Below are 56086 nucleotides of genomic sequence, written 5' to 3' on the forward strand. Positions count from 1 at the left end.
GTTTAGCCAGGGCCGGGTCTCGGCCCGGCGGGAGCGCCGCCTGGGCGCGATCGTGCTCTCGTCCACCCCGGTACGGCCTCCTGCGCAGGAGGGCCGCGCAGCTGTGGCCCGCGCACTGGCCAGCGAGGGGCTGGCCACCATCGGATGGTCGAACGCGGCGGACGGCTTGCGCCGCCGTCTTGCCCTGCTGCACCGGGAGCTGGGCGGGGCATGGCCCGACGTTTCCGAGCCCGCGTTGCTGGCCCGGCTTCAGGACTGGCTGGCCCCGGAGCTCGCGGCGTTGGCCGGCGGGGCATCGACGGGCGGGATCGACCTCGCCGGCCCGCTGGGCCGGCTGCTGCCGTGGCCCGAGGCGGCCCGGCTGGGCGAACTGGCACCCGAGTCGCTGGCGGTCCCCAGCGGATCCCGGATCCGGATCGACTACCCGGACGCGGCAGACGCCACCGGCCGGCCCGTGGTGGCCGTCAAGCTGCAGGAGTGCTTTGGCTGGGCGGAGACGCCGCGGCTGGCCGACGGGCGCGTGCCGGTGCTGTTCCACCTGCTCTCGCCGGCCCGCCGGCCCCTGGCCGTGACGGACGATCTCGCGTCCTTCTGGTCCGGGCCCTACGCCCAGGTCCGGGCCGAAATGCGCGGCCGCTATCCGCGGCATCCGTGGCCTGAAGACCCGTGGACCGCGCCCGCGACGGCCCGGACCAAGCCGCGGAACTAACGCCTGACCAGCTGCCCGGCGCTGCCAACTGACCACTCGCGCCGCGCGGTCAACAGGGGCATGATGAAGGAGCACGACGCCGGCGGGCCTCCGGACCCGCGGGACGACGGGCAAACAGGCCGGTCAACCGGGCCGGGCAAACCTGCCCGTCAAACAAAAAAATCAGCCACGCGATGAAGAGTGATGGCCATGCACCTTGCGTTCGTCTCCATTCCCGCCTACGGACACGTCAACCCGACCCTGCCGCTGGTGGCGGAGCTCGTGGTCCGGGGGCACAGGGTCACATACTTCACGTCCGCCGACTTTGAACCGCTGATCCGCAAGGCCGGCGCGGACTTTCACGCGTCCGGCGGGAACTGGATGGCATCGATGCCTTCCTTGGGGCCCGGGCAGAGGGCGCAGGCGCACCTCATGCTGCCGATCATGCACCGCGTGTTCGAGGACCTCAGAACCAGCTTTCCGGCGCTGGTCGATCAACTCCGCCAGGACCCGCCGGACGCCATCTGCTTTGACGCGATGACGCTCAGCGGCAGCATGGCGGCGGAAAAGATCGGCGCCCCGGCCATTGCCCTCATGCCCACCTATGCCACCAACGAGCACTTCTCGCTGAGATCGCTGATGCCTGCCCCGCCACCGGACGGCGCCGATGAGATGGCCAAGGTTGCCCTGGCCATGGGCCGATTGCTGGCGGAATTCGCGGCCGGGCAGGGCGTGCGGACACCGCGGATGTTCGATGGTCCGCCTGCGCCGTTCAACATCGTGTTCCTACCCCGCGAATTCCAGCCCATGGGGGCGACCTTCGATGACCGGTTCCGGTTTGTGGGTCCCAGCGTCGGCGGCCGGGACACCGACGGCGAATGGGAGCGTGAGGGAACGGGACCGCTGTTGTTCATCTCGCTGGGCACCACCCCGCTGAACCGCCGGCCGGACTTCTTCCGGATGTGCCTTGACGCCTTCGGCGGAAGCGAGTGGGACGTCGCGATGGCCGTCGGGGACCAGACCAGCATGGCCGATCTCGGAACGATTGCGCCGAACATCCGGGTCCGGCCGGTCTTCCCGCAGTTGCAGGTACTGCGCCGGACCGCCGTCTTCATCACCCACGCGGGCATGAATTCGACCATGGAAGCGCTGTATTACGCCGTCCCAATGGTGGCCGTGCCCCAGCAGCCGGAACAGGCGGCCACCGCCCGCCGGCTGGAAGAACTGGGTCTTGGCCTGCGCCTTGCGCCGGAGGACGTCGGGTCCGAAGCGCTCCGGGCCGCGGTCACCGCGGTCCATACGGACGCGCAGGTCCGGCGCAACCTGGCCGCGATGCGCGATGTTGTCCGCAGCGCGGGAGGGGCCGTGGCCGCCGCCGACGCCATCGAGGCGCGCGTGCAGCACGGGGCGGGCCGGTTCGGCGACGTCGGTTAGGCCGGGCCGTGACGCCAGACCGGTCAGGGGAGCGCGGCCGCCGGATTATCGCCGTGTGTCTTCAGGAATTCGGCGACCGTCGTCGCCAGTGACGCCCCCGCCTCGTCGGCACTGCGCTTCGCGCCGGCAACGGCAAAGGAGTGGTCCCCGCCCTCGCGCCACTCCACGGTCGCGGACGGCCCGATTTTGGTCGCCACGGCCTCCAGCAGTTCCGGGGTGGCGAACGTGTCCCGCGTGCCCTGCAGGAAGAGCATCGGCAGCGTCAGCCCATAGAGGTGCTCGTCGCGGAGCTTTTCCGGTTTCCCCGGCGGGTGCAGCGGGTAGCCCAGATAGACCAGCCCGGCAGCCGGCATGCCTTCCGCCACGGCCATTGAGGCCATGCGCCCGCCGAACGATTTCCCGGCGGCCCACAACGGCCGGCCCGCGGAACGGGATGCGGCGGCGGCCATGGCCGCCCGCCAGGTGGCGATGGCAGCCGGCGGCCGGTCCGGGAATTTTCGTCCTGCCTCGCGGTAGGGGAAGTTGAAGCGCAGGGTGGCGACGCCGAGTTCGTTCAGGGCGCGGGTGAAGCCCACAAGGAAGGGATGGTCCATTCCCGCCCCGGCGCCGTGGGCAACAACCAGGGTTGCGAAGGAGTCCTCGGGGCCGGCAAAGACGCCCGACACTGCGGCGTCGCCGACGTCAAGGGTGATCGGGAGCTCGGGCGTTGTCATGTGTCCATCATGCCCGGTGGAGGATGTTCCGCTCTTCAACTGTCCCCGCCGCCGGGGTAGGTTGTCCCCATGGCCAAGGAAGAAGTCCATCTCACCGTCAGCGGTCCGCACGGCGACCGGGAGTTGCGGGTGTCGAGCCCGGCGAGGGTCGTCTGGCCCGGCCTGGGACTGACCAAGCTGGACCTGGCCCGGTACATGGTGGCCGTCGGGGATGCCTTCCTGGCGGCGAACGGGGACCGGCCGGTGACCCTCCAGCGGTTCAAGGACACGGTGGACGGCGAGCAGTTCTTCTCCAAGAACCCGCCCAAGGGTGCGCCGGATTTCATCCGTTCGGTCGACGTCGTCTATCCCAGCGGACGCTCGCATCCCCAGCTTGTCATTGACGAAATCGCCGCCGCGGTGTGGGCGGTGCAGATGAATACGGTGGTCTTCCACCCCTGGCCCTCCCGGGCCGGAAATCCGGACAATCCGGACGAGTTGCGGATCGACCTCGACCCGCAGCCGGGTACCGGGTTCGCCGAGGCCGTTCCGGTCGCGATGGAGCTACGCCGCTTACTCGCGGAGGCCGGGCTGGATGCGTTCATCAAGACCTCAGGAAACCGGGGGCTCCATGTCTTTGCACCGATCGAGCCGACCCGGGAGTTCCTGGATGTGAGGCATGCAGTCATCGCGGCGGCGCGCGAACTCGAGCGGCGCCTGCCCGACCAGGTAACCACCGCCTGGTGGAAGGAAGAACGCGGCGCCCGCATCTTCGCCGACTTCAACCAGGCGAACCGTGACCGTACGATAGCGGGGGCCTACAGCCCGCGTGCACTCGCCACTGCCACCGTGTCGTGCCCAATCCGCTGGGAGGAGCTCGAGTCCGCCGATCCGACGACCTTCACGATCGTCACCGTGCCGGAACGGCTCAAAGCCACCGGCGATCCGTGGGAGGGCATGCATTCGGGCGGCGCGGGCACCGTCGATCTCCTCCTCGAATGGTGGGACAGGGATATCGAGGCCGGGCTGGGGGAGATGCCGTTCCCGCCGGACTTCCCGAAGATGCCCGGGGAACCGCCGCGGGTGCAACCCAGCCGCGCGCGCAACAGCGGCTGAGGCTGCCCGCGCGGACAGGCAACAGCCGCCGGCCCATCCGTGGCCGCGCCCGCATCGAATTACCGGCATGAGCAAGTCGGAGAAGAAGAACCTGCGCTATTGCGACTACTACTGCTTCATGTCGCTGAAGGACTTCGCGGCCTGGGTGGACGCCGACGACGACCGGGAACCCGCCATGTCCTACGCCGTGACCCCTACCAGGTGAGCTCCTGGGCCTTTATTTTGTAGTGTCCGTCCCGTTCGGTGAACGTGGCCCGGTACCCGCGTTTGACACCGTTAACCACCATCTGGCAATCGGTATGCGTGTTGACCTTGATATCCGGGAAGTTCTTGCACTCCACTTCGGAGATCGTGACGCCAGGGTCCGTGGGTTTGGCGCGGGCCTTGATCCGCTCGGCCAGAACCTTGCCGCTGGTCTGCGGATCGAAGACCACCACCGACGGCGGGGCCGTCACCGTGGTTGTGGGGCCCGGTATGGCCGGGGGAGCGCCGCAACCCGTCATCAGGAGCGCCGCGCCCAGGCTTGCTGCACATGCAGTTCTGAATAAGTTCATCGTCGATCAAGTCCGTCCGACGCCCGACCACAGGGCTACCCGAGACCCAGGCTGCCAGACCCAACGATGCCCGGACGGGCTTGGGGAATCCTTGGCCCTGCGGCCGCGGTGCTAGCGGTGGGAACGGACGGTGCGAAGAATGCCGCGGATCGAAACGCCAACGGCGCACACCAGAGGGGCCAGCGCCACCAGGAGGACGACGGTGTTGGGCCTGAACGTCATGCGGCCCGAGGAGCCCTTGGCGTAGACGCCCAGGGGCAAGACGAAGCCGCCGCCCCCGCCTCCGCTTCCGCCGCTGCCGGGCTGGGCGTCTTCCGGGCTGCTGCCTCCGCCGAACCCGAAGGACACCACCGCTACCGGGACGATCTCTTCTCCTGCGATGTTCACGGCGGGCCCGTAGGCCCGGGACACACCGACATTCTTGAACGTGTCCACGAGGGACGAGAAAGACTCAGACATAGGACACACCATAGGCAACAGCACCCCCACGCGCCAGAGCCGTTCGCCGCTGATGCTTTGGGAAGGAGTGGTGTGCGGGGAGGAGGTGAGGGGACGGGGAAAGGAAAACGGAACCAAAGCTCTGGTTGCCGGGCGTGTCATGCCCTTAGATTTGGAACTGGCGCGGCTCAGCCCGCAGCACCGGAGACGAAGCACTGGAATTGAGGCACTGGACATGACGGCATCCACGAATGCGGCTTCACGGCTGGCCGACGCGCTGGCGATCATCCTTGGCACCGACGGCATCCCCCTGCGGCTGAAAGCCTGGGACGGCTCGGAAGCGGGACCGGAAGACGCTCCAGTCGTCGTTTTCCGGTCCCGGCGGGCACTTCGACGGATGCTGTGGTCCCCAGGGCAGCTTGGACTGAGCCGTGCCTACGTGGCCGGCGATGTCGAGGCACCCGGCGACATCTTCGCCGCCTTCGCGGCCATCAGTGCGGCGGGAAAGTTCGCCGAGCCCGGCCCGTTCCGGCCGCCGACACCCGGCGAGGTGTTCGCGCTGGTCAAAACAGCAGTCCGGCTCGGCGCGCTCGGAACGAACCCGGCGCCGCCGCCGGAGGAAGCGCGCGTGAGCAGGCACGGCCGGCGGCATTCCAAGGGGCGCGATGCCGCGGCCATTTCCCACCATTACGACGTCGGGAACGACTTTTACGCCCTCGTCCTGGGCCCTTCCATGGTGTACTCGTGCGCGGTCTGGGAGTCGGAGGAGACCGGGCTTGACGCCGCCCAGAGCGCCAAGCTCGATCTGGTCTGCCGCAAGTTGGGGCTCCGCCCGGGCATGCGGGTGCTGGACGTGGGATGCGGTTGGGGCAGCCTGGCGCTGCATGCCGCGCAACACTATGGGGCCGACGTCGTCGGGGTGACGCTCTCGGTCGAACAGGCGGCCCTGGCCCGCAAGCGGGCGGCGGACGCCGGACTCACGGACCGGGTGGACATCCGGGTGCAGGACTACCGGGACGTGGAGGACGGGCCGTTCGACGCGATCAGCTCCATCGGCATGTCAGAGCATGTGGGGCGCGAGCAGATCCAGCACTATTCTTCCCACCTGCAAGGCCTGCTCCGGCCGGGAGGACGGCTGCTTAACCACGCGATTTCCTGGAACGCCGGCGCGACCCCGCCGGACCCGGACTCCTTCATTCCCCGCTATGTATTCCCGGACGGCGAGATGCTCAGCCTCTCGGAGATGGTCGCGGCACTCGAATCGGCGGACCTGGAGATCATCGACGTCGAGGCGTTGCGGCCCCACTATGCCCTGACGCTCAGGGCGTGGGTGCGGAACCTGGAGGAACACTGGGACGAGGCCGTGCGCTTGGCCGGGCTGGGAAGGGCCCGGGTGTGGCGGCTCTACATGGCCGCGAGCGCACTCGGCTTCGAGGCTGGCATCACGGGCGTGAACCAGATCCTGGTCCAGCGCCCGGGCGGCGCGGAACCCCCATTGCGCCGTTCGGCCTGGATGTGAGGCCCGGTCCTGGAAGTTCAGGCCGTGTGCCGAAGGCTGACCCGCGGACCGCGCGAAGCTAGGCTGTCATCATGAGCAATACCGAAGTCGCGCCCCAGGAAATCCTCTGCGAAACGGACGGGACCTTCGCCGGCGTCGAACTCCTGGTTCCGCGGCAGGTCCCGCTGGGCGGCCCCCGCGCGATGGATGTGCGGCGCACCCTTCCGCAGCGCCAGCGCAGCCTCATTGGGGCGTGGTGCTTCCTGGACCACTACGGCCCGGACCAGGTCGGCGATTCTGGCGGCATGAAAGTCCCGCGCCACCCGCACACCGGGCTTCAAACCGTCAGCTGGCTGTTCACAGGCGAGATCGAACACCGGGATTCGGCCGGTTTCCACGCAGCGGTGCGGCCCGGTGAAGTGAACCTCATGACCGCCGGCCGCGGCATCAGCCACTCGGAATTTTCCACCCCGGACACCACCGTCCTGCACGGCGCGCAGCTGTGGGTGGCGCTGCCGGACACGGCACGCCACATGGCGCCCACCTTTGAGCACTACCGTCCGGAGCCGGTCAGCGGAAACGGCTGGACCGTGCGCGTCTTCCTGGGCTCGCTCACTGGGTCTGTCTCACCCGTCACAACCCACACGCCCCTGCTCGGTGCCGAGCTCCTGCTCGAAGCGGGGACGGAGCTGACGCTCACAACAGATGCGTCCTTCGAACACGGCCTGCTCGTGGACTCGGGCAACCTTACCCTGGACGGGCAGCCGGTCCCGAAGGACAACCTCGCGTACCTGCCCGTCGGCCACGGGTCCCTGACCCTGGTCGCGGGCAGCGAGGGAGCCCGCGTTCTCCTGATCGGCGGAGAGCCGCTGGGCGAAAAAATCGTGATGTGGTGGAACTTCGTCGGCCGCAGCCATGAGGAGATCGTCGCTTACAGGACCCGGTGGCAGTCCGAGATCGGCGCGGACGCCGGCACTGAGGGCTCCGGCACTGCGGGCGCCGGCGCTGCGGGCTCCGGCGGCCGAGCATCCGACCTGCGGTTCGGTCCGTTCCCGCCCGGCGGCCCCGCAGCTCTCCCGGCCCCGGCCCTGCCGAATGCCCGCATCCGGCCCCGCGGCTGACCTGTCTATTCCGGCAGGCCCATACTGGCAAGCCCCGCCGGCCCTGCACCCGTAAACCCGACTGCCGGGCCAATCCGGCCCGCTCAAGGAGACCATAATGACCACGATCACCATCAGTAACAACCCGCAGCGCAGCCGTTTCGAAGTGCTCGACGCCGGCACCGTGATCGGCCAGGCCGCTTACGTGGACGACGTCGGGGCGGGCCAGCGGATTTTCTACCACACGGAGATCAACGAGGAATATGGCGGCCGCGGGCTGGCCGGGGTGCTGGCCGCACAGGCACTCGATGAGACTGTCGCCGCGGGCCTTACGATCGTTCCGGTGTGTCCCTACATCAAGAAATACCTGGGCAAGCACCCCGGCTACGCGGCCCACGTGGTAACGCCGGCCCCGGCGCATCTGCGGTTCCTGAGCGCCTCGCTGGCTCAACGCGTCCGGCAGTAGCCGCCCCGGGACAGATGCGCCTCTGGACTCACGTGTGCGCGATGAACCGCTCCACACGCCGGTCCGGGATAAGCCAGATCGCGGCGACCACCGAATAGGCGGCGATCCCCAGGAGCGGGTTCACCAGGCTGAGCCCCATCCCGGCGATGTAGAGCGCGGGCGATCCCTTGCCCTTCCAGTCCTGCCCCATGGCCCGGTCCAGCGCGCCGCCGCGTCCCTGCTGGCGGATCAGGGTTGTTTTCAGGATGTAGTAGGCAATGGCGGCGAACAGCAGGTCCAGCCCATAGACGAGGACGGGTACCTCCGCCAGGCCCGTGTCATTTATCCACCGGGTGGTGAAGGGGATGAGGGAGAGCCAGAACAGCAGATGCAGGTTTGCCCAGAGCACCCCACCGTTGATCCGCCCGGCCAGATGCAGCATGTGGTGGTGGTTGTTCCAGTAGATCCCGACATAGATGAAGCTCAGCAGGTAGCTGAGCAGGGTTGGAAGCTCGTGAAGCAGGGCCGGCCAGGTCGGTTCGGCGGGGACGTGAAGCTCCAGCACCATGATGGTGATGACGATCGCCAGCACCCCGTCGCTGAAGGCCTCCAGCCGGTTCTTGTTCATGGGCCGCCTTTAATCAGGGCATCGTGGCAGATGCAACGAGGAACTGCCGACGCCGTGACGTGCGGTTCGTAGGTAAGGGTACTAGTCCCGGGTCCCTGCTTCGAGTTCTTCCTCCGCCATTTCGAGGGCAAAGCCCAGCGCCTGGACGAGATTGGTGGTCGCCGCCACGATCCGGGGAGTGCCGACGATGGGCGCAACGGCGATCAGGACGCCGCGGACATCCTCCAAGGTGATGCCGACGTCCACGGCAGTACCGGCGTTGAACAGGTAGGAGGCGCCCGGGGCGTCGACCGCCGCGAGCGCCGCAATCCGGGCCAGCATCAGTTCGCGAGGCTCAAGGGTGGAGCGTTCGAGCGAAACGGCGGTGATGTCGGCGAGGACGGCGAGAACAGGTGCTTCTTCTTCGGCCATGGTTATGTCTCCATCTGGTTTCAGTGTTGTGTGCCGAGCGGGGCGGCGCGAGCGGATCGGCCCGCCTCGTCATGAACGTAACCCGCCACGACCAGGGGTGGCATCACCCGAACCGCATGAATCGATTGGTCAGTCGCCCGGCTGCGGAACAGATGGCGTTTTGAGCCTGCGCTGCGGGATCCATCAGCGATGCGTTGACGATGGGCCGGTTCGGGGCCAGAATCGCAGTAGCTTGAGCCGAGACGCATTGGCGCGCTCGGCGGGGACTGACCCAGGCAAGCAGTGCCGGTGGCGGTTCCGGACCTAATAGGGAGGTCGCCGATCATGGCCGAGACCAAAAAAGTCAAGCATCCGAGCGTCGAGGAGCGTGCTGCGAAGGGCAAAGGGCGCCGGGAAAAGACGCCCGTCTCCAGCCACGCAGGCTGGGTTCCCGCGTCCGACCGCCCGGATCCGGTCGCGCTGCTCGAGGAACAGAACCTCACCCGCGAACAGGACCTCGTTCCGGTGAGGCACGGCCGGATGCTGGTCTCACCGTTCACGTTCTACCGGGGCGCCGCCAAGATCATGTCAACCGATCTGAAAGACACTCCCCGGGCCGGCCTGGTGTCCCAACTGTGCGGGGACGCCCATTTATCCAACTTTGGCGTCTTCGCCTCACCAGAGCGAACCCTGTTGTTCGATCTCAACGATTTTGACGAAACTCTGCCCGGCCCATTCGAGTACGACGTCAAACGCATGGCCGCGAGCTTTATCATCGCGGCGCGGAACAACGCGTTCACCAAGGAAGAAACGCGCGACGCGACACTCACCGCCGTTCGGGCTTACCGCGAGGCGATGGCAGAGTTCGCACAGATGGGCACCCTGGACATCTGGTACGCCCGTCTGTCCGAGGAACAGCTGATGGAAACCATTGAGCTGGCCGTGGCAACCCAAAAGGGCAAGGCCCTCAAGAAGGCAGCCCACGGCATGGAAAAGACGGCGAAACAGAACGTCGCCAAGGCCCACACCCGCGACAGCCTGCAGGCACTCTCCAAGCTCGCCGAGCGGGTGGACGGGGAGTACCGGATCGTCAGCCAGCCGCCGATCGTCATTCCCTCACGGGAGCTGGGTGAATCGTTCGGCATGTCTGCGGAAGGGATTCAGAAAGCGGTTCGTGAGCAGCTCCGTTCCTACCGGGCCACGCTGCCGGATGACCGACGAATCTTGCTGGAGCGCTTCGAAGTCATCGATGTCGCCCGCAAGGTCGTGGGCGTCGGCAGTGTCGGCACGCGGGCGTTCATCGCCTTGCTCCAGGGCCGGGATGAGCAGGATCCGCTGTTTCTTCAGGTCAAGGAGGCGACGAGGTCGGTGCTCGAGGACCACTTACCGAAGAGCAAGTTCAAGCAGCCGGGCGAGCGTGTGGTGCAGGGCCAGCGGATGATGCAGGCCGCGAGTGACATCTTCCTGGGATGGACCAAGGGGGTACAGGACAACCGGTACCTGTATTGGCGCCAACTGCGTGACATGAAGGGCTCAGCCATTGTGGAAGGGATGAAGCCGCTCGGCATGACCTTCTATGCCGACGCCTGCGGCTGGACGCTGGCGCGGGCCCACGCCCGGTCCGGCGACCCCATCGCGATCGCGTCCTACCTCGGTAAGAGTGACAAGTTCGAACGCTCCATCACCGACTTCTCCGAGCGGTACGCGGACCAGAACGAAAAGGACTACGAGGCCTTCGCCGATGCGGTTCGCTCGGGGCGGCTGGAAGCCACTGAGGGCCTCTGATTCCGGATGTTCAGCAGAAGGCGCCGCCGTGGGTGAACGGCTCGAAGGACGGCAGGTTTCGCTCTGGCTCGCCACAACCGGTACCACCCGCTATCCCTCCCTGGACACGGATCTTGAGGTCGACGTCGCCGTCGTCGGGGGAGGGATCGCCGGCCTGACGGCGGCGCTGGCCCTCAAACGCGCCGGCAGCACCGTCGCGGTCCTGGAGGCAGCCCGCATTGGCACCGGCGTCACTGGGCACACCACCGGCAAAGTCACCTCCCTGCACCGGCTGGCCTACACCGAACTCGCGAACCGGCACGGACCGGACGTCGCGGGCACGTACGGGCAGGCCAACCAGGCCGCCATCGAGCACATTGCGCGTGTCGTCGCGGAGGAGGGCATCGACTGCGACTTCCGCAGGGTGTCCAACTACACCTACGCCGAATCCGACGACGCCCTCGCCAGGGTCCGCGGCGAGGCGGCCCTGGCCGGACGGCTCGGCCTGCCAGCCGTCTTTACCTCCGAGGTGCCGCTGCCGTTCGGTACCCGGGGCGCAGTCCGGTTCGACGGCCAGGCACAACTCCACGCGGTGAAATACCTCCAAGGCCTCGCCCGCGCCGTGGACGGGAGCGGAAGCCACGTACTGGAGGACTCGCGCGTCACCTCGGTCCGCGACGGGGTGCCCGCCGTCGTCAAGACCGGGAGCGGCACCGTCCGGGCGCGCGAGGTGATCATTGCCACCAACGTCCCCGTTGGCGACGCCGGGCTGTTTGCCGGGCGCTGCTACCTGCACCGTTCCTACGTCGTTGCCAGCCTGGCACCTGCCGTGCCCCTGGACGGGACCTTCATCAGCGTCGACGAGCCGATGCGCTCCATCTTGGCGATCGACATTGAGGGCGCCCGGTTCGTTCTCACCGGCGGCGAGGGGCACCGTGCCGCCGACGCCAGCGATGCCGCCGCGCGGTACCGCCACCTCGCGGCTTTCTCCCGGGAACGCCTCGGCACCGGGGAGACCAGCTTCCGCTGGTCCACGCAGGACAACATGCCCGTCGACGGGTTGCCCTACGCCGGGACTTTGACACCGACGGCGGCGCACCTTCATGTGATCACCGGCCTGCGAAAATGGGGCCTGACCAACGGCACCGCTGCCGCCCTGATCCTGGCCGACACCCTGTCGGGCCGGCACAACCCCTGGGCCGCGGTTTTCGATACCAACCGCCCTTCCGCCGGCCAGGCAGGCGGGGTGCGGCAGCAACCGGACCAGCCGCCCCCACACCGGCTGCCGGCCCAACCGGCCGTCGCCGGGCTGCGACCCGGCGAAGGCACCGTCGTGGAGATCGACGGCGAAATGACCGCCGTCTACGCTGGCGCTGCCGGGGACCTCCTCGCCGTCTCGGCCATCTGCACGCATCTGGGCTGCACGGTCGCGTTCAACGCGGACGATTCGACGTGGGACTGCCCCTGCCACGGCTCGCGGTTTGCCGCCGACGGCGCCGTCATCCAGGGCCCGGCGACGAAGGACCTGGCGCCGAGACCCGCACCGCGTTAGGTTCCTGCGGGTGAACCGGCCCGGGTGGCGGGGAAGCCGGCGGCCGAAGCGCGTCCCGCCCGGAGCCGTTCCAGCTTGACCACGTCCCGCCCGAATGAAAAGGCCAGCAGCCCAAGCGCCGGCCCGAGCACCATGGCTCCCAGCGCCGGAGTCACCGCCGGCAACAGGGCGAACAGCAGGGCCGCCGGCTGGGCGGCTCCGATGACCCTGCGGACAGTGCTGGATGGCAGCGGGTTCTTCAGGGACGGCCAGAACCAGGCCGCTGCGAGGAACGCGTAGTACATCAGGCCGATGCCCAGGGGCCACAGGCCGAACTTTCCCGCCGCCGCGCAGGACAGCACCAGGACCAGCGCGGCGTCCGTATCCGAATCCAGGCGCGAACCCTCGGCCGTGGCACAACCCGTGAACCTGGCCACCCGTCCGTCCACGGCATCGAGCAGGAACGCGGCCGTGCCCAGGACCACCACCAGAAGGCTTGGTCCGGCTCCGGCGATCAACCCCACCACCGTTTCGGCGGCACAAAAGGCCACGATGCCGGCCCGGCCGAGGGTGACGCGGTCCGCGCGGGTGGAAAAACGCGGTTTCCGCCGCAAAACGGAGCCGGCGGCCCGGATGATCACCGCGGCCCCCGCCGCCAGGGCCAGGAGCCAGGGAACAGGATCCCTGAAGACCGCCGCGCCGAACCAGGCCCAGGCCCAGGCCACAAGATAGGCGCCGACGGCGGTGCCGGCATCCGCCACGGCACGGCGGGCGGCTGCCGATCCTGGCCCGGTCTGCCCTGGCGCCGGGGAAGCAGTGGCCCTCATCGGTTCTGCAGGCCGGCTTCCGGGCACGTTTGCTGATCCCGTGCCTGTAGACGCCGTGTCCTCTTGTTTCGTGCCTACTGCAAACGACTTCAGCCTGAACCACCCCGCCCACATGCTAGCAAGTCCGCGGCCCGGGGTTGGTCAGTGCTTGGACTGGGCGCCCTGCCCGTTCGTCCGCCGTCCGGCCCGGACGAAACCGATGGCCGCCAGGACGGCGCCGGCGCCTTCGGCCACGGCGCTGACGGACTTCTCGAAGAACCAGATGGGCTCGTACATGGCCGGGAAAGGCCCGAACGCCGGAATATTCACGTAACGGTATGCCACCACGGCCACGAAGGCGCTCAGCGCGACGACGAATGCGACGGCGAAGGCCGTCCTGCTGCCGCGCAGCAGCACGTACAACCCGGCCAGCACAGCGGCAGCCGATTCCAGCAGGAACAGGTTCCCTTGGCCGATTCCCGCGGAGTTCCCCGCCTGGTAGCCCGGGGCCAGGTGGATGTGGACGGCGGCGTCAATGAACAGGGCAACGGCCGTGAGGATTCGCAGTGTCATGCCGGCCGTATGGACCCGCACGGTCCGTCCGGGGCTCTGGGCGCTCATTTGACCACCAGTGTCCCGTGCATGCCCGGATGGTAGGTGCAGTGATACGCGTAGGATCCGGGCTTCGTCGGCGCAGTGAAAGTGGCAGTGCCGCCGCCCTTGACCTGGGCATCGAACGCTGAACCTTCGTCAGCCGTGACCGTGTGCGCCGCGGCATCCATGTTGGTGACGGTGACCGCCGCGCCGGGGGCCACCGTGAGCGGGTCGCCGTAGGCGAAGTCCTTGATGGTGATGGTGGCGGCGGCGGTGCCCGCCGTCGGGCCGGCCCCGTAGGCAGGGCCGGGTGGGGGCGCCGACGTCGACGCCGGCGAGCCGCTGCCGCCGGCGCACCCGCCGGTGCCCAGCAAGATCAGGAGCACCAATAGCGACGACAGCTTCCTACGAGCATTCATTGCGCACCACCCCGAGCGGCTTGAGGAAACGAGCGGATGAACGTACTAGCTATATTGTGCGCCTGACCGGCACGAATGGAACCAGTCGGCGTCGAACGCCGGTCCGGGAGAGCCCGGGGAGATAGCGTAGTCACTGGCATGCATCCTGCAGCCGAGGGAGGGAAAATTGCGTGAAGCGTAAGAAGTCCTGGTCAGCATCGCTCACAGTGCTGATTGCCTTTGCAGCGAACGTCCTCGTCGCGGCAGCCAAAACAGTGGCCGCACTCATCTCTGGCTCGGCGTCCATGACTGCCGAGGCGGCCCACTCCTGGGCCGATACCGGCAACCAGGTCTTCCTGCTCATCGCCGAACGGAAAGCCGCGCGGAAACGCGACAAAGCCCACCCCATGGGTTACGGGCGCGAGGCCTACGTATGGTCAATGATCGCCGCCTTTGGCCTGTTTACGGCCGGCGCGGTGGTGTCGGTGATGCACGGCATCCAGCAGCTGATCACCCCGGAACCGCCAGGTGACTATGGGATCGCCTACCTGGTGCTGACCATCGCGTTCGTCCTTGAAGGCGTGTCCTTCATCCAAGCGTTCCGGCAAAACCGGAAGGCGGCGCGAGAGCTTGACCGGAACACCCTCGAGCAGGTCCTCAAGGGCTCCGACCCCACGCTGCGCGCCGTCTTCGCCGAGGACGGGGCCGCGCTCGTTGGCCTGCTCATCGCCTTCGCCGGGATATTCCTGCACCAGGTCACGGGGTCCTCCGTGCCGGACGCCGTGGGGTCCATTCTGGTGGGCATCCTCTTGGCCGTGGTTGCCGTCGTGCTGATCGAGCGGAACCGGCGCTTCCTGGTGGGACAAGCCGTGACCGGCGATATCGAGGGCAGCATGGCCCGCCGCCTCCTCGAACACCCAGAGATCGAACGCATCACGTACCTGCATCTCGAATACGTCGGCCCGCGCAAGCTCTACGTCGTGGCGGCCGTGGACATACAGGGAGATCTCCGGGAACACGACGTCGCCGTGGCCCTACGCCGCGTTGAACGCGAACTTGAGGACCACGAAACCGTGGAAGAGGCCGTGCTGACACTCGCCACCGCGGACGAGCCCTCGTTGGACTTCCCCGCCGTTTGAGCACAACGCCGACCGCCTGTCCGGTCCTTCGGCTGGCTCAGGCGCCGGCCGCCGTCGCGTCCATGCCGGCCGGCGGCTGCAGGCGGGCCCCGGAGGCCAGCAGCGCCTCGAGAACGGGAGACGGGCTGGGACTGGCCAGAAGGAAGCCCTGGCCCATGTCGCAGCCGAGCGAGCGCAGGAGATCCAGCTGCCCGGTGTGCTCGATGCCCTCGGCGATGACGGCCAGGTCCAGTTTCCGGGCCACTTCCAGAATGCCCTCGAGCATCGCCGCGGCCGGGGCGTCCCCAGGCAGCCCGGATAGGAAGGCACGGTCGATCTTGAGAATGTCCGCGGGCAGCGCAGCGAGCGTGCTGAGCGAGGAGAAACCGGTCCCGAAGTCGTCGATTGCGATGCGGACGCCGAAGCTCTTCAGCCGGTTCAGGGCAGCGACCCCGCCGTCGGCGCTCGTGGCCAGGGCCGATTCGGTGACCTCGAGGATCACCTTGTCGGCCTGCGAGGCGGGGTGGGCCAGGATGCGCTCCAGGGCTGCCAGGTTCCGGTCGCTCGAAAGCTGAAGAGTGGAAAGATTGACTGAGACCCAGAAGTCTTCGGCAGTGCCCGGGGACCGGCGCCAGCCGGCGACGTGACGGCTTGCGGTGTCCAGTACCCAGCAGCCGATGGGGCCTATCTCGCCGGTTTCCTCGGCCAAGGAGATGAAGTCGGCCGGTCCCAGCCGGCCCAGGGTCGGGTGCTCCCAGCGGACCAGGGCCTCCACCCCGGCGATCTCACCGGTGCCGAGATTCACCACGGGCTGGTAGTCGAGGCGCAACTGCCCGGCCTGCACGGCTGTGGCGAGGTCCGCCCGGAGAGCGGCCCGGTAGGTCATTTCGTCATATCCCCGGGCATCGAAGAGCTGGTAGCGGCCTTTGCCGCCGTGCTTGGCCATGTACATGGCGAAGTCCGCCTGCCGCATCAGCTCGGCCGGATCTGCAGTGCCGGCGCTGCGCTGGGCGGCGCCCATGCTGACGGTTACCTTCAGCCGGACGTCATCGATGCAGAAAGGGTCCCGCAGCGTGTCCTGGATGCGCCGTGCGACGTCGTCCGTCGCCGTGCCGCCCTCATCCGTCACAAGGATCGCGAATTCGTCGCCGCCCAGCCGGGCGACGAGGTCATGCCCGCGCACGCAGCCCCGCAGCCGTTGGGCCAGCTGAATGAGCAACGCGTCGCCGCCCTCATGGCCCAGCGAGTCGTTGACGTCTTTGAAGTCGTCGACGTCGATGACCAGCAGGCCTTCATGCCCGTCGCAGACCTCGGTGCCAGCTGCTTCCGGGTTCTTTGCCCCGGGGTCGAACGCGGCGGTGAGGCGTTCGGTGAGGACTGCCCGGTTGGCCAGTCCCGTGAGCGGGTCGTGGGTGGCGCGGAAGGTCAGTTCCAGGTGGTTGTCATGCACGGTGGCGGCCATGGAATTGAACGCCTCGGCCAGCTGCCCAAGTTCGTCATTGCGGACAACGCTGATCCGGTGGCTGTAATCACCGGACTGCAGCTTCAGGACCCCGCGGTACAGACCCTCCACGGGGCGCATCAGGTACTTGGTCATCCGCCGGCGGAAAAAGAAAACCCCGCCCGCGGCCAGCGCAAAGAGGGCCGTGCGGACGGTCGATACCATCTGCTGAAGCCCGGCCCCACGGGCGACGCCGTCGTCCAGCGCGTCGAGCGAAGCGCGACGGACGTCGGCGAGCAGGGCGCGGGCCCTGGCGCTGGACGCGGCGAACGCCGGCGCCTCCGCCACTCGGTTGCCGTGGAGAGTGGCCACCTGGCTTTCCCAGAGATTGTGCGCGGACAGTCCCTCCTGCCACGCGGCCCGGGCCTCGCGGACTGTGGCCCGCATGCCGTACGCCTCCGGCAGGATCCGGGCGGTGGCATCGAACTGGGCGCAGATGTCCTTTTGTTGCAGCAAAAAAGCGGCCGGATCTGCCGGTGCGGACAACAGCTGGAGTCCGGCTTGTTCGTGGGTCTCGATGCCGGTCCGGAGCTCGGCGATGGCCTCCGACTCGACGCGGTGCTGTGCGGCAGCGTGCTGGATTTGGTCCGTGACAAAACGGACGCCGACCAGGGTTACCGCGGCCCCGGCGAGCAGGGCAAGGAGCACCAGGATGAAGGCCCTGGACCATTCGCGCTGCAGGCTCCCTGCGCGGGCGGGTTTGCCGGTGCCGGGGGTACGGGTGGCCGCCGGCCCGTCGGATCGTTCGGGTCCATTGGCGTCGTTGGCGTCGGCGGCCGACGGCGGCGCAGCAGCAGGGTCAGCCAAGCTGCTGGTGGATTTACGCATGATCAGCCTCCGGCCGTGTGCCGGCCGTCGCCGCATCGTCAAACAGGAGCGTAGCCGAACGTGCCCCGGCTGGTCATGTCCTTCCGCCTCCCGACACTATTGTGAAGCATGTGACAGAAGTGTATTCGACGGGCGGCCCGGCGGGCAGCGTCCGGTGCTGGAACCACACCTGCCGGGCTGTACGTTTCCGGACCGGCTGAGCCGGTCCTGCCGGGGGCTCTAGCTGAGGCAGTCTGCGCAGTAGGCGTGGCCGGCCTTCTCCTTGGCCAACTGGGACCGGTGCCGCACCAGGAAACAGGAATAGCACGTGAATTCGTCTTCTTTTTGCGGGATGACCGTGACGGTCAGTTCCTCGCCGGACAGGTCTGCCCCCGGCAGTTCCACGCCTTCGGAGGTATCGGCCTCGTCTAGTTCGCGGACAACGCTTCGCGCGTCAGGCGCATTCGCCGAACGGAGCGCCTCCAGGGAAGCGTTGCGGGATTCCGCGACGTCGGAGCGTACTTCGTCATAATCGGTTGCCACCTGGTGATACTCATTTCAGTTGCTGGGCGTGTGATTCGGAGTCTCTCCGGATCTACGTATCTCTGTATCTCCGGATCTCCGGGATTGAACCGTACAGCATGACGCCGTGTAAATGCTGGGGACCGGGGCAGTCGCGGCAGTGACGCTCATGACACCCGGAGGCGGACGCCCGCGACGCCGGCCTTCCTGCTTTGTTCGCCACTGGTCACCGGGGCGTCACGTGCCGTTAATTTGGCTGCCCTAGCCTGATTCTTTAGGCACCATCCACCTTGGGCACCATCCGCACCATCCGTCGGGAGGATTCACCATGGCCGATATTGCTGCAGTGCTGGGACGGCTCACGCAGGACGAGCTTAATGAACTGCGGTCCCTGGGCCCCAGCGGGCACCTGACCCGTCGCCTGACCGACGCCATCGACCGCGCCGCCGGCGGCCCCGGAGCCGGGCGCGGCTACTACGTCCCCAACGGAAGCGTCAGTTCCACCGGCGGACCGCACGTGGTCCTGCGCAGCGACGTTTCGGGGTGGCTGTTCGGTCCTCCCCAACAGGCCTGACCGAACTGCGACGGGCATCCCCTCCCACTGGGCCCGCGAGGTTCCTTCCAGCCCGGCCCCGGAAGGGCCATACTGGCCCAAAGGGAGGGGGCTGGATTGCGGATCCTGATGGTGGAGGATGAGGACGCCCTGGCGGAGACAGTCCGCCGCGGGCTGAGGAACGAGGGGTTCGTCGTCGACGTCGCCCACGACGGCGTGCGGGGACTCGCGGCGGCGCTGGAGAACGCGTACGATGCCATCCTGCTGGACCTCATGCTGCCGCGGATGAACGGCTACGACGTCTTGAAGGAATTGCGGCAACGCAAGGTGTGGACTCCGGTGCTGATGCTCACGGCCAAGGACGGCGAATACGACCAGACCGATGCCTTCGACCTGGGCGCTGATGACTACCTCACCAAGCCGTTCAGCTTCCTGGTGCTGGTGGCCCGGATCAGGGCGTTGATCCGGCGCGGAGCGCCCGCCAGGCCTGTCATCATGACGCTTGGCACGCTGTCCCTGGACCCCGTCAGCCACAGTGTGCGCCGCGGCGACACCCTCATCAGCCTCACGGCCAGGGAGTACGGGCTCCTGCATTATCTGATGCGCCGGCATGACCAGATCGTCTCAAAGGCGGAAATCCTGCAAAACGTCTGGGATCCGGCTTTCGAGGGCGCGAACAATGTGGTTGAGGTGTACATCGGCTACCTTCGGCGCAAGATTGATGTCCCGTTCGGGATCCACAGCCTGACCACGGTGCGCGGCATGGGCTATCTGCTCAGCGCCGACCCGACCCCTGAACCCCGTGCCGCCGGGAGTCGCGAGGAGTGACGTCGGCCGGCTCCACAGGTTCCGGAAGGGGAAGTGTGATCTCAAAGCGGCAGTGACCCGCCGGTCCGTCCGTCGGACGGATGCTCCCATGATGGGCGGCCACAATTCCCGCCGCGATGGCCAGGCCCAGTCCGCTGCCGCCGCCTTCCCGGGAACGGCTGCCATCGAGCCGGACGAACCGTTCGAAGATCCGCTCCCGGTCCGCCTCCGGGATGGGGTCGCCGTCGTTGTCGACAGTGAGGATGACCCGGTCCCCGGCCGTGTGCAGGTCCACGGCGATCCGGGACAGGGCGTGGCGGTCGGCGTTGTCCAGGACGTTCCGGAGGACCTGCGCCAGCCGCCGGGCGTCGCCGCGGATCCGGGTCGGAACGAGCTCCACCGAGATCCGGTTCCGGCTGGTGGACCGCAGCCGGCGGATCTCCTGGTCCAGCACGTCGTCAAGATCGACGTCCTTCTGCTCTACGCGCAGGCCGCCGTCATTGGCTTTGGCCAGTGTCAGCAGGTCCTCCACGAGGAAGCTCATGCGGGCCGTCTCCTCGGAGAGGACATCCTTCATCTGAAGCCACATCGCCCCGGTCGGGTCCGCCGCCGCGATCTCGATTCCGGCCCTCAGCGTGGCCAACGGGCTGCGCAGCTCGTGGCTGGCGTCCGAGACGAATCTGCGCTGTTCGGTGTCCGAGGCCTGCAGCCGGTCCAGCATGGTGTTCATGGTCAGCGCCAGGGCGTGGATTTCGTCGTTGGTGGGCGGGACGTCGACGCGCCCATCCAGCCGCTCGGCGTTGATCCGGGCCACCTGGCCACGGATCCGCTCAACCTGGCGGAGGGAACGGCCCACCAGGAGCCATACGGACACGGCCACGGTCCCGAGCAGCAGCGGCGTGGCTCCCAGCATGAACCACGCGACGGTGGAAATGGTGTCCGCCTGTATCTGTGAGGCCTGGGCCACCACCACGGTGTAGCTCAACGTGCCGGTCCGTGCTCCCACGGTGACGATGTGGTAGTCGTCGGTGTCCCCGATGCTCGGAAGGCTCGAGACGTCCTGGGTCATGGTCTGGCCCGGGCTGGGCCGCTGGGCTGACAGGGGGGCGTTGGCGACCTCGGGGTCCGAGCTGGCCAGGACGTACCCTTCGGCATCCAGCACCTGGACGAACTGGCCCGCATGCGCGGTGTCAACGATGTAGGCGCGGCCATCCTCGATGTCCATGTCCTCCATCTCGGCGATCACGTCCAGGGCCTTCTGCTGGGCTGCGGCGTCGCTCGACCGCGCCAGGGACGCCTGCAGCAGGACCAGAAGGACGAGGCCGCCGAGCAGCAGCGCCACGGCTACGACGCCGACGGCGACCGCCGTCGAGCGCTTCCGCACGCCCCATCGAATCTCGCCCCTGGCGGGGCCGGAGGGGGCCCGTTTGCCCAGTGCCATGCTCCAAGAATGCGTCAATGCGCGGTTCGGGACAACCACCGCGGCCGCATTGCCGGCGCCGCCCGCCCGGCCGGCGCCCCGGCGGTGGCCGGAGCGCTCCCGCCGGCGCGCACGTCCCCACGGAGAGAGGCTGCTCTCAGTCTCTTCTCAGCGGGATGGGGGAGAGTGGAAATAGGCCGCAGAAGACCGGCCGCCGGCCGCCACGGGGCCGTTCGTCCACAGATTCCGGCCGCACGCTCTCCTCAACCAGTGTGCGGCCGGACACGGCACCGGGCGAAGCGGCGCAGCAGGCGCCGACAACAGCCGCTTCCCTACTCCGTGCCGATGAGCAGCGGGCCAGCGCCTCAAGGCCGGGGCGTCACCCGGAGCCAGACGAACTGCCGGGCGTCCAGGACCAGTCCCGCGTCGAGGCACACGTGGGCGCCGGTCAGGACGTCGACGGCGCCAGCCGCGAAGCCGGAGAGCGTCAACGCCGTTACCTCCTGGGGGCCGTCGCTGAAGTTAGCCAAGGCGAGGATCAGCGTTCCATTTCCGGGACGCTGGTACCCCAGGACTCCCGGGTTGTTCGTGGCGAACCCGACCAGCCGGGTCCCGGCCAGTTCCGGCGTCGCGGACCGTACGGACACCATCCGGCGCAGCCCGGCAAAGACCGCCCCGGCGGGGGTTTCCGGCTCCGCGCGCCGCGCGTACCCTGCGGCCGGGTAGTGCGGCCGGTGCACCCAGCGGCTATCCGTTCCGTGGCCTTCCTCGGCGGCGTACCCGTAGTCGTTGAACTGGCCGACCTCGTCACCGAGGTAGAGCAGCGGGATGCCCCCGGTGCTGAAGGCCACCGAGTGGGCCAGCAGGATCCGGTCCACTGCCGCATCGGTTCCGCCCTCCAGCCCGCAGAGCGACGCCGTTGTGCCGGAAATCCGGCAGTCGCCGGTGCGGGGGTTGTCCTGAAAAGGCACCCCGCGGGCGAAGCTGCCAGGGAAACGGTTGACGTAGAAGGAATTGAGGAATCGCCGGTGCTCGAAGGCATTGATGCCAAGCTCGGCGGCATCCTCATCCGCAAATGTCCAGCCGATGTCGTCATGGCTGCGGACGTAGTTCACCCATGCCGTGCCGTCCGGAATATTGTGGCGCCGCTCCAGGGCCTGGGTGAGCAGGGACACGTCGCGGGTGGCCAGCGCCTCCCAGATCAGCGCCATCTGCAGGGGGTTGTAGGAGAGCTGGCACTCGGCGGGGTCAATGTAACGGGCCACCTCGTCGGGGTGGACGATCGCCTCGGACTTGAACAGCAGCGACGGCGCCGCCAGCCGGCACACGGCATTGAACGCCTGCAGCAGCGTGTGGGCTTCGGGAAGGTTCTCACAGGGCGTGCCGAGCTGCTTCCAAATGAAGGCGACGGCGTCCATCCGGAGAATGTCCACGCCCTGGTTGGCCAGGAACAGCATCTCGCCCGCCATGGCACGGAAGACGTCCGGGTTGGAGTAGTTCAGGTCCCACTGGAAGGTGTGGAACGTGGTCCAGACCCACCGTCCGTCCGGCAAGTCGACGAATGAGCCGGGGTGGTCGTCCGGGAAGATTTCGCGCACGGTTTGCTCGAACGCGTCCGGCATGGACCTGTCCGGGAAGATCCAGTAGTAGTCGCTGTAGGCCGGCTCGCCCGCGGCCGCCTTCCGGGCCCATTCGTGCTCGTCGGAGGTGTGGTTGAAGATGAAGTCGACCACGAGGCTGATGCCGTTCGCCCGCAGCTCGGCGGCGAGGTCACGCAGCTGCTCCATGGTGCCCAGCCTGGGATTGACGTCCCGGTAGCTGGAAACGGCGTAGCCGCCGTCGGAGTGCGGTTCGGGGGCCAGGAACAGCGGCATCAGGTGCAGGTAGGTCAGGCCCATTTCCTTGAAATAGGGGATCCGGGCGCGGACGCCTTCGAGGTCCATGGCGTATCTGTCGACGTAGCAAACGCCGCCGAGCATGGTATTGGACTGGAACCAGCCGCTGTTGTGTTCCCGTTCGGCGTCGAGGCCCTTGAGCGGCGCAGGCCTCTCGGCCCACGACCGGGCAGACTGCATCACTAGGTCGGTGAGCTGATCCAGCCAATCAGGCCGTGCGCCGTAGAGATCGTGGAACAGCCGGAACAAGGCCGGGAAATGACGGTCGAAGCGCTCTTCGAAGACGGCCCGGTCCGCGCCGTCCCACCCGATCCCCGTGCCCGCCGCCAAGGCCCGGAGCACATGCCGGCGGGCCTCGCTGTGGACGCCGTCGGCTAGAAGGGCGGGTTCAACCATGGAGCATCTCCTTTGACCAGTTTCAGTCCCCGACGGCGCGACGACCGTTCACATCCTTGCAGAAGGACGCGCGGGTGCCCAGCACGGCAGCCGTGTCCGGCGAGGAAAGGCAGCCGACAGCCGATGCCGCCAATGGTGCTGCCGCGAAGGTCTATAGGCTGGCGTGATGACCGCCTTGACTGATCTCCTGCCCACGCTGCTGGGCGTAGGGCTCCTGATGCTGGTCACCGTGGGGTTGCTTGCGGTTTTCCGGATCCCGCACCGGACCGCGCCGGCGCTGGCCATCCTGCGCGGGGCTGTGCAACTGGCTGTCATCAGCCTCATACTGGGCACTGTTATCACCAGTCCGGTCTGGGTCGGCGCCGCACTTCTCGTGATGTTTTCGGTGGCCGCAGTGACGGCCGCGCGACGCCTGGGGTGGAGTTGGGGCCGCCTGGCGGTAGTGGGCGGCTCGATGGCCGCCGGCATCCTGGTGACCCTGGCGATCGTTTGCGGCACGGGCGCTATGGCCCTGACGCCCCGCTACGCGCTGGCAATTGGGGGGATCGTGATCGGCAATGCGATGACCATCGCCACTCTGGCCGGCCGGCACTTTGCCGAGTCGGTGAATGAACGTTGGGATGAGGTTGAAGCGTGGCTGGCTTTGGGGGCGACGCGGCGTCAGTCGACGTTGGAGCTGGCCCGGCGCGCCGTCTATTCCGCCCTCATCCCTTCGACCGACCAGACTAAGACGACGGGACTTGTTACCCTGCCCGGGGCGTTTGTGGGTGCGATCTTCGGCGGCCTTTCACCCTTGGAGGCGGGCCGCTTCCAGATCGTCGTGCTCGCCTCGATCATGGCGGCAGGTTCCATGACCGCCGTGGCCCTGATCGGGATCATCGCGCCGGTGAGGGTGCGTCCGGTGCGTCCACGCTAGCGTCCGCGCCTTGGACCGTCCTGACTACGCCGGCACCCGGATGACCAGGGGGTCCATCGCCTGGCCGTCGGCGTACTGGCCGTCGAAAAGTTCCGAACCGGCCTGGGAGACGGCGACCTCGACGCGCTCCCAGACGAGAAACCCCTCCATGTTGCGGGGCGCGGCAGTGCGCAGGGTGCCGACATCCGAGCGGTCCGTCCCGCCGCCGTCGCCCGTGCTGATGGACAGGACCCCGTGCCCGGCCGCGAACTCGACCCATGGATCCAGCAGCCGGACGAACATCATTCCGTGGTGACCGGCGACGCGGACATCGCCGCGGAACCGCAGCAATCCGGTGCCGCTGGCGGGATCGTACTCGGAGCCGGCGGGAGCGAAGCAGAACTCTCCGGACGCAGTGACCGTGGCGCCGTCGGCTGCGGAAACAGCACCGTCCGGGAGTCCCGAAATGTAATCCATAAAGCTGCGTTTGATACCCCAGGTCAGACCCGGCAGGGGCAGCGGGGCGGGGGAGGCGGACGTTGGTGTCACGTGGGTTCTCCTGGGCTGTCGGGCGGATCTACATCCGAGCCTAGCCGCGGATCCGCGCCGGGCTGAACTGTTGCACCGCCGCCGCTTCATCCTAAGTATTTCTCTGACGGCGTAGGCCCGCCAGGACTACTCCCGGGACGGCGGTGGTTGACTTGGATGAGTACCGTTTAGCAGGAGGTGCACCGTGGCCGCGTCCATCAGCAGGGTTTCCGGATCCGATGTGTCCGAAGACCCGTTGGATTCATATTCCGCAACGGTCATCCGCGTGGCCGAGGCTGTCACCCAGCACGTCGCCGCGCTCGAGGTGACCGGCAACGGGCGCAACGGCAGGGTGAGGGTCGGTGCGGGCTCGGCCGTGCTGTTCACCACGGACGGATATCTGCTGACGAATGCCCACGTGGTGGGTGGCGCCCAGTCCGGCCACGCAGTCTTCGCCGACGGCACCAGCACGGCCGTTGACGTGGTGGGCGCCGACCCGCTCTCCGATCTTGCCGTGGTCCACGGCAGGGCACCCACCGCGGCGCCGGCTGAACTCGGCGACGCCGAGTCCCTCCGGGTCGGCCAGCTGGTCATCGCCGTGGGCAATCCGCTCGGGCTCGCCGGCTCCGTCACCGCCGGCGTGGTCAGCGGCTTGGGCCGTTCGATCCCGGTCTGGTCCGGACGGAGCCGGCGCGTGATCGAGGACGTCATCCAGACCGACGCGGCCCTCAACCCCGGCAGCTCCGGCGGGGCGCTGGCAGACGCCCGCGGGCGGATCGTCGGCATCAATACGGCCGTGGCCGGTGTTGGGCTCGGGCTGGCCGTTCCCATCAACGCGACGTCCCGGCGGATCATCGCGTCGCTGCTCAAGGACGGCCGCGTCCGCCGGGCCTACCTGGGCCTGGTCAACACACCGATCCAGTTGCAGCCGAGCGCCGTCGTCCGGACGGGCCGCAGGGAGGGCCTGCTCGTGGTCGAAGTCCTCCCGGATTCCCCCGCCGAGCGGGCCGGGCTACGGACCGGCGACATCCTCCTGAAGGTCGGACACATGTATGTGTCCAACGCCGAGAGCCTGCAGAAACTGCTGTTCGCCGAAGCGATCGGGGAGCCGCTGGACCTTGCCGTGCTCCGGGACGGCGCGGACCTGCGACTGGTGGCCGTGCCCGCCGAGATGACCGATAACCAGTAGGGAAACCCGGTCCGGACCGGCGGTTTCAACCCGCTGGAATTTGCCCGCCGGGGGCCTAATCGCTGCCCGGCTAAACTACTTGGGTCCGCATAGCGGCGGCCCGCGGAATTACTTGGTTGGCGCCGCAATCACCTGCCCTCCGCTCCGCGCGCTTACTCAGCGGTACTGACCCCTGTACGCGTCTTTCTTTGGGCGAAAGATCGGGTAGCGGCATGCCTTGTTGCGCCCCGCCGGGCGTGTCACGGTGTCATTGGAAAGCCGGAGGGAACAGAGCCTCAGTACGGCCTGGTTTCGATGTTGATCCGGCTCTCCATAGACGATTAAGTTCGTTTTACCTGGGGAAATCGGAGAACATCGTGGATAGCCCAAAGGAAACAGCACCTTCCATTTCGGTCCGCCTCTTCGGATCATTCGAAGTGCGCCGGGACGGCGTGGCGCTCACCGCCGCCGACATGGGCGGATGCAAGCCCCGGCACATACTGGAAATCCTTCTCCTGAACCTTGGCACGCCCGTGTCCAAGACCCGCCTGATCGATCTTCTCTGGGGCGCCGGAGCCAGTGACGGCTCCGTTGCGACCCTCGAGAGCTATATCAGCGGTATCCGCCGTGCCATCCAGCCGGGGCAGACCAAGACCGGCCCGCTCCGCACGGCCAACAGTGGCTACGTCCTGGATCCTACGCTCGTGGACCTCGATCTGTTCCGGTTCCGGGACCTGGTCCGCGACGCCGGTGAGCTGGCTCCGGCGGAGGCCTACCCCCTAATGCTCGAGGCCCTGGAGATTTCCGCCGAGCCGCTGCTCGGGTTCGAACTTGCCTCCGACTGGGCCGAAGAGGCGCGCGCACGCCATGCAGCCGAGAAGGTGGCGCTGCAGATCCTCGCGGCAGAAACGGCGGCTCTGCTGGACAAACCAGACGATGCCGTCAACCTGGTCCAGGCTGCCATTCGCGCGGAGCCCCTGAACGAGCGGGCCTGGACGGTGCTGGTGACCGCCTATGAACAGGCAGGCCTGCCGGCGGAGGGCCTCGCGGCGTATGACCGCTGCCGGCGGCTCTTCGACCGCGACCTTGGCTGCAGCCCCGGTCCGGCCCTGCAGGAAGCGCATCTGCGGCTACTGCGGCAGCGCGCGGAAAGCAACTCCGAACTCTCCGAGGTACTGGCGGCGCTGCTCTATCTGGGTGAGCGGTTGAACGGGCCCAAGAGCCGGCAGCTGCCGGCGGCGGAGTCCCGGCGCATGCATGAGAACGCCGGGCGGGTGCTTGATTCCTTCCTCCAGCGCGTCCGGGCCGCGGTCTGACCCCCGCGGGGCCGCCACCGTTGGACCGGCGGCGCCGAATTGATGACCGAGATGGCCGCCACAGGGACGCGGGCGTTAGCTTCGTCACGTGGCCGGGATTCTCGGGGAATTCCGCCGCGCCGGGCCTCATACTGGGAACATCCCCGGCGGGCAGTCCCACCGCCGGGCGTGAGGAGGGCCCATGGAAACCTTGAAGAAAGTCGTCACGAACGAGTACTTCCCCGCAGCCGCTGTGCTGTCCGGAGTCATCCTGTTCTGGGTCCTGGGCCTCTTCGGCGGACTGTCCCTCCTAAGCACCCGCCAAAGCCCGGTGACCACCCTGACGTGGATGATGTTCGTCTACGCCGCAGCGGTGCTCTCGCCCCTGGCCGGGCTTGTCGCCGCCATCGACCTCGTGCGCCGGTGGCTGCGGAACCGGCAGGCGGCTGCGGCGGAATCCGCCTAGTCCGCCCCGCCTGGCCTATCCCGGCGCCCGGTCCATCCCGGCGCCCGGTCAGCCAGCCGGCGCCATGCCGCTGCCGGCGCCCTCTGTCAACCGAAGCGCGACTGTTACTCGAAGCGCGACGGATCACCCATGCCGCGCCGGACGATTTCTGCGACGCCGCTGGAGTAGTCGATCACAGTGGTTGGCTCGGCACCACAGTCGCCGGAATCGATCACGGCGTCCACCACGTGGTCCAGGCGTTCCTTGATCTCCCACCCCTGAGTGAGTGGCTCTTCCTCATCGGGAAGCAGCAAAGTGCTCGACAGCAGCGGCTCGCCAAGCTCAGCGAGCAGCGCCTGCACGACGTGGTTGTCCGGAATGCGCACGCCAACAGTCTTTTTCTTCGGGTGCAGCAGCCGTTTCGGGACCTCCCTGGTCGCCGGCAGGATGAAGGTATAGCTGCCGGGCGTGACGGCCTTGATGCTGCGGAACACATCGTTGTCGATCTGGACGAACTGGCCCAACTGGGCGAAGTCCTTGCAGACGAGGGTGAAATGATGTTTGCCGTCCAACTGCCGGATGGTCCGGATCCGGTCCAGGGCCTCCCGGTTACCCAGCTGAGCGCCCAGCGCGTAGCAGGAATCCGTGGGGTAAGCGATCAGGCCGCCTGAGCGCACGATGTCCACCGCCTGGAGGATCGAACGGGGCTGGGGGTTCTCGGGGTGCACATCGAAGTATCTCGCCATGCCAAGAGCATACGCCCGGCGGCCGCCCGGACGACCACAGCGGAGCCCGTCAGCCGACCCGAATGTCCCGCGGCGGAGCGGGGCCGGCCGCTGCTTGTGCACAGACAGTTCTGTCTGATACTTTCATTCCGGTGTAGACAAACCTGTCTACACCCCACTCATGCAGGTTTGCGGCAACGAACACCGAGAGCGAGAACCGAATGCTGTCAATGGCAGGAAAGACAGTTCTGATCACCGGAGGCACCGGCGGGATCGGCAAGGCCACGGCTCTGGGTCTGGCCGCCCTGGGTGCGCGGGTTGCCATCACTGGACGCAACGCTGACAGGGCATCGCGGGCAGCTGAGGAGATCCGGGCTGTGGCGTCGGCCCCCGTCGAGGTGTTCACCGCCGATCTCTCCTCCCAACGGGAAGTCCGCAGGCTGGCCGACGAGGTGCTGAATACCTTGGACCGCCTCGATGTGCTGGTCAACAATGTGGGCGGATTCTGGAACACCCGCCGCGTCACCGTGGATGGACTTGAGTACACCTTCGCCCTTAACCACCTTGCTCCTTTCCTGCTCACCAACCTTCTCCTTGAACGGTTGAAGGAGAGCGGACCGGCGCGGATCGTAACGGTCTCGTCCGGCGCCCAGGCCATGGCCCGGATGGACTTCGCGGACCTGCTGGCCGAACGGTCCTACTCGGGGCAGCGGGCGTACAACCAGTCGAAATTGGCCAACGTCTTGTTCACTTACGGACTCGCCGCACGTCTCTCCGGCACCCACGTCACCGCAAATGTGCTCCACCCCGGAGTCGTGGCGACGGCGTTCGGAGCCGAAGATCCGGGCCGGCTGCAAGAGTTCCTGACACCGCTGGTTCAGCGGTGGATGAAAACCCCGGAGCAGGGCGCCCGGACCTCCATCTACCTTGCCTCGGCGCCGGAGGTCGAAAACGTCACCGGCCAATACTTTGCCAACAGCACTCCCAAGAAATCATCAAAACGCAGCTACAGCCAGTCCGATATTGACCGCCTCTGGCAGGTCAGCTCGGCTCTGGTCGGCCTCGAATCCGACTCTGAAAGAAGCACGAACCTTCCATGACCCCACAGCGCACGCTCGTCCTTGTTGCCCACCCCGACCTGGAAAGCTCGCGGATCACCGCGCACCTCACCTCAGCCATCATGGACTTGGAGCACGTGACGGTGCATGACCTCTCCGCCGCCCACCCGGACCGGCGGTTCGACACCGCCCGGGAACAGGAATTGCTGCGCGGGCACGACACCATCGTCTGGCAGTTCCCGTGGCACTGGTACTCCGTCCCGGGGGTCCTGAAGGAGTGGATGGACCAGGTGCTCACCTACGGCTTCGCGTACGGCGCCGGAGGCGACGCCCTCCACGGAAAGCGGCTCCAGCTGGTGCTGTCGACCGGCGGCCCTGAATCGTCCTACGCGCCGGCAGGACACAACCGCTTCACGATGGAGGAGCTCCTGCGCCCCCTCGACGCGACCGCGCACTTGTGCGGCCTGGAGATGGCCCAGCCACTCATCCTGCATTCGGCACCCCGGGTGGACGCCGACGAACTCGGCCGGCACGCCGCCCGGTACCGAGAACTGCTGGCTCCCGCGTCGGTCGCCGCGCGGTAGCCGGAATCCGGTGCGTCGGATCAGACGCACCGGGGGGAGCGGCGGTCAGGCGGCCTGGGCGGCGGACATGAAAGCAGACCCGCCGGCCCGGCTCCGCACAGGCTTTGCCCGGCCGGGTAGCCCGTTGCCGCCAGCAGCAGCACCGCCAGCGTCCAGCGCAGGGCCTCGTCCGCCGTCATGTCCACACAGTCACAACTGCTCGTCGTGGTGGATCCGTTCGCCGAGCTGCCGCAACGGCTCCCCGCTGCCGCTCCACTGCTGGGCGATGAACTCTGCCGCGATGGACACCGCCGTTTCCTCCGGGGTGCGGGCGCCCAGGTCCAGGCCGACAGGACTGTGAAGCCTGGACAACTCGGCCTCAGTCAGTCCCGTCTGCCGAAGCCGTGCCATCCTGTCCTCGTGCGTGCGCCGGGATCCCATGGCGCCGATAAAGGCCACGGGGCTGCCGCGCAGGGCCACCTCAAGGACGGGGATGTCGAACTTCGGGTCGTGGGTCAGGACGCAGAGCACAGCCCTGGAATCCAGCAGGCCTTGGGCAAACTGCTCGCTTAGGTACCGGTGTGGCCACGCGTTGACCACCTCGGCGGCGTCGGGGAATCGCGCCGGCGTCGCGAATACGGACCGCGCATCACAGACGGTCACCCGGTAGCCCAGGAACGCGCCCAGCCGCGCCAGCGCCGCGGCGAAGTCAATGGCGCCGAAAACGAGCATGCGCGGCGGCGGCGCATAGCTGGCAAAGAAGACGCGCATGCCGGTGTCCAGCCGCTCGCCGTCCACACCGTAGTTCAGGATGCCCGTCCGGCCGGCGGCGAGAAGACCCTGGGTGTCGTCGCCGACGGCGCGGTTGGTCCGGTCCGAGCCCAGGTCACCCCCGCAACCGTCCGGCCTGACAACCAGGTGCCGCCCCACGCGGCCGGCATCCGGGTGTTCGATGATCGTGGCGACGCCCACGCGGCGCCCGGCGGTGATGTCCTGCGCGACGGCGTCGAGTTCGGCAAAGCGGTGCCGGGAAACAGGTTCGACGAAGATATCGATGATTCCACCGCAGGTCAGGCCCACGGCAAAGGCATCGTCATCGCTGATCCCGTAGCGCACCAGGGCCGGCACGCCGTCGTCCTTGACCTGGGTGGCGAGCTCGTACACGGCCCCCTCGACGCAGCCGCCGGAGACGGATCCCACGGCCTCGCCGCCGGCCGTCACCAGCATCGCCGCCCCCGGGAGCCGGGGCGCAGATCGGAATGTGCTCACGACGGTGGCCAGGCCTGCCGTGGCACCGCTTCGCCAGTCGGGCAACATGGCCGCGAGGACATCACGCATCGGCGCTCCTCAGAGCCTGCCGCACAGCCGGAGCAGCCGGAACGCCGAACGCCGGCCGGCCCAGTACGCGATGCACGCCACGACGGCGATAACGCCGAGGACCTTCACCGGGCTGGCCAATTGCTCCGCCGCGATTCCCTTGGCGAGGCTCAGCGCATCCAGGCTGCCGTCCGGCGCGGCCTCCGCCGCGATTCCCTTGGCGAGGCTCAGCGCATCCAGGCTGCCGTCGGGCGCAGCCGCCGCTGAGACAGGCACAGGGACCGGTTCCGGCGCCGACGCGGGGACCGGAGCCGGGGTGGGTCCGGGGACCGCCGCAGGGGTCGGTCCGGCAGGGGCTTCCTGCGCAGGGGGTGCTGCCTCAGTGAGCATGGCCTGCAGATTTTTCGCGAAGAGCGACATCATCTGCTCAGTGACGCTGCCGATCACCCCCTTGCCCATGGCCGCTGCCTTGCCAGACAGCGCCAGGTCTGCGCTGACGGAACCCCGTGTGGCCGCTCCGTCTTCGGCCAGCACCAGGGTGACGGTGGCCTCGGCGGTGCCTTGTCCGCGCGTCTCCTGGGCCTTGCCGCCAAGGACCGCACGATGTTCCGGGGCGTTTCGTTCAATGACGTTCAGCAGGCCCTTGTATTGCATCGTGACCGGGCCGAGCTTTACCGTCATGCCCACTTGGTAGGCGTCGTCCGTGAGCTTGTTCAGGATCCTGGCCCCCGGAAGGCAGCCGGCCACCCGTTCGAAGTCCATCAGCGTGTCCCACACCTGGCTTATCGGTGCGACCACCGAGAACGTGCTGTCAATGTGCATGGGCTGGTTCCTTGCCTCTCGCTCGTTCGTGCGTGTCCTGTGAAGGCGGCCCCTCGCCGCGAATGGCGGCAGCCACCTGCGCCAAGGCCCGGTAGCTGTGGCCGCTGACGAAGGCGTCGCAGTAGGGCAGGGCTGCCGCCATGCCGCCGACGAGGGGCCGGTACTGCGGGGCTGCCTTGCGCGGATTCACCCAGATGATCCGGTGGGCGAGCCGGCGCAGGCGGGCCATCTGCGCCGCGACCTGTTCCGGATCCTCGTAGGCCCAGCCGTCCGAAAACACCACCACCACAGCGCCCCGCGCCAGTCCGCGGCGGCCGTGTTCGTCGACGAAGCGCCGGAGGCATTCGGCGATCCGGGTTCCGCTGGCCCGGTCCGGCGCGGAGACAGCGGCGCGGGCCAGGGCCTGGTCCGGATCACGCAGGGCCAGTTGCCGTGTCAGCCTGGTCAGCCTGGTGGAGAAGACAAAGGCTTCCGCCCCGGCCCGGGTCACGGCGCCCTGCAGGAAGGATACGAAGACCCGGGAGTAGGGATCCATCGATCCCGAAACATCGCAGAGCAACACCAGTTTGCGGCGCTGCTCGCGCCGGCGGGCATAGAGCAGCGCCGGGGCGTCGGTCCCGGACCGCCGGGCGGCGCGCACTGTCGCCCGGACGTCCAGGCTCGCCGTGTTGTGGGCCGACGTGCGCGTGCGCCGGCTCAGGCGCAGCGGCGTCGCGAGCTGCAGCGCCGCCGCCAGCCGCCGTACCTCCGCTACTTCCTCGGCGGAAAGCTCGGCAAAGGATGTCACCTGCAGGTGTTCGTCCGCGGAAACCATGGCAAGGACGGCCTCCCGGTCCGTGCGGCCGTCCTCCGCGGAGCCGTCCCGGCCGGGGAAGGCCAGGCGCGGCCACTGCGGCGTCCCGGGGGCCGGGCCCGGCGTCTGGCTCCCTGGCGCTGCGGGCCTGGTCCGGAGCGCCGGTGCGGGAGGCGCCGGTGCGGGAGGCGCCGCTGCCGCGCCGGGCACGCTGCCCGGCTGGGCGGGGGCGGCGTTCGCGCGGAACACGGCCGCGAAGACGGCATCGAACACGGGCACTTCTTCGCGGGCCGACACGAGCACCACGCGGCAGGTCCAGTAGAGCTGCTCAAGCCGGGCCGGGGGGATCAGGTGGAGCGCCTCGGCCAGCCGCGCCGCCCGGTCCGGCGAGGTCGCCAGGCCGGCCCTCCGGATGGCCGTGACGAACGCGGCGGACAAGGCGGCCGCCTCGACCAGTGGCGGCTGAGGTGGCTGATCGGTGGCACTGTTGTTTTGGGCGGGGCCGTTGTCTTCAACCATCGGTGCCGCCCACGAGCCAGGCCGCGCCGCGGGAGCCGACGAGTTCGAGGTCATCGCGGTTCTTGACGATGGAGCCCCACGTCTGCTCGGTGGTGCCGGGGTCGATCCGCTTCACCCCCAGCACGGCCAGGGCCGAGACCCAGTCGATTGCCTCGGAGATCCCGGGCGGCTTGGCGAGGTCCAGGGTGCGCAGCCGGGTGATGACGGCCGCGGCCTGGAGGGCCAGCGGGCCGCTGCTGGCAGGAACCCGGCGGCGCACGATCTCGGCGATCCGGGCGGGTCCCGGGTAGTCGATCCAGTGGTACAGGCAGCGGCGGGTCAGGGCGTCGTGAAGGTCCCGGGTCCGGTTGGAGGTCAGGATCACGATGGGGGGATGGGTGGCGCGGATTGTGCCCAGCTCCGGGATGGTGACGGCGGATTCGGCCAGCAGTTCAAAGGTGAAAGCCTCGAATTCGGCGTCGGCGCGGTCGATCTCGTCCAGGAGCAGCACGGCAGGCCGCGGGCCGGGATGTTCCAGCGCCTGCAGGAGCGGGCGCCGCAGCAGGTACTGGGAGGCAAACAGGTCCGTTTCCGTGACCTCGGTGTCGCGGACTTCGGCCAGCCGGATGCCGAGCAGCTGGCGCTGGTGGTTCCACTCATAGAGGGCCTCACCGGCGTCGATTCCCTCATAGCACTGCAGCCGGTACAGCGGGGTGTCGAGGAGCTCGGCCAGCGCCTTCGCGGCCTCCGTCTTCCCGACCCCCGCCTCGCCCTCGAGCAGGATGGGCTGCGGCAGGCGGACAGCCAGGAACAGGGCCGTCGCCAGTCCGACGTCAGCCAGGTAGTTGGTCCGGTCCAGCGCGGCCATCAGCGATCCGACATCCGGGACCCGGCGCCGCACGTCCTCCTCCGCGCCGGCCCGCGCCGCCGCCGTCATAGGGCCCCCAGCAGCCCGGCAAGGAGGCGCCGGTAGTCGTCTTCGGTGTCGACGTCCGGGGGGACGGGGCCGGGTGTACGGACCTCGACGACGTCGTCTGCCCGCTGTGCCAGGAGCTTCCAGACGGCTTTGTCCCCGTGCAGGGCGGCCAGGTCCGGCAGCAGGCGCCGGGCAAACGCCATCGGGTGGCCCACGCCGTCGTCGTAGCGGCACACCGCGATGCCGGCAGCGCGCGCAGAAGTGGGCTGCAGGGCGCCAAGCACTGCCCGGACGCTCGCGGCCCGGACACCGGGCTGATCGCCGAGCAGCAGGACGACGGCGCCGGTGTCCGGATGGAGGACGGCGAGCGCCGTGGCGATCGAGGACGCGCACCCTTCGCCGAAGTCCGGGTTGAGCACCACATCGCAGCCGCTGGTGTCCACGGTGCGCTCCACCTCGGCCGCTGCGCCGCCCAGGGCCAGCACCGTCTGGCCGAAGGCGCAGTCCCGGGCAGTCGCCAGGACGGCATCGAGCAGCACGCCCCCGCCGTAAGGCAGCATCTGCTTCGGCCGGCCCAGGCGCCGGGAACCGCCCGCGGCCAGGATGATGCCGGCGGTCCGGGGTCCGGGGCTTCCTTCCGCCCGCAACGGGTCAGGTCGTAACGGCATAGCGTTCCGGATCTTTGCGGAAGGCGGCCCGGCAGCCGGGCGAGCAGAAGTAGACGGCGGCCCCTTCGTGAACCAGGTGCAGGGACGATTCGAGGGCCGGGACGGACATGCCGCACACCGGGTCGACCGCGCTCGCCGGCTCCGGTGGTGCAGGCTCGGATGGCACGGGCTCCGATGGGACTGGCCCCGATGGTACTGGCTCCGTGCCGAAGCTCGTGGCCGCCGCGGCMGCGGACGCCAGGGGCGGGGCGGCGCGCCGCGCCCTGGACCGTTCACCGACCAGCTGGGCGAGGATGGACAGGGCAATCTCCCCGGGGGTCCGGGCGCCGAGCTGCAGCCCGGCCGGTGTGAAAACCCGCCGCCGCAGGGCGTCGTCGACGTCGAGGGACTCCAGGACGGCGGCGCCGCGGGTTCTACTGGCCACGAGGGCAACGTAGGGGACACCGGCCCGCAGGGCCGCTTCCAGGGCACGCTCTTCCGCTTTGCCGTGCGAGGCGACAATCAATGCCGCGTCATCCCCGCGGGGATCGGCGGATTCGCCGTCCGTCAGTTCGACTTCGAGGCCGACGCCGGAGCCGAGCGTTTCCAGGGCCTGCGCCACCGGCGTTGTGCCCACCACCACGACCCGGGGCGCCGGAATCCGCGGCTGGAGGAAGATCTCGATCGCCCCGCCGCTCAGGCACGGGTTGGTGACCTCGACGGCGCCTTCCTCCGCGGTGCGGGACGGTTCTCCGGGCAGCACCCGCAGCAGGAGGGGTTCCTGGGTGGCCAGGACCTGCCGGCTGTATTCGCGCACCGACTCCTCCACGCAGTTTCCGCCCACAAAGCCGTGGATCTCTCCGCTGGGCAGCACCAGGGCGGTGTCCCCGGCGTGGGCGCTCGTCGGATGCTGGGCGCGGACCACCGTGGCATGGACGAACGGCTCGCGGCGGCTGGCGAGTTCATCTGCCCTGGCGGCCAGGGATCCTGCGGTGGAAGCCATCAGATCGGCGGCCGTGCCCGGCCCTGCATGGCAGCCCAGACGCGGGCCGGGGTGCAGGGCATGTCCATATGCGTGACGCCGAACGGCGCCAAGGCATCGACGACGGCGTTGACGATCGCCGGCGGTGAGCCGACTGTGGCGGACTCACCGATGCCCTTCGCCCCAATCGGGTGGTGCGGGGAGGGCGTGACAGTGAATCCGGTTTCCCAGTCCGGCACCTCCATGGCCGTGGGGATCAGGTAGTCCATGAAGGACCCGGCGAGGCAGTTGCCGTCCTCGTCGAATTCGATGATCTCCATCAGGGCCATGCCCACACCGTCCGTCAGCCCGCCATGCACCTGGCCTTCGATGATCATCGGGTTGATCCTGGTGCCGCAGTCATCCACCGCGATGAAGCGCCGCACTTTGACCTGCCCGGTGCCGGGATCGATGTCGACGACGCAGATGTAGGCGCCGAACGGGAAGGTCAGGTTCGGCGGGTCGTAGGTGACCTCGGCGTCGAGGTTTCCGTCAACGCCCTCAGGCAAGGCAATGGTGCCGTGGGCGCCCATGGCGATCTCGGCCATGGTCTTGCCGACGCTCGGATCGCCTTTGACGAACCAGCGACCCTTTTCCCATTCGAGGTCCTCGGGGCGGGTCTCCAGCATCGCCCCGGCGATCAGTTTCGCCTTCTCGCGCACCTTCCGGGCTACAAGGGCCACGGCGCCGCCGCTGACCGGCGTCGAACGGCTGCCGTACGTGCCCAACCCGAACGGGGTCTGGTCGGTGTCCCCGTGCACCACCTCGATGTCCTCCGGCGGGATGCCGAGTTCTTCCGCCACGATCTGGGCGAAGGTGGTCTCGTGGCCCTGGCCCTGGCTCTGCACCGAGATGCGCACCACGGCCTTGCCAGTGGGGTGGACGCGCAGTTCGGCGCCGTCGGCCATGCCGAGGCCCACAATGTCGAAGTGCTTCCTGGGCCCGGCTCCGACGACTTCCGTGAAGAAGGAAACCCCGATGCCCATGAGTTCCCCGCGTTCGCGTTTCTCGGCCTGCTCGCGGCGGAGGTCCTCGTATCCGGCGAGCTGCATCGAGAGGCGCATGGCGGCCTCGTAGTTGCCCGAGTCGTAGACCCAGCCGGTCTTGTTGGCATAGGGGAATTGTTCCGGCTTGATGAAGTTCTTGAGCCGCAGCTCCGCCGGGTCCATGTCCAGCTTGCGGGCCAGGATGTCGACCATCCGCTCCACGAGGTACACGGCCTCGGTGACCCGGAACGAGCACGCGTACGCGACCCCGCCGGGCGCCTTGTTGGTATAGACGCCGGTGACGGAGCAGTGGGCGGCCGCGAGGTCGTAGCTGCCGGTGAAGATGGAGAAGAATCCGGCCGGGTTCTTGGTGGGCTGGGCGGTGGCGTTGAACGCGCCGTGGTCGGCCAGCACGTGGGTGCGCAGGGCGAGGATCTTGCCGTCCCTGGTCGCCGCGATTTCGCCCTGCATGATGTAGTCCCGGGCGAACGAGGTCGACATCAGGTTTTCGGAGCGGTCCTCCACCCATTTGACCGGGCGGCCGGAGACGATCGAACCGACGACGGCGAGGATGTAGCCGGGATAGATCCCGACCTTGTTGCCGAAGCCGCCGCCGATATCGGGGGAGACGATCCGGATCTTGTGCTCGGGGATGCCGGCGACGATCGCGAACAGGGTCCGGTGCGCGTGCGGTGCCTGCGTGGTCTCGTAGAGCGTCAGCTTGCCGTTGACGGCGTCGAAATCGGCGACGGCGCCGCACGTCTCCATCGGGGCGGGATGGACCCGCGGGTAGACGACCTCCTGGCTGACCACAACATCCGCGGCGGCGAACACCGCATCCGTTTCGGCCTTGTCGCCCATCTCCCAGTCGAAGATCCGGTTGTCCGTCCGGCCCTCGATCTCATCGCGGATCACCGGGGCGTCTGCGTCCAGTGCCTTGCGGGCGTCCACCAGCGGGGGAAGGACATCGTATTCGACGTCGATCAGCTCCAGGGCGTCCCGGGCGGCGTAACGGTCCTCAGCCACGACAAACGCGACTTCCTGGCCCTGGAACCGGACTTTGTCGGTCACCAGCACGGCCTGGACATCCGCCGACAGCGTCGGCGCCCACGCGAGCTTCAGGCCCAACAGGTCCTTGCCGGTAATGACGGCGACCACTTTCGGATGCGCGAGGGCGTTAGTCGTGTCGATGGACACGAGCCGGGCGTGCGCGACCGGAGCGCGCAGGATGGCGCCGTGCAGCATCCCCGGCAACACGATGTCATCCAGGTAGTGGCCCTTGCCGCGCACGAAGCGCGGGTCTTCCTTGCGCTGAATGCGGCCATAGCCGATGGGGCGGTCCTCGTCGCCAGCGGCCGGGTTTGACTGCCGGTCATGGATGACGGTCATGCCTTCACCTCCGTGTCTTCTGTCTCCGCCGTGACATCCGGGACGGCGGTGTCCGTGTCCGGGACGCCGGTGGCGGTGTCGGCCAGGCCGGAGCCGGCCGGATGGGCGGCGGCCCACTGCACCGAGCGGACAATCGTCGCGTAGCCCGTGCACCGGCAGATCTGCCCGGAAATGGCCTGCCGGATCTCGGCGTCGTCCGGGTGCGGATTCTTATCCAGCAGCGCGCGGGCCGTGAGCATCATCCCAGGGGTGCAGAAGCCACACTGCAGCCCGTGCTCTTCCATGAAGCCCTGCTGGACGGGGTCGAGGGTGCCGCCGCTGGCCAGCCCCTCGACGGTGCGGATGTCGTGCCCCGCGGCCATGGCGGCCAGGACGGTGCAGGACTTCACGGGCTGTCCGTCCATCAGGACCACGCACGTCCCGCAGTTGCTTGTGTCGCATCCCCAGTGAGTACCGGTGAGGCCCAGGACCTCGCGGATGTAGTGGACCAGGAGCACCCGGGGCTCAATCTCGCTCGTGACGTCGGCGCCGTTCACGGTCATGCTGATCTGCATCGGCTTCAGCCTTCCTGCATCTGGGCGGCGCGGGCACAGGCCCGCCGCAGTACCCGTTGGGTGAGCTCATCGGCGAGATGCCGCTTGTAGTCGACCGGGCCGCGCTGGTCAGCCACCGGATCGCAGGCTTCCGCTGCCAGCCTGCCCGCCTCGGCGAACAGCTGCTCGTCCGGATGCCGGCCGCGGAGCACGGCGGCGGCCCCGGCCAGGGGGTGGTCAAGGCCCAGGGCGGTGAGCCCGACGGCGGCGTCGTCGACAGTGCCGTCCGCGGCGAGGGTGACGGCGGCACCTGCGGCACCGACCGCCCAGTCTCCGACCCGGCGTTCGACCTTTTCATAGGCGCTGCCCGACCGGGGGCGGATGCCGAACCTGAGTTCGCAGAGCAGTTCATCGTGCCCGACCGCGGTTTCATAGGGGCCGCGGTGGAACTCGGACATGGACAGGATGCGCTCGCCGCCTGGTCCGCGGATCACGGCCTCGGCGCCCAGGACCCCGCAAACCGTGGAGAGGTCCTCGGCCGGGTCGGCCTGGCAAAGCGAGCCGCCAATGGTGCCGCGGTTGCGGACCACGGGGTCGGCGATCACCCGCTCGGCGTCCCGCACGATGGGGAACAGCCCGGCCACCTCCTCCGACTCGAGCAGGGTGGTGTGGCGCGTCAGGGCGCCGACCCTTAGTTTGTTGCCGTCACGGAGGATGAAATCGAGCTCGTATAAGTCATTGATGTCGATCAGCCATTCGGGCCGGGAGAGGCGGAGCTTCATCATCGGCAGGAGGCTATGCCCGCCGGCCACCACCCGCGAGTCGGGTCCGTACCGGGCAAGGAGTTCCAGGGCGTTCTCCACCGTAGTGGCGCGCACGTAGTCAAATGGAGCCGGAATCTGCATAGTCCCTACCTCACTCCGAAAGGCCGGCGGCGTGGAGCAGCGGCTGCCTGGCGCCGGATTGAGGTCAGTCTTGCCGCGGCCTGGCGGGGCTGTCAATATCGTCATAAGCGAAAGGTTATGAAGCCGTGGCGATGACATTGGGACAGTTGCGGACCTTCGCCCTGGTGGCCAAGCTGGGTTCCCTCCATGCGGCCGCCGTCCAACTCGGAGTCAGCGAACCGGCAGTCTCGACGGCGCTCGCCGCACTCAGGCAGGATCTGGGCGACCCGCTCTTCGTGCGCGCCCATGGCGGGATCGCGCTGACTCCCGGCGGCCGGGCGCTCGCCGAACATGCCCAGGACATCGTGGGACTGGCGGACCGGGCCCGGTGGGAGGTGGCACATGCCCAGACCGAGACCGGGCGGCTGAAAATCGTGGCGACGGCGCCGTTTGCCGAGCACGCGGCGGGGCGCCTGCTGGACCTTTTCACCCGCCGGGTTCCCGGGGCTTCCGTCGATGTGGTGGTGGAGGAAGCCGAGGACATCGCCTCGCTGATGCTCGAACGCGTCTATGACATCGCTTTGGGGGTCAGGCCCGCCGTCCGCAACGGCTCCCGTGCCAACGGCACTGGCGCCGTCGGCATCGACTCCGTCCCGTTCCTGCGGTACCAGCGGATCGTCGTGGCGGCCGCCGGACATCCGATCGCCGCCCTCCACGGGCCGGTCGCGCCGGCCGAGCTGGTGCGCAGACCCTGGTTTGCCGGGCCCGCCGGCATCCAGGCGGCCAGCGAGGAGGGCCGCTGGCTGGCCGCCCAGTCGGTGGCGCCGGAGATCGTCCGGTTGAGCAGCGAAACGGAGGCCCTGGCCGCCGTCAGGGCCGGAGAGGGAACCATGCTGGCGCTGGGGCATATTGTCCGGGCTGAAATCCGCAGCGGTTCCCTGGTCCGTGTGCCGGTAGCCGGAACGCCGATCTCCGGACTCTGGTGGGCCAGTACCCTGGACCGCGGCCGGGCCACCACCATGGCGCGGACCCTCCAACGGTTTGCCGGCACCGCCGACGCCACCGCGGCCATGGTCGCCCCCGGCGGTTCGCGAGGGCTGGAACGGCGGGGGTCCAAGTTCCACGTGGCGCTCTGGAGCTGAGGGGCCGCCGCCGTGCCGGCTGCCGCTGTGCCGCTGTGTCGCGTTGCGCAACGCCGGGGGCGGGTGCTACCCCTTGAGGGTTAGACGATCCATTCACCCTGCGAGAAGGAGTAGTAATGACGTTGTCCCGAGACGAAGACAGCTCGCTGAGGCATTGGAGCAGCCGGCTGATCCAGGCGCTGCAGATCCTCGACCTGGAAGTCGACCACGAAAAGATCGTCCAGGTGGCAGAGGAATCGGTCAAAGCCGTCGGGCCGCATGCGGACGCCATCAGTGCGTTCATCGTGGGCTACGCGGCGGGTACTGCGTCCACCAAGGGCCGCAAGGGCACGCAGGAGGCCGTGCACGCCGCATCAAACAAGGTCATCGAGCTCTGCGAACATGGCGAGTCGGGCGGCCCTGACGAGAAAGGCTGGGCCAAGAGGGCCCAGTAGCCCGGCCCGCGAGCACCTTGGAAGCACGCCGGACCTGATGCACAGGGATCACGCCATGCGCGCGGTCCGCAGCCACTGGACATGCTCCGCGGTGGGGCGCAGGGACGGGCATGTTGGTGTTATGTCCACTCGCCGGGGCCGGGGCGGGGCATGTCCGCTGGTGCGGACTGGCCCGGCCCCGGCTGGCGGGTGCCTAGGGTGAGGCCACCCGGGCAGGGGCTGTTGCCGCGCCGTCGGGCGTCTGGTCCAGGCTCGGCTCGAGCCGGACGATGACTGCCTTCGAGACTGGCGTGTTGCTGCCTTCGGCCGTGTGGTTCAGCGGCACCAGCACGTTGGCCTCGGGGTAGTACGCCGCCGCGCAGCCCCGTGCCGTGGGGTACGACACCACGCGGAACTTGCGCACCACGCGTTCCTCGCCGTCGTCGTGCACGCCGTGGACGTCCACGTACTGCCCGTCCGCAAGGCCGAGTTCGGCGATGTCGTCAGGGTTCACGAACACCACATGGCGGCCCTTCTTGATGCCACGGTAGCGGTCGTTGTGCGAGTAGATGGTGGTGTTGAACTGGTCGTGGGAGCGCATGCTCTGCAGGATCAGGGTTCCATGCGGCCGTTCGACAAGTTCAAGATCATTGACTGTCAGCACGGCCTTGCCGGTGGGCGTGGGGAAGGTGCGGGAGTCGCGGGGACCGTTGGCGAGAATAAACCCGCCTTCCTGCCGGATCCTCTGGTTGTAGTCCTTGCAGCCGCCCACCACGCGCGAAATGTGGTCCCGGATAAGGTCGTAGTTCTTCTCATAGCCGTCCCAGTCGGCCTTGATCTTGTCGCCCACCAGGAGTTTGCCCAGCCGGCTCACGATGGCCGGCTCCGAGAGCAGATGGTGAGACACCGGCTCGACGCTGCCCCAGGACGGGTGCACGGCGCAGACGGTGTCCTCCACCGACACGAACTGGGGACCGGATTCCTGGATATCGATCTCGGTCCGGCCCATCGTGGGGAGAATCAGGGCCTCGCGGCCCGTCACAGTGTGCGAGCGGTTCAGCTTGGTCGAGATCTGCACCGTCATCTCCGTGTTTTGCATCGCAGCCTCGGCGGCGTTCGTGTCCGAGATGGCACCCACCAGGTTGCCGCCCAGGGCGACGAATACCTTGATCTCGCCCGCGCGCATCTTGTTGATGGTCTCGACGGCGTCCGCGCCGTGTTCGCGGGGCGGCTCGAAGTCGAACTCCTCGCCGAGGGCCTCCATGAAGGACTGCGGCATCTGCTCCCAGATGCCCATGGTCCGGTCGCCCTGCACATTGCTGTGCCCGCGGATGGGGGAGGCGCCGGCGCCCGGCTTGCCGATATTGCCGCGCAGCAGCAGGAGGTTGATGATCTCCTTGATGGTGGCAACACCCTTCTTCTGCTGGGTGATGCCCATGGCCCAGGTGATGATGACTTTCTCGGCCTTGAGATAGCGGGCGGCCAGCTCATCGATGTCCTCGCTGTGCAGGCCCGTGGCCTCAAGAACTGTGCCTTCATCCAGCCCGGCGAGGTGTTCCTTGAGCTCCTCGAGCCCCTCGCAGTGTTCCGCCAGGAAGGCGTGGTCCAGGACTGTCCCGGGGTTCTTGGCCTCGGCGTCGAGCACGCGCTTGGACACGGCCTGCAGCAGCGCCATGTCGCCGCCGATCCGGATCTGGAGGAACTGGTCTGCGATCTGGACGCCGTGACCGACGATCCCGTTGACCTGCTGCGGGTTCTTGTACCGGCGCAGGCCTGCTTCGGGGAGCGGGTTGACGGCCACGATCTCGCCGCCGTTGCGCTTGCACGCCTCAAGTTCGGTCATCATCCGGGGGTGGTTGGTGCCGGGGTTCTGGCCCATGATGATGATCAGGTCGGCTTTGGCGTAGTCGTCGAAGCTGACCGTCGCCTTGCCGATGCCGATGGTCTGGCCCATGGCCCAGCCGGAGGATTCATGGCACATATTGGAGCAGTCCGGCAGGTTGTTGGTGCCGTAGCCGCGGACCATGAGCTGGTAGAGGAAGGCAGCCTCGTTCGAGGTCCGGCCGCTCGTGTAGAACGCCGCCTGGTCGGGGGAGTCCAGGCCCTTGAGCTTGTCGGCCACGAGCCGGAGCGCCTCGTCCCAGCTGACCGCCTTGTAGTGGTCCTCGCCGGCGGCCTTGTACACCGGTTCGGTCAGGCGGCCCTGCATGCCAAGCCAGTACTCGGTCTGGCTGCGCAGGTCGCTGACGGCATTCTCGGCCCAGAAAGTTGCGGGAACCACCACCGGGGTCGCTTCCCAGGTCACCGCTTTGGCCCCGTTCTCGCAGAACTCGAATGCCTTGCGGTGGTGGGGATCCGGCCACGCGCAGCTCGGACAGTCGAAGCCGTCCTTCTGGTTCATCGCCATGACGGTCTTGCGGGTCCGGTTCAGTCCCATCTGTTCGATGGCCGGCTTCATGGAGTGGTATACGCCCGGGACGCCGGCGGCCCAGCTTTTCGGCCCGTCCCCGACGACGAGATCCTTTTCGGACGGTTCCTCGATATGAGGAGTGTTGCGAGTCACGTGAACTTCCCTTCTGCAACCACCACCCGGATGGGGCGGCGTGCTGATCTGCCACTCTGCACCTTACCGTCAGGCCTATCAGCTTGATCGGAGCGCCGCAAGCAATTGCCCGGCCGGGGCAAGCTACCGGCCGGCCACGAGTGTGTCCCGGATCTCGCGGCGGAGGACCTTGCCGATCAGCGAACGCGGCAGCTCATCCACCACGGCAACGCGGCGCGGCACCTTGTAGGCGGCCAGGTTCTCCCGGGCAAACGCCAGCAGCCCCTCCGGGTCCAGGCCGGGGCCCGCGGACGGGACGACGGCGGCAACTACGTCTTCGCCGCCGCCCGGGCGGGGCAGTCCCACCACACACACGTCCCGCACACCGGGGTACCCGGAGAGGACATCTTCAACTTCCGTGGGGGAGACGTTGAAGCCTCCCGTGATGATCAGCTCCTTGATCCGGTCCCGGACGGTCACGAAATCATCCTTATCTACCGAGACGATGTCACCGGTCCGGAACCAGCCGCCCTCCAGCAGCGCCTCCTCGGTCTCCTTCGGCCGGTTCCAGTAGCCGGCAAAGACCTGCGGGCCGCGGACCAGGAGCTCGCCCTCCTCTCCCGGGGCACGGTCCAGGAGGACGTTCCGCGGGTCCACCACACGAATGTCCGTCAGGGGAAACGGGACCCCTACGGTTCCCGGTTTCCGGCTGGGACCGAAGGGGTTGCCCAGGGCGATGGGCGAGGTTTCCGTCAGCCCGTAGCCCTCGATCAGGTAGCCCCCGGTCGCCTTCTCCCACGCGTCCACCGTCGCCGTCGGCAGGTTCATCGCCCCCGAGATGGAGAAGCGGATGCTGTCCAGCGCGATACCTTGCTCGGCGGCTGCGGCGGCGATGCGGTCGTAGATCGGCGGCACCGCCGGCAGGAATGTGGCAGGCGACTTCCTGTGCGCCTTCAGCACCAGGTCGACGTCGAACTTAGGGAACAGCACCAGTTTCGCGCCGATGCTCAGGGCGAACGTCATGCAGAGCGTCAGGCCGTAGGCGTGGAACATGGGCAGCACCGCGTACACGGTTTCCCGGCCGTCCTTGAGTCCCGGCACCCAGGCGCGGCCCTGCGCGGCATTGGCCTGCAGATTGGCATGGGTCAGCATGGCGCCTTTGGGCCGGCCCGTGGTGCCGCTGGTGTATTGGATGACAGCCAGGTCTGTGGCGGCCGGGCGCGGATGCTTTTTCTTCAGGTCGCCCGCGCCAAGGAGGTCTTTCCACGCCAGCACCCTCCGGTGCGCCGGCTGCGCCACGGGCCGGGGCGAGTGCTTGCCGGCGGTCAAGGCGGCACGGGCGGCGCGGGCCGCCGGCACGGGGAGCCGCAGCGCGACCCGTTGCAGCAGGGGCATCGCCGGAATCAGTTCAACGGAGACGATGCTCTGCAGCCCGACGTCGGCCGGCAGTTGGCGGACCTTGTCCACGGCCTTGTCCCAGACAATGGCGATGGTGGCGCCATGGTCCTCGAACTGGTGGCGCAGCTCGCGGTCCGTATATAAGGGGTTGTGTTCGACGACCACGGCGCCCAGGCGCAGTCCCGCGTGGAACGCGATGATGTGTTGCGGGCAGTTCGGCAGGACCAGCGCCACCCGGTCACCGGCCCGGACGCCGAGCTTCCTCAGGCCCGCGGCCGCCTTGTTGATGGCGGTGCCGAGGTCCCGGTAGCTGGTGCGCGCTCCAAAGAATTCCAGGGCGGTCTTCTTCCCGTAGCGCCGGACGGACGAGTCCATCAGGTCGACGAGGGAACCTTCCGGGAGCTTGAGGCTGGCGGGAACCCCGGGGCTGTAGTGGCGGGTCCAGGGGCGGTCGGGACGCTTGGGCCCTGCGGATTTGGTGCTCATGGTGTGTCCTTGCCACTGGGCTGCGCTGTGATGTGCGGGGCTGTGCGGTGCCGGGCTGCCGGCCTCGGGCCCGGCCGGGCCCGTCAAGAAATCCTACCGGGGCGGCCCCGCCTGGACGCGCGTGCCGGGGAGGCCCCGGCGGCGGCCGGCGCCGGCCCGGAGGTGACTTTTGGCCCTTGGCACCCGGCAGGCCCGGGCGGAAGCTGGGGCGTACACCGCGAGCCGCGGGTCCGTGCAGTTCTCTGGGGTCGTTCAGGACACAGGTTCGCGCTGGTCACGGGTTTGCGCAGGTCACAGGTCCGCGTGCAATCAACGCACAATTTACGCAAGAAGAAGGTCCACGGGGGCGCCATGAAGTACCAGCAGCCGAGCGACGTCGAGGATCCGCGATGAACCCCGAGGCCGTCACCCGGTCCACCGTGTTGAAGGAGGTCCACGATCTCGCCCGGCCACTGAAAACCGATCGGGACCTCAACGGCCTCGTGCGGCGCGCGGCCGACTGCCGTTTTGTAGCCATCGGCGAGGCCTCCCACGGCACCCACGAGTTCTACACCTGGCGCGACACCCTCAGCAGGCGGCTCATCGCGGAGGAAGGCTACAACTGGATTGGGGTGGAAGGGGACTGGCCAGACTGCTGGCGCATCAACCGCTGGGTCCGCGGCCTGGAGGGGAAGGACCAGGGCGTCCACGCGCTGCTGGCCGGCTTCGAACGCTGGCCAACCTGGATGTGGGCCAACGAGGAAGTCGCGGCGTTCCTGGACTGGCTGCGCAGCTGGAACCTGGCCAGGCCGCTGGACAAACGTGTCGGCTTCTACGGACTGGATGTCTACTCGCTCTGGGATTCGCTGCGCGAAATCATCGGCTGGCTGCAGGCGAACGTTCCCGACGCCGTCCCCGCGGCGGAGCGCGCCTGGCAGTGCTTCCTGCCCCACCACGAGGACCCGCACCAGTACGCCTGGAGCACGCGGCTGGTGCCGCAGTCCTGCGAGCCCGACGTCGTGGCCCTCCTGACCGAGGTCAGGAACCGGGCCTTCAGCCCCGGCCGGCATGAGGAGGACGCCTTCGACGCCGTCCAGAACGCTGAAGTCGCGGCCAACGCCGAGCACTACTACCGCATCATGGTCCGCGGCGACAGGCAGTCCTGGAACGTCCGCGACCACCATATGGCCGACACCATCGACCGGGTCAGCAGGCACCTCGGTCCGGCGTCGAAGGGACTGATCTGGGAACACAACACACACATCGGCGATGCCCGGGCCACCGACATGGCGCAGGACGGCCTGGTCAACGTCGGGCAGCTGCTGCGTGAACGCCACGCGGGCGAAGGTGTGCTGCTGGTCGGCTTCGCAGCCCACCGCGGCTCCGTGCTCGCCTCCGACGGGTGGGGCCGCCCCGAACGCATCCTGACGGTTCCGGAAGCGCGCCCGGGCAGCCACGAAGACTTCCTGCATCAGGCCCTGGGGGTGCCCTCAGTGCTGGTGTTCGGCGACGACCGGACCGGGCCGTGGCTCTCGACACGGCTCGGACACCGGGCGATCGGCGTCGTCTACCACCCGGAACGGGACGCCGGAAACTACGTTCCGACCCGGATGGGGGAGCGCTACGACGCACTCATCTGGCTGGAACACACCGCAGCGCTGCGCCCGGTGCACCATGAAGGCCCGCCCCGCGAACCGGAGTTCGAGACCGAGCCCACCGGATTCTAGGCCGGTGTGCATTCCAGGAAGCAGGAATCAGCATGAGCAAAGCAATCATCGTCGGCGTCAACGGGTCCGCAGGCAGCAACGCCGCCCTGGCCTGGGCCCTTGACCGGGCCGCCCGGGACAAGCTCCCGGTCACGGTCGTCCACGCGGTGGACGACAGGTGGATGTCACCGGATTTTCAGTACCACGAGATCATCCGGGAATCGGGGATGGAACTGCTTCGGGACGCTGAGACGGCCGCCCGTGAACAGGCCCCGGACGTCACTGTGGACATCCAGCTCCGTCATGGCAGCGGCGGCTCGGTGCTCCGGGAAGTCTCCAAGGAGGCCGCCATGATCGTGGTTGGCGGCCATGACAAACATTGGATGGGCGGCGGTCCCATGACGGACCGGGCCCTGCAGATTGTCTCGGCCTCGGAATGCCCGGTAGCCGTCGTGCCGGCGAAACCGGCCACGGGGGCAAAGGGCGTCGTGGTCGGCGTGGATGGCTCCGAGGAGTCGCTGCAGGCCGTCGCCTTCGCGGCCGCCGAAGCTGATTGGGGTGGAGACGAGCTCACCGTGGTCCTCGCGTTCAAGAGCCCTGCCCGGTGGGTCGAGAAGCAGCTGCCGACCAGTGGTCTCGCCGAGAGCATCGTCGAAGAGGACCGGATTGTTCTCGCCGAGTCGGTCGCCGGTCTCGGCGACAAATACCCCGACCTGGTGGTCCATCAGCGCCTTGAGACGAACACCGAACCGGCGAAGGCCCTCGTGGATATCGCCGCCGGCGCCAGGGAGTTGGTGATCGGAAGTCGGGGACGTGGCGGCTTCTCCCGGACGGTCCTCGGCTCCACCGCGCACGCTGTGCTCCTGAACGTGCCGTGCCCCACCATCGTCACGAAAGTGCATAAGGTCAAGCACGGGGACTGACCGCCCGGCGAGCAACCCGTTGCCGGCAAGGTCCCGGAACTGGCTGGAGAGCGCCCTTTTGGAGGGGGCTTTCCGGCGCCGCCAACGGATGGGAGGATGATGCCGTGGACCCCTTCTTCAATTTCATCACGCACTTTTGGTGGCTCGTCTTTCCCCTGAGCGGACTGGCCGGCGGGTGGGCGCGGTCCTGGTCCAAAGCCGCCGAACGCCGGCACCGCCGCCGCGTGGAGCTTTACACGCTCAAGAACCAGGCGGCGCAGGCAGAGCAGGCCAGCCAGGCCGACGTCCTGGCCCTCATGAAGGCGCACGACACCGTTAACCAGCGCTGGCTGGACTACGAACTCGACGTAGGAAAGCTGATCGACTACCCGGTCATGACGGATGTCCGGGAGCCCCTCACCGTGGCCTTCCTCCGGGCCAAACGCGAGGCCGACGGGCTGCGTCCCGCCGCCCCGGCGGAAGTCAGGACCGCCGCGCGGCTTGCGGAGTACCGGTCGGCCGTGACCAGCTTTGAGCTCGCATTCGACGTCGCCGAACGGGAAGCCAAACGGATCAGGGACAGCAAGTTCACCGGTCCCGAACGCCAGCGGCTCGAGACCGCCCGGAAGCTCCTGCGGATCGCATCGGACGCGGCCGCAACTCCCGCCGAGCGGCAGACGGCCTACCGCCGCGCCCGCCGGGAACTCGACGGGCTCATCGTGCTGCCCGAGGCGACGCTCGCGGCGCTGGAGGACAGGATCGCTTCGATGCTCGGCGCGGGCCCGGCGCCTGACGTCCGCCGGGCCGTCTGAGCTGGGCCTTTTCCGGTGGAGCCGGGCGGTGCCAGCTGTGACCGGCATCGCACCGCCGCGGTGAAGGCCCGTGCCGCACAGGAGGACTAAATTTAGGGACTTCTGGCATGTTTTGCCCAGCCGTCTTTCCCACGTACCATCGATAAGGTTTCAAATCGCGTTAGCGCCACCGAATTCATCTGATCAGGCATCGAATGGACGTGGTGGCCATGCAGCAACGGGGATGTGGAACTGCCGACCGTGAACACTTCAGATTGGGCAACAGGTGGAAATCACCGTAATGGTGGCGCTAGTGATATCGCTGGCGCTGTTCTTCGACTTCACCAACGGATTTCATGACACCGCGAACGCCATGGCTACCCCCATCGCAACCGGCGCCATCAAACCGAAAACAGCAGTTGCCCTCGCGGCGGTGCTGAACCTCGTGGGAGCGTTCCTTTCCACGGAAGTCGCCAAGACCGTCTCGGGCGGCATCATCAAGGAAGGCTCGGACGGGGTCCAGATCACCCCAGACATCATCTTCGCCGGGCTGATGGGCGCCATTCTCTGGAACATGATCACCTGGCTCAAGGGCCTGCCGTCCAGTTCCTCCCACGCGCTGTTCGGCGGCCTGATCGGGGCCGCGATTGCCGGTATCGGCATCCACGCGATCAACTTCGAGTCAATCCTCCAAAAGATTATTCTCCCCGCGGTGTTCGCCCCGGTCATCGCGGGCGGCGTAGCCTACTTGTGCACACGGCTGGCGTACGCCCTGACCGCCCGCCATGACCCCGAAACTGGGGACAAGCTCACGCAGAAGCGCGGCGGATTCCGGACCGGTCAAGTTTTCACGTCCAGCCTCGTGGCTTTGGCCCACGGCACCAACGACGCCCAGAAGACGATGGGCATCATCACACTGGTCCTGATCTCCGCCGGCCTCCAGCCTGCCGGATCTGGTCCGGAGTGGTGGGTTATCACCGCCTGTGCCTTCGCCATCGCGATCGGCACGTATTCCGGCGGGTGGCGGATCATCCGCACCATGGGCTCGGGACTCACCGAAGTGAAGCCCGCCCAAGGCTTTGCCGCCGAGACCAGCACCGCCACAGCCATTCTGGCGTCCTCGCACCTGGGCTTCGCCCTGTCCACCACGCAGGTTGCCTCCGGCTCCGTCGTGGGCTCCGGCATGGGACGCCGCGGCACTACGGTGCGGTGGGGAACCGCCGGCCGGATTGCCATCGGCTGGCTGTTCACGCTGCCGGCCGCTGGAATCATGGGCGCGCTGACGGCTCTGCTCGTGCAGACCGGGGTCGTAGGCGTGATCATAGCGGCAACTGCCGGCACCGCCGCAGTGGCCTATATGTTTGTGCGCTCACGGAAGTCGCCCGTGGGCAGCAACAACGCCGTCGAGATCGAGGAAGTCGGCCAGGCCGTGCAGTTCCGCAAGAAAAAGTCCGCCACCAAGTCGATCAAGAACGGCGGTGCCCAGCGATGAAATGGCTGGAACTGTTCAGCGTGGCGAGTGCCACGCTTGTGTCCGCTGTAACCGTGGTAGTTCTCTACTCCCTCGGCGTCCGGCTCACGGCCATCGCGGGGGACACCCGGACCTCCCCGGCGGCCTGGACGCGACCGCTCGCTTACACGTGCTTCGCTTTGTGCGGCGCCGCCATCCTCTTCGGGCTCTACCTGATCATTCCTTACTTCCACAAGTAAGCCGCTGCCCGCATCCGGGTCCGGTTGCCCGTGCGTTTCCGGCCGCCGCGTGGGGGTCGGCTGACCGTGCGTCAAGGGGATGGGACACCGGCCACCGCAGTGGCTAGGCTGGGGCCATGGTGAGCTTCCAGTACTTCGTGGCGTCCTCACTCGACGGGTTCATCGCCACTGCCGACGACAATCTGGCCTGGCTGCTGCAGTTCGACGGCTTTGAGGGCGGACAGGACAGCTATGACGCGTTCATGGCCGGCGTCGGCTGCATCGTCATGGGCGGCGAGACCTACGCGTGGCTTCGGGAGCATGAACCGGACACCTGGCCGTATCCGGGCACACCCTCCTGGGTCTTCACCCGCCACGAGCACGCCGCCCCGAAGGGCGCGGATGTCACGTTTGTGCGCGGGGCCGTAGGCGAGTTCGTGGACGACCTCAAAGAAGCGGCCGGCGGCCGGAACGTGTGGGTTGTGGGTGGAGGCGTGCTCGCAGCGCAGTTCGCTGACGCCGGGCAGCTGGACGAACTGATTGTCTCGGTCATTCCGGTGGTCCTGGGCGGCGGCAAGCAGTTGCTGCCCATGGCGGGCCCGACGCCGCCGCTCGAGTTGACATCTTCCCGCACCCTGGGCAGGGGCATCGTGGAACTGCGCTACCGCTTCCCGGCCCGGGCGTAGCCGGATCCGGCTACGCCGTCCGGCCGAGGTGGATGGCCGTGCACGTGCCGGTGACGGTGCCCTCCGAGATCGCCCGGTGGTGCGTCGCGCCGACCTCGATCCCCAGCGCCTGACGGTTGGGGCCGGCATGCATGCCCGCCGCGAAAGAACCCAGGGTTTCGGCCAGGACCACGTGGGCCCCGCCGTGCAGGATGCCTGCCACCTGGGTGTTCCCCGCCACCGGCATGGTGGCCACAGTGCGTTCCGGGCTCATCTCGAGGAAGCGGATCCCCATCTTCACCACAAGGGCTCCGACGCCGTACTGGCCCAGCCAATCGTGCATCTCCTCGGGAACACCGGCCGCTGCGAGCTCGGTCGCGTAGGGGCCGGGCGTGAAATTGTCCTTCATGGGAACTAGGCTGGCACCTGTGAGTGAAACTACCAAACCGGCCCTTGTCCTCGAGAATGCAGCCCCCCAAAATGCTGCCCCCCTTTCCGCGGACACCGCGGCAGACCTACTCCCGGCAGATGCGCCGGATTCAGGGGTTGCGGCCAAGCGTGCCGGAAAATCCAGCCGGGCCGCGGCGTCGGTTTCCGCCACCGAGGCCCCCGTGATTCCGATCACGGACCAGCCGCGGCTACTCGTACTGGATGGGCACTCCATGGCGTTCCGGGCATTCTTCGCCCTGCCCGCGGACAAGTTCTCCACCGCCACGGGCCAGCACACGAACGCCGTCCACGGCTTCACGTCCATGCTGATCAACCTGATCAAGGAGCAAAAGCCCACCCACGTGGCGGTCGCCTTCGACGTCTCCGATGACACGACGCACCGCAAGGCCGAATACAGCGAGTACAAGGGCGGACGCAACGAGACCCCGCGGGAAATGAGCGGCCAGATCGACCTCATCGACAAGGTCATGGGCGCCTGGGGCATCAAGACCATCAAAATGCCCGGTTGGGAAGCTGACGACATCCTGGCCACCCTCGCCGCAATGGGGGAAAAGGCCGGTTACGAAGTGCTGCTGGTCTCAGGCGACCGCGACGCCTTCCAGCTCATCACCGACAACGTTTTCGTCCTGTACCCCAAAAAGGGTGTCAGCGACATTCCCCGCATGGACGCGGACGCCATCCAGGAGAAGTACTTCGTCAGCCCGGCCCAGTACTCGGACCTCGCCGCCCTGGTGGGGGAATCCGCGGACAACCTCCCCGGCGTTCCCGGCGTCGGCCCCAAGACGGCAGCGAAATGGATCAACCTTTACGGCGGTCTGGAGGGGGTCCTGGAGAACGTCGACGCGATCGGCGGGAAGGTGGGGGACTCGCTGCGCGAATACGTTGACGACGTCAAGCGCAACCGGCGCCTCAACAGGCTGCACACCGACTTGGACCTGCCAGTTACGTTGGACGAGCTCGCGGACCCGCGGCCGGACCAGGCCGCCCTCGAGGAGCTGTTCGACGCCCTGGAATTCAAGACCATCCGGACCCGGCTCTTTGCTCTCTACGGCAGTGAAGTTGCCGAAGCCGAGCGGGAAAGCCTCGAAACGCCCGGTTTCGTGGTCCCGTCCGACGCAGCCGAGCTCAGTGCGTTCCTCGCGGCCGGTGCCGGCAAGCGCTCCGCAGTGGCGGTCGATCTCGTGCCCGGCCGGATCGGCGAGGACGCCGCAGCGGTGGCGATCGTCCGCGACGACTCCGCCGTCTATATCGACCTGGCCAGCCAGGACGCTGCCGCCGAAAATGTCCTTGCGGCGTGGCTGCGGGACGCCCAGGCGCCCAAGGTGATGCACGGGTTCAAGGCTGCCCTGAAGGCCCTCCACGCCCGCGGATTGGAACTGGAGGGCGTGGTGGATGACACCTCCATCTCCGGCTACCTCATCCAGCCCGACCGCCGCAGTTATGAACTCGCCGAGCTGGCGCAGCACCACCTGAACATCTCGGTGTCCACCGAGGCGGCCAAGGCAGGCCGGCTTGAGCTGGCGTTCGACGGCGACGACGCCGCCACCGCCGGCGCGCTGGTCCACGTGGCCGCCGTCGTCCAGGCCCTGAGCCGCTTCTTCGAATCAGAACTGACGGAACGCAAAGCCCAGGACCTGCTCACCACGCTGGAACTGCCCGTCAGCCGCGTCCTCGCCGATATGGAACTCGCGGGAATCGCCATCGACATGCCCCGCATGGACGAGCAGCTGTCGGATCTCGCCAAGGTGATCGACAACGCCCAGGAGCTGGCGTTCGCCGCGATCGGCCACGAGGTCAACCTTGGTTCGCCGAAGCAGCTCCAGACCGTGCTGTTCGACGAACTCCAGTTGCCGAAGACCAAGAAAATCAAGTCCGGCTACACCACCGACGCCGCGTCACTCAAAAACCTGCTGGAAAAGACCGGGCACGAATTCCTGGTCCAGCTCATGGCGCACCGGGAGTCGTCGAAGCTGCGCCAGATGCTGGAGTCGCTGAAGAAGTCCGTCACGGAAGACGGCCGGATCCACACCACGTACGCGCAGAACGTCGCAGCCACGGGCCGGATCTCGTCCAACAACCCCAACCTGCAGAACATCCCGATCCGCAGCGAGGAAGGCCGGCGCGTCCGTGGCATCTTTGTGGTCAGCGAGGGCTACGAGTGCCTGCTCTCCGCGGACTACTCTCAGATCGAAATGCGCATCATGGCGCACCTCTCGGGCGACGCCGGCCTGATCCAGGCCTACAAGGACGGCGAAGACCTCCACCGGTTCGTGGGCTCGAACATCTTCCATGTGCCCACCGATGAGGTGACCAGCGCCATGCGGTCCAAGGTCAAGGCGATGTCCTATGGCCTCGCGTACGGGCTGACCTCGTTCGGTTTGTCCAAGCAGCTGGAGATCTCCGTTGACGAGGCGCGGACCCTCATGAAGGACTACTTTGACCGGTTCGGCGCCGTCCGCGACTACCTCCGCGGCGTGGTGGACCAGGCCCGGATCGACGGCTACACCGCCACCATCGAGGGGCGCCGGCGCTACCTCCCGGACCTGACCAGCACCGACCGCCAGCTGCGTGAGAATGCGGAGCGCATCGCGCTGAACTCGCCCATCCAGGGATCGGCGGCTGACATCATCAAGCGCGCCATGCTGGGTGTGCACGCGGAACTGGCGGCACGGGGCCTGAAATCGCGCGTGCTCCTGCAGGTCCATGATGAACTTGTCCTCGAAGTCGCCGCGGGTGAGCGCGAGGCCGTGGAGAAGCTGGTGACCGAGCAAATGGGCTCGGCCGCGGACCTCAGCGTTCCGCTGGACGTCCAGATCGGCATGGGCTCCAGCTGGTACGAGGCGGGGCACTAACTCTGGACCGGTATCGGCAAGGTTTCGGTCCGGCAAGTATTATTCGGTCCGGCAGTTTTCGGTCCGGCAGTTTTCGTTCCGGCTAGGCCGGGACCCGAGATTCTCAGGGGGAGAAAGTACGTGGCAGATAAGTACGAGCTCAAGCGGTTCCGCGCGGTCGCGAAGGACGAGGCGGACTACGCGCAAGGCACGGCGTGGCTGAGCGGGGTCGGGATCGGCTTCTACGAGGAGCCGCGCAAAGACGACTTCGTGGACAAGATCATGGCCATGTATCTCGTGGACAACCGTGAAATGACCGGCGTTTACCAGGCCGACGGCGTCGCGGCCCACTCGCTGGCGGCCGACGTCCCGGTGGCGACCTTCGCCACCCTGCGCAAGGACCTGAACATCGGCTACGGCCGTCAGCTCGAAGCCCAGCTGGTCACGGCCGTCACCGTGCGCGGGACCCACCGCCGGCAGGGGCTGCTGCGGCGGATGATGACCGAGGACCTCGCCGCGGCGAAGGCGGACGGCGTCGCGCTGGCGGCACTGACCGCCTCGGAAGCCTCGATCTATGGCCGGTTCGGTTACGGCGTGGCCACCTTCGAGCGCAGCATCAAGGTCGACACCGGGCCGCGCTTCCGGCTGCGCCATGCGCCCGCCGGCTCCGTGGAGATTGCGGACCGCAAGGTCCTGCTGGAACTGGCACCCAAGGTTTTTGGCCAGGTCCACGCGTCCATGCCCGGATCGATTTCGCGGCAGGAAGCGTACCGGCTGCGGTCCGCGGGCATGCTCGGCCGGGACGGCAGCGAGGACGAGGCAATCCGCTGCGCCCTGCACTACGACGCCGCCGGAACCGTGGACGGCTACGTGTCCTACAAGTTCGCCGGGTGGGACGCCAAGCCGTACACCATGGAGGTCGTGGACCTCGTGGCCGCGAATGACGCCGCCTACCTGGAACTCTGGCAGTTCCTGGGCAGCATCGACCTCGTGGACCGGATCAGCTGGCAGGATGCACCGGTGGACGACCCCCTGACCTGGGCGCTTGAGGACCCGCGATGCGTCGAGGCATCGGACCACCGCGACATGCTGTGGCTGCGGGTCCTGGACCCGGCCCGGGTGCTGGGGGCCCGGCGGTATTCAGCCGACGGGACGGTCGTTCTCGCGGTCAGGGACAGTCTCGGCTTCGCGGCCGGCACCTTCGCGCTCACGGTCTGCGGGGGAGAGGCCACGGTGAGGCCTGCTCCGGAGGCTGCGCCGGACCTGTCCCTTGATGTCGCGGACCTCGGCTCCATCTATCTGGGCGCCGTTTGTCCGGTGACCCTGAAAGCTGCCGGCCGGATCACCGAGCACACGGCCGGGGCGGCGCTGACAGCGCGGCTCATGTTCGCCGTCGAACGTTCACCGCACTGCCTCACGCACTTCTAGGCCTCAGGTCCGATTCCGGCGCCGAGGGCGACACGGACGGCCCCGTGCGCTTTGACCGGCGTTCGCGTAAACGACTAGACTAAACA

The 56086-nt window shown here is 67.9% G+C and carries 53 protein-coding genes and 1 pseudogene (1 of these 54 cut by a window edge); 28 read left to right on the forward strand and 26 right to left on the reverse strand.

Annotated features, from left to right (window positions below; all coding sequences use genetic code 11):
- Positions 1-709 carry the end of an ATP-dependent RNA helicase gene (locus AC1D0A_RS01970; RefSeq protein WP_476945080.1) on the forward strand. Its footprint begins 1880 nt before the window's first position, so only the last 709 of its 2589 coding nucleotides appear in the window; the start codon falls outside the window, past its left edge; the stop codon is at positions 707-709.
- A gap of 189 nt (positions 710-898) precedes the next feature.
- The gene (locus AC1D0A_RS01975) at positions 899-2122 is read left to right on the forward strand and encodes a macrolide family glycosyltransferase (protein ID WP_243177805.1); all 1224 of its coding nucleotides are present in this window, start codon (positions 899-901) and stop codon (positions 2120-2122) included.
- 23 nt (positions 2123-2145) lie between these two features.
- Here the strand turns inward: AC1D0A_RS01975 and AC1D0A_RS01980 are convergent, their stop codons facing one another.
- Positions 2146-2835, reverse strand: a complete 690-nt coding sequence (locus AC1D0A_RS01980; protein WP_476945081.1) for an alpha/beta hydrolase family protein — start codon at positions 2833-2835, stop codon at positions 2146-2148.
- Positions 2836-2904: 69 nt separating this feature from the next.
- On the opposite strand from AC1D0A_RS01980, the gene ligD reads away from it, so the two are divergent.
- Both ligD and AC1D0A_RS01990 read left to right on the forward strand, forming a co-directional pair.
- On the forward strand, positions 2905-3930 hold the full coding sequence (ligD, locus tag AC1D0A_RS01985; RefSeq protein WP_243177803.1) for a non-homologous end-joining DNA ligase: 1026 nt from the start codon (positions 2905-2907) through the stop codon (positions 3928-3930).
- Between the two features lie 67 nt (positions 3931-3997).
- Entirely contained in the window at positions 3998-4135 is a 138-nt protein-coding gene (locus tag AC1D0A_RS01990) for a hypothetical protein (protein ID WP_243177802.1), read from the forward strand.
- Here the strand turns inward: AC1D0A_RS01990 and AC1D0A_RS01995 are convergent.
- The gene (locus tag AC1D0A_RS01995; protein ID WP_476945082.1) at positions 4125-4484 is read right to left on the reverse strand and encodes a hypothetical protein; all 360 of its coding nucleotides are present in this window, start codon (positions 4482-4484) and stop codon (positions 4125-4127) included. The two genes, AC1D0A_RS01990 and AC1D0A_RS01995, sit on opposite strands and share 11 nt — an antisense overlap.
- Positions 4485-4595: 111 nt before the next feature.
- On the reverse strand, positions 4596-4943 hold the full coding sequence (locus tag AC1D0A_RS02000; protein ID WP_043436051.1) for a hypothetical protein: 348 nt from the start codon (positions 4941-4943) through the stop codon (positions 4596-4598).
- A gap of 214 nt (positions 4944-5157) precedes the next feature.
- Between AC1D0A_RS02000 and AC1D0A_RS02005 the strand changes: the two genes are divergently transcribed.
- The 3 genes from AC1D0A_RS02005 (at position 5158) to AC1D0A_RS02015 (ending at position 7986) form a co-directional block, all read left to right on the forward strand.
- Complete coding sequence (locus tag AC1D0A_RS02005; RefSeq protein ID WP_243177800.1) at positions 5158-6441, forward strand: SAM-dependent methyltransferase; 1284 nt, start codon at positions 5158-5160, stop codon at positions 6439-6441.
- A 71-nt stretch (positions 6442-6512) separates the two neighbouring features.
- A complete protein-coding gene (locus AC1D0A_RS02010; RefSeq protein WP_476945083.1) occupies positions 6513-7541 on the forward strand; it encodes a pirin family protein in 1029 nt (342 codons plus the stop codon).
- A 97-nt stretch (positions 7542-7638) separates the two neighbouring features.
- Positions 7639-7986, forward strand: a complete 348-nt coding sequence (locus AC1D0A_RS02015) for a GNAT family N-acetyltransferase (RefSeq protein ID WP_028276783.1) — start codon at positions 7639-7641, stop codon at positions 7984-7986.
- A 28-nt stretch (positions 7987-8014) separates the two neighbouring features.
- Here AC1D0A_RS02015 and AC1D0A_RS02020 read toward each other — a convergent pair whose 3' ends face one another.
- Together AC1D0A_RS02020 and AC1D0A_RS02025 are read right to left on the reverse strand one after the other, a co-directional pair.
- Positions 8015-8593, reverse strand: coding sequence for a TMEM175 family protein (locus AC1D0A_RS02020; protein WP_028276784.1), 579 nt, complete (start codon positions 8591-8593; stop codon positions 8015-8017).
- Positions 8594-8674: 81 nt separating this feature from the next.
- Positions 8675-9004: a carboxymuconolactone decarboxylase family protein gene (locus AC1D0A_RS02025; RefSeq protein WP_028276785.1), complete on the reverse strand. Its 330-nt coding sequence runs from the start codon at positions 9002-9004 to the stop codon at positions 8675-8677.
- A 324-nt stretch (positions 9005-9328) separates the two neighbouring features.
- Between AC1D0A_RS02025 and AC1D0A_RS02030 the strand changes: the two genes are divergently transcribed.
- Both AC1D0A_RS02030 and AC1D0A_RS02035 read left to right on the forward strand, forming a co-directional pair.
- The gene (locus tag AC1D0A_RS02030) at positions 9329-10768 is read left to right on the forward strand and encodes a DUF2252 domain-containing protein (protein ID WP_476945084.1); all 1440 of its coding nucleotides are present in this window, start codon (positions 9329-9331) and stop codon (positions 10766-10768) included.
- A 28-nt stretch (positions 10769-10796) separates the two neighbouring features.
- On the forward strand, positions 10797-12299 hold the full coding sequence (locus AC1D0A_RS02035) for an FAD-dependent oxidoreductase (protein ID WP_476945085.1): 1503 nt from the start codon (positions 10797-10799) through the stop codon (positions 12297-12299).
- On the opposite strand, the gene AC1D0A_RS02040 is transcribed toward AC1D0A_RS02035, so the two are convergent.
- The 3 genes from AC1D0A_RS02040 to AC1D0A_RS02050 all read right to left on the reverse strand — a co-directional run bounded on the left by AC1D0A_RS02040 (position 12296) and on the right by AC1D0A_RS02050 (position 14097).
- Positions 12296-13105: a CDP-alcohol phosphatidyltransferase family protein gene (locus AC1D0A_RS02040; protein WP_476945086.1), complete on the reverse strand. Its 810-nt coding sequence runs from the start codon at positions 13103-13105 to the stop codon at positions 12296-12298. The genes AC1D0A_RS02035 and AC1D0A_RS02040 overlap by 4 nt on opposite strands.
- Before the next feature lie 141 nt (positions 13106-13246).
- Positions 13247-13705 carry a hypothetical protein gene (locus tag AC1D0A_RS02045; RefSeq protein ID WP_476944476.1) on the reverse strand — a complete coding sequence of 153 codons (459 nt, stop codon included), beginning with the start codon at positions 13703-13705 and terminating at the stop codon, positions 13247-13249.
- Positions 13702-14097 (reverse strand): cupredoxin domain-containing protein, encoded by a 396-nt coding sequence (locus AC1D0A_RS02050; RefSeq protein WP_459384847.1) that lies wholly within the window; start codon positions 14095-14097, stop codon positions 13702-13704. Before AC1D0A_RS02050 ends, AC1D0A_RS02045 begins: the two co-directional genes overlap by 4 nt.
- Before the next feature lie 170 nt (positions 14098-14267).
- On the opposite strand from AC1D0A_RS02050, the gene AC1D0A_RS02055 reads away from it, so the two are divergent.
- A complete protein-coding gene (locus AC1D0A_RS02055) occupies positions 14268-15215 on the forward strand; it encodes a cation diffusion facilitator family transporter (RefSeq protein ID WP_028276791.1) in 948 nt (315 codons plus the stop codon).
- Positions 15216-15252: 37 nt separating this feature from the next.
- Here AC1D0A_RS02055 and AC1D0A_RS02060 read toward each other — a convergent pair whose 3' ends face one another.
- Positions 15253-17523, reverse strand: a complete 2271-nt coding sequence (locus AC1D0A_RS02060) for a putative bifunctional diguanylate cyclase/phosphodiesterase (RefSeq protein ID WP_476945087.1) — start codon at positions 17521-17523, stop codon at positions 15253-15255.
- 219 nt (positions 17524-17742) lie between these two features.
- A complete protein-coding gene (locus AC1D0A_RS02065) occupies positions 17743-18045 on the reverse strand; it encodes a DUF4193 domain-containing protein (RefSeq protein ID WP_028276793.1) in 303 nt (100 codons plus the stop codon).
- A 307-nt stretch (positions 18046-18352) separates the two neighbouring features.
- Between AC1D0A_RS02065 and AC1D0A_RS02070 the strand changes: the two genes are divergently transcribed.
- Together AC1D0A_RS02070 and AC1D0A_RS02075 are read left to right on the forward strand one after the other, a co-directional pair.
- Positions 18353-18598 (forward strand): hypothetical protein, encoded by a 246-nt coding sequence (locus tag AC1D0A_RS02070; RefSeq protein ID WP_230008878.1) that lies wholly within the window; start codon positions 18353-18355, stop codon positions 18596-18598.
- A 96-nt stretch (positions 18599-18694) separates the two neighbouring features.
- A complete protein-coding gene (locus AC1D0A_RS02075; RefSeq protein ID WP_028276795.1) occupies positions 18695-19405 on the forward strand; it encodes a response regulator transcription factor in 711 nt (236 codons plus the stop codon).
- Here the strand turns inward: AC1D0A_RS02075 and AC1D0A_RS02080 are convergent.
- Positions 19353-20825 (reverse strand): sensor histidine kinase, encoded by a 1473-nt coding sequence (locus tag AC1D0A_RS02080; RefSeq protein WP_243177790.1) that lies wholly within the window; start codon positions 20823-20825, stop codon positions 19353-19355. The two genes, AC1D0A_RS02075 and AC1D0A_RS02080, sit on opposite strands and share 53 nt — an antisense overlap.
- 344 nt (positions 20826-21169) lie before the next feature.
- The gene (locus AC1D0A_RS02085) at positions 21170-23095 is read right to left on the reverse strand and encodes an alpha-amylase family protein (RefSeq protein ID WP_243177788.1); all 1926 of its coding nucleotides are present in this window, start codon (positions 23093-23095) and stop codon (positions 21170-21172) included.
- 166 nt (positions 23096-23261) lie between these two features.
- On the opposite strand from AC1D0A_RS02085, the gene AC1D0A_RS02090 reads away from it, so the two are divergent.
- Positions 23262-24011 (forward strand): ABC transporter permease, encoded by a 750-nt coding sequence (locus AC1D0A_RS02090; RefSeq protein WP_476945088.1) that lies wholly within the window; start codon positions 23262-23264, stop codon positions 24009-24011.
- A 24-nt stretch (positions 24012-24035) separates the two neighbouring features.
- Here AC1D0A_RS02090 and AC1D0A_RS02095 read toward each other — a convergent pair whose 3' ends face one another.
- A complete protein-coding gene (locus AC1D0A_RS02095; RefSeq protein WP_052355067.1) occupies positions 24036-24539 on the reverse strand; it encodes an HtaA domain-containing protein in 504 nt (167 codons plus the stop codon).
- Between the two features lie 184 nt (positions 24540-24723).
- Between AC1D0A_RS02095 and AC1D0A_RS02100 the strand changes: the two genes are divergently transcribed.
- The 3 genes from AC1D0A_RS02100 (at position 24724) to AC1D0A_RS02110 (ending at position 27447) form a co-directional block, all read left to right on the forward strand.
- Entirely contained in the window at positions 24724-25707 is a 984-nt protein-coding gene (locus AC1D0A_RS02100; RefSeq protein WP_043436053.1) for a S1C family serine protease, read from the forward strand.
- A 356-nt stretch (positions 25708-26063) separates the two neighbouring features.
- Positions 26064-27002 (forward strand): AfsR/SARP family transcriptional regulator, encoded by a 939-nt coding sequence (locus tag AC1D0A_RS02105; RefSeq protein ID WP_243177785.1) that lies wholly within the window; start codon positions 26064-26066, stop codon positions 27000-27002.
- A 181-nt stretch (positions 27003-27183) separates the two neighbouring features.
- A complete protein-coding gene (locus AC1D0A_RS02110; protein ID WP_028276801.1) occupies positions 27184-27447 on the forward strand; it encodes a hypothetical protein in 264 nt (87 codons plus the stop codon).
- 104 nt (positions 27448-27551) lie between these two features.
- On the opposite strand, the gene AC1D0A_RS02115 is transcribed toward AC1D0A_RS02110, so the two are convergent.
- Entirely contained in the window at positions 27552-28172 is a 621-nt protein-coding gene (locus AC1D0A_RS02115) for an L-threonylcarbamoyladenylate synthase (protein ID WP_028276802.1), read from the reverse strand.
- A gap of 209 nt (positions 28173-28381) precedes the next feature.
- On the opposite strand from AC1D0A_RS02115, the gene AC1D0A_RS02120 reads away from it, so the two are divergent.
- Together AC1D0A_RS02120 and AC1D0A_RS02125 are read left to right on the forward strand one after the other, a co-directional pair.
- Positions 28382-29251 carry an SDR family NAD(P)-dependent oxidoreductase gene (locus AC1D0A_RS02120; protein ID WP_476945089.1) on the forward strand — a complete coding sequence of 290 codons (870 nt, stop codon included), beginning with the start codon at positions 28382-28384 and terminating at the stop codon, positions 29249-29251.
- Entirely contained in the window at positions 29248-29793 is a 546-nt protein-coding gene (locus AC1D0A_RS02125) for an NAD(P)H-dependent oxidoreductase (protein ID WP_243177783.1), read from the forward strand. The genes AC1D0A_RS02120 and AC1D0A_RS02125 overlap by 4 nt, the downstream gene beginning before the upstream one ends.
- A 189-nt stretch (positions 29794-29982) precedes the next feature.
- On the opposite strand, the gene AC1D0A_RS02130 is transcribed toward AC1D0A_RS02125, so the two are convergent.
- Genes AC1D0A_RS02130 through AC1D0A_RS02170 form a run of 9 tightly spaced genes read right to left on the reverse strand, consistent with a single transcriptional unit; the run spans position 29983 to position 39599 of the window.
- Entirely contained in the window at positions 29983-31110 is a 1128-nt protein-coding gene (locus AC1D0A_RS02130; protein WP_243177781.1) for an XdhC family protein, read from the reverse strand.
- A gap of 9 nt (positions 31111-31119) precedes the next feature.
- The gene (locus tag AC1D0A_RS02135) at positions 31120-31911 is read right to left on the reverse strand and encodes an SRPBCC family protein (RefSeq protein WP_476945090.1); all 792 of its coding nucleotides are present in this window, start codon (positions 31909-31911) and stop codon (positions 31120-31122) included.
- Positions 31901-33223, reverse strand: coding sequence for a vWA domain-containing protein (locus AC1D0A_RS02140; RefSeq protein ID WP_476945091.1), 1323 nt, complete (start codon positions 33221-33223; stop codon positions 31901-31903). The genes AC1D0A_RS02135 and AC1D0A_RS02140 overlap by 11 nt, the downstream gene beginning before the upstream one ends.
- Positions 33216-34139, reverse strand: a complete 924-nt coding sequence (locus AC1D0A_RS02145) for an AAA family ATPase (protein WP_476945092.1) — start codon at positions 34137-34139, stop codon at positions 33216-33218. Before AC1D0A_RS02145 ends, AC1D0A_RS02140 begins: the two co-directional genes overlap by 8 nt.
- Positions 34136-34786, reverse strand: coding sequence for a nucleotidyltransferase family protein (locus AC1D0A_RS02150; protein WP_243177774.1), 651 nt, complete (start codon positions 34784-34786; stop codon positions 34136-34138). Before AC1D0A_RS02150 ends, AC1D0A_RS02145 begins: the two co-directional genes overlap by 4 nt.
- Entirely contained in the window at positions 34770-35768 is a 999-nt protein-coding gene (locus AC1D0A_RS02155; protein ID WP_476945093.1) for an XdhC family protein, read from the reverse strand. Before AC1D0A_RS02155 ends, AC1D0A_RS02150 begins: the two co-directional genes overlap by 17 nt.
- Positions 35768-38161 (reverse strand): aerobic carbon-monoxide dehydrogenase large subunit, encoded by a 2394-nt coding sequence (locus AC1D0A_RS02160; RefSeq protein ID WP_459384834.1) that lies wholly within the window; start codon positions 38159-38161, stop codon positions 35768-35770. Before AC1D0A_RS02160 ends, AC1D0A_RS02155 begins: the two co-directional genes overlap by 1 nt.
- The gene (locus AC1D0A_RS02165) at positions 38158-38715 is read right to left on the reverse strand and encodes a (2Fe-2S)-binding protein (RefSeq protein WP_476945094.1); all 558 of its coding nucleotides are present in this window, start codon (positions 38713-38715) and stop codon (positions 38158-38160) included. Before AC1D0A_RS02165 ends, AC1D0A_RS02160 begins: the two co-directional genes overlap by 4 nt.
- A gap of 5 nt (positions 38716-38720) precedes the next feature.
- Positions 38721-39599, reverse strand: coding sequence for an FAD binding domain-containing protein (locus tag AC1D0A_RS02170; protein WP_476945095.1), 879 nt, complete (start codon positions 39597-39599; stop codon positions 38721-38723).
- A 131-nt stretch (positions 39600-39730) separates the two neighbouring features.
- Here AC1D0A_RS02170 and AC1D0A_RS02175 point away from each other — a divergent pair, with 131 nt between their 5' ends.
- Both AC1D0A_RS02175 and AC1D0A_RS02180 read left to right on the forward strand, forming a co-directional pair.
- Complete coding sequence (locus tag AC1D0A_RS02175) at positions 39731-40720, forward strand: LysR family transcriptional regulator (RefSeq protein WP_476945245.1); 990 nt, start codon at positions 39731-39733, stop codon at positions 40718-40720.
- Between the two features lie 116 nt (positions 40721-40836).
- On the forward strand, positions 40837-41154 hold the full coding sequence (locus AC1D0A_RS02180; protein WP_028276814.1) for a DUF6457 domain-containing protein: 318 nt from the start codon (positions 40837-40839) through the stop codon (positions 41152-41154).
- Between the two features lie 193 nt (positions 41155-41347).
- Here AC1D0A_RS02180 and AC1D0A_RS02185 read toward each other — a convergent pair whose 3' ends face one another.
- A complete protein-coding gene (locus tag AC1D0A_RS02185) occupies positions 41348-43696 on the reverse strand; it encodes an FdhF/YdeP family oxidoreductase (protein ID WP_476945096.1) in 2349 nt (782 codons plus the stop codon).
- Between the two features lie 123 nt (positions 43697-43819).
- A complete protein-coding gene (locus AC1D0A_RS02190; RefSeq protein WP_476945097.1) occupies positions 43820-45559 on the reverse strand; it encodes a long-chain-fatty-acid--CoA ligase in 1740 nt (579 codons plus the stop codon).
- 389 nt (positions 45560-45948) lie between these two features.
- Here AC1D0A_RS02190 and AC1D0A_RS02195 point away from each other — a divergent pair, with 389 nt between their 5' ends.
- From AC1D0A_RS02195 to AC1D0A_RS02220, 6 genes are all read left to right on the forward strand, one after another.
- Positions 45949-47265, forward strand: a complete 1317-nt coding sequence (locus AC1D0A_RS02195; protein ID WP_243177759.1) for an erythromycin esterase family protein — start codon at positions 45949-45951, stop codon at positions 47263-47265.
- Positions 47266-47297: 32 nt separating this feature from the next.
- Entirely contained in the window at positions 47298-48167 is an 870-nt protein-coding gene (locus AC1D0A_RS02200; RefSeq protein ID WP_243177757.1) for a universal stress protein, read from the forward strand.
- A 104-nt stretch (positions 48168-48271) separates the two neighbouring features.
- Positions 48272-48958, forward strand: a complete 687-nt coding sequence (locus AC1D0A_RS02205) for a hypothetical protein (protein WP_476944143.1) — start codon at positions 48272-48274, stop codon at positions 48956-48958.
- A 265-nt stretch (positions 48959-49223) separates the two neighbouring features.
- Positions 49224-50429 (forward strand): inorganic phosphate transporter, encoded by a 1206-nt coding sequence (locus AC1D0A_RS02210; RefSeq protein ID WP_243177754.1) that lies wholly within the window; start codon positions 49224-49226, stop codon positions 50427-50429.
- The gene (locus AC1D0A_RS02215; protein WP_028276822.1) at positions 50426-50647 is read left to right on the forward strand and encodes a hypothetical protein; all 222 of its coding nucleotides are present in this window, start codon (positions 50426-50428) and stop codon (positions 50645-50647) included. The genes AC1D0A_RS02210 and AC1D0A_RS02215 overlap by 4 nt, the downstream gene beginning before the upstream one ends.
- A 116-nt stretch (positions 50648-50763) precedes the next feature.
- Entirely contained in the window at positions 50764-51312 is a 549-nt protein-coding gene (locus tag AC1D0A_RS02220; protein WP_476945098.1) for a dihydrofolate reductase family protein, read from the forward strand.
- Positions 51313-51328: 16 nt separating this feature from the next.
- Here AC1D0A_RS02220 and AC1D0A_RS02225 read toward each other — a convergent pair.
- Positions 51329-51700 (reverse strand): annotated as a pseudogene (locus AC1D0A_RS02225) (hotdog fold thioesterase); the annotation flags it as partial.
- On the opposite strand from AC1D0A_RS02225, the gene polA reads away from it, so the two are divergent.
- Both polA and AC1D0A_RS02235 read left to right on the forward strand, forming a co-directional pair.
- The gene (polA, locus tag AC1D0A_RS02230; RefSeq protein ID WP_476945099.1) at positions 51699-54593 is read left to right on the forward strand and encodes a DNA polymerase I; all 2895 of its coding nucleotides are present in this window, start codon (positions 51699-51701) and stop codon (positions 54591-54593) included. The pseudogene AC1D0A_RS02225 and the gene polA sit on opposite strands and share 2 nt — an antisense overlap.
- A gap of 120 nt (positions 54594-54713) precedes the next feature.
- Positions 54714-56000 carry a GNAT family N-acetyltransferase gene (locus AC1D0A_RS02235; RefSeq protein ID WP_476945100.1) on the forward strand — a complete coding sequence of 429 codons (1287 nt, stop codon included), beginning with the start codon at positions 54714-54716 and terminating at the stop codon, positions 55998-56000.
- Positions 56001-56086: the final 86 nt, after the last annotated feature.

Source organism: Arthrobacter sp. P1_D4, assembly GCF_056406115.1.

What these genes read in the sequence shown, in the direction of transcription:
- AC1D0A_RS01975 (WP_243177805.1), top strand. Translation starts at nt 899, where the DNA reads ATGCACCTTGCGTTCGTCTCCATTCCCGCCTACGGACACGTCAACCCG.
- AC1D0A_RS01980 (WP_476945081.1), bottom strand. Translation starts at nt 2,835, where the DNA reads ATGACAACGCCCGAGCTCCCGATCACCCTTGACGTCGGCGACGCCGCA.
- ligD (WP_243177803.1), top strand. Translation starts at nt 2,905, where the DNA reads ATGGCCAAGGAAGAAGTCCATCTCACCGTCAGCGGTCCGCACGGCGAC.
- AC1D0A_RS01990 (WP_243177802.1), top strand. Translation starts at nt 3,998, where the DNA reads ATGAGCAAGTCGGAGAAGAAGAACCTGCGCTATTGCGACTACTACTGC.
- AC1D0A_RS01995 (WP_476945082.1), bottom strand. Translation starts at nt 4,484, where the DNA reads ATGAACTTATTCAGAACTGCATGTGCAGCAAGCCTGGGCGCGGCGCTC.
- AC1D0A_RS02000 (WP_043436051.1), bottom strand. Translation starts at nt 4,943, where the DNA reads ATGTCTGAGTCTTTCTCGTCCCTCGTGGACACGTTCAAGAATGTCGGT.
- AC1D0A_RS02005 (WP_243177800.1), top strand. Translation starts at nt 5,158, where the DNA reads ATGACGGCATCCACGAATGCGGCTTCACGGCTGGCCGACGCGCTGGCG.
- AC1D0A_RS02010 (WP_476945083.1), top strand. Translation starts at nt 6,513, where the DNA reads ATGAGCAATACCGAAGTCGCGCCCCAGGAAATCCTCTGCGAAACGGAC.
- AC1D0A_RS02015 (WP_028276783.1), top strand. Translation starts at nt 7,639, where the DNA reads ATGACCACGATCACCATCAGTAACAACCCGCAGCGCAGCCGTTTCGAA.
- AC1D0A_RS02020 (WP_028276784.1), bottom strand. Translation starts at nt 8,593, where the DNA reads ATGAACAAGAACCGGCTGGAGGCCTTCAGCGACGGGGTGCTGGCGATC.
- AC1D0A_RS02025 (WP_028276785.1), bottom strand. Translation starts at nt 9,004, where the DNA reads ATGGCCGAAGAAGAAGCACCTGTTCTCGCCGTCCTCGCCGACATCACC.
- AC1D0A_RS02030 (WP_476945084.1), top strand. Translation starts at nt 9,329, where the DNA reads ATGGCCGAGACCAAAAAAGTCAAGCATCCGAGCGTCGAGGAGCGTGCT.
- AC1D0A_RS02040 (WP_476945086.1), bottom strand. Translation starts at nt 13,105, where the DNA reads ATGAGGGCCACTGCTTCCCCGGCGCCAGGGCAGACCGGGCCAGGATCG.
- AC1D0A_RS02045 (WP_476944476.1), bottom strand. Translation starts at nt 13,705, where the DNA reads ATGAGCGCCCAGAGCCCCGGACGGACCGTGCGGGTCCATACGGCCGGC.
- AC1D0A_RS02050 (WP_459384847.1), bottom strand. Translation starts at nt 14,097, where the DNA reads ATGAATGCTCGTAGGAAGCTGTCGTCGCTATTGGTGCTCCTGATCTTG.
- AC1D0A_RS02060 (WP_476945087.1), bottom strand. Translation starts at nt 17,523, where the DNA reads ATGCGTAAATCCACCAGCAGCTTGGCTGACCCTGCTGCTGCGCCGCCG.
- AC1D0A_RS02070 (WP_230008878.1), top strand. Translation starts at nt 18,353, where the DNA reads ATGGCCGATATTGCTGCAGTGCTGGGACGGCTCACGCAGGACGAGCTT.
- AC1D0A_RS02080 (WP_243177790.1), bottom strand. Translation starts at nt 20,825, where the DNA reads ATGGCACTGGGCAAACGGGCCCCCTCCGGCCCCGCCAGGGGCGAGATT.
- AC1D0A_RS02085 (WP_243177788.1), bottom strand. Translation starts at nt 23,095, where the DNA reads ATGGTTGAACCCGCCCTTCTAGCCGACGGCGTCCACAGCGAGGCCCGC.
- AC1D0A_RS02090 (WP_476945088.1), top strand. Translation starts at nt 23,262, where the DNA reads ATGACCGCCTTGACTGATCTCCTGCCCACGCTGCTGGGCGTAGGGCTC.
- AC1D0A_RS02110 (WP_028276801.1), top strand. Translation starts at nt 27,184, where the DNA reads ATGGAAACCTTGAAGAAAGTCGTCACGAACGAGTACTTCCCCGCAGCC.
- AC1D0A_RS02115 (WP_028276802.1), bottom strand. Translation starts at nt 28,172, where the DNA reads ATGGCGAGATACTTCGATGTGCACCCCGAGAACCCCCAGCCCCGTTCG.
- AC1D0A_RS02120 (WP_476945089.1), top strand. Translation starts at nt 28,382, where the DNA reads ATGGCAGGAAAGACAGTTCTGATCACCGGAGGCACCGGCGGGATCGGC.
- AC1D0A_RS02125 (WP_243177783.1), top strand. Translation starts at nt 29,248, where the DNA reads ATGACCCCACAGCGCACGCTCGTCCTTGTTGCCCACCCCGACCTGGAA.
- AC1D0A_RS02130 (WP_243177781.1), bottom strand. Translation starts at nt 31,110, where the DNA reads ATGCGTGATGTCCTCGCGGCCATGTTGCCCGACTGGCGAAGCGGTGCC.
- AC1D0A_RS02135 (WP_476945090.1), bottom strand. Translation starts at nt 31,911, where the DNA reads ATGCACATTGACAGCACGTTCTCGGTGGTCGCACCGATAAGCCAGGTG.
- AC1D0A_RS02140 (WP_476945091.1), bottom strand. Translation starts at nt 33,223, where the DNA reads ATGGTTGAAGACAACGGCCCCGCCCAAAACAACAGTGCCACCGATCAG.
- AC1D0A_RS02145 (WP_476945092.1), bottom strand. Translation starts at nt 34,139, where the DNA reads ATGACGGCGGCGGCGCGGGCCGGCGCGGAGGAGGACGTGCGGCGCCGG.
- AC1D0A_RS02150 (WP_243177774.1), bottom strand. Translation starts at nt 34,786, where the DNA reads ATGCCGTTACGACCTGACCCGTTGCGGGCGGAAGGAAGCCCCGGACCC.
- AC1D0A_RS02160 (WP_459384834.1), bottom strand. Translation starts at nt 38,161, where the DNA reads ATGACCGTCATCCATGACCGGCAGTCAAACCCGGCCGCTGGCGACGAG.
- AC1D0A_RS02165 (WP_476945094.1), bottom strand. Translation starts at nt 38,715, where the DNA reads ATGCAGATCAGCATGACCGTGAACGGCGCCGACGTCACGAGCGAGATT.
- AC1D0A_RS02170 (WP_476945095.1), bottom strand. Translation starts at nt 39,599, where the DNA reads ATGCAGATTCCGGCTCCATTTGACTACGTGCGCGCCACTACGGTGGAG.
- AC1D0A_RS02175 (WP_476945245.1), top strand. Translation starts at nt 39,731, where the DNA reads ATGACATTGGGACAGTTGCGGACCTTCGCCCTGGTGGCCAAGCTGGGT.
- AC1D0A_RS02180 (WP_028276814.1), top strand. Translation starts at nt 40,837, where the DNA reads ATGACGTTGTCCCGAGACGAAGACAGCTCGCTGAGGCATTGGAGCAGC.
- AC1D0A_RS02190 (WP_476945097.1), bottom strand. Translation starts at nt 45,559, where the DNA reads ATGAGCACCAAATCCGCAGGGCCCAAGCGTCCCGACCGCCCCTGGACC.
- AC1D0A_RS02195 (WP_243177759.1), top strand. Translation starts at nt 45,949, where the DNA reads ATGAACCCCGAGGCCGTCACCCGGTCCACCGTGTTGAAGGAGGTCCAC.
- AC1D0A_RS02200 (WP_243177757.1), top strand. Translation starts at nt 47,298, where the DNA reads ATGAGCAAAGCAATCATCGTCGGCGTCAACGGGTCCGCAGGCAGCAAC.
- AC1D0A_RS02215 (WP_028276822.1), top strand. Translation starts at nt 50,426, where the DNA reads ATGAAATGGCTGGAACTGTTCAGCGTGGCGAGTGCCACGCTTGTGTCC.
- AC1D0A_RS02220 (WP_476945098.1), top strand. Translation starts at nt 50,764, where the DNA reads ATGGTGAGCTTCCAGTACTTCGTGGCGTCCTCACTCGACGGGTTCATC.
- polA (WP_476945099.1), top strand. Translation starts at nt 51,699, where the DNA reads ATGGGAACTAGGCTGGCACCTGTGAGTGAAACTACCAAACCGGCCCTT.